The 57671-nt window shown below is 52.6% G+C and carries 52 protein-coding genes and 1 tRNA gene (1 of these 53 running past the window's edge); 19 read left to right on the top strand and 34 right to left on the bottom strand.

Annotated features, from left to right (window positions below; translation table 11 throughout):
• The 13 genes from lpxA to rpsB all read right to left on the bottom strand — a co-directional run.
• On the bottom strand, nt 1–134 hold the 5' end (the start) of the coding sequence (lpxA, locus tag IFO68_RS20170; RefSeq protein ID WP_192017582.1) for an acyl-ACP--UDP-N-acetylglucosamine O-acyltransferase. It extends 655 nt beyond the left edge of the window; only the first 134 of its 789 coding nucleotides appear in the window; it begins with the start codon at nt 132–134; its stop codon lies beyond the left edge, outside the window.
• Complete coding sequence (gene fabZ / locus IFO68_RS20165) at nt 131–586, bottom strand: 3-hydroxyacyl-ACP dehydratase FabZ (protein ID WP_027251674.1); 456 nt, start codon at nt 584–586, stop codon at nt 131–133. The genes lpxA and fabZ overlap by 4 nt, the downstream gene beginning before the upstream one ends.
• Nucleotides 587–689: 103 nt before the next feature.
• Entirely contained in the window at nt 690–1718 is a 1029-nt protein-coding gene (lpxD, locus tag IFO68_RS20160; RefSeq protein WP_192017581.1) for a UDP-3-O-(3-hydroxymyristoyl)glucosamine N-acyltransferase, read from the bottom strand.
• 207 nt (nt 1719–1925) lie between these two features.
• Nucleotides 1926–2435, bottom strand: coding sequence for an OmpH family outer membrane protein (locus IFO68_RS20155; RefSeq protein WP_192017580.1), 510 nt, complete (start codon nt 2433–2435; stop codon nt 1926–1928).
• 19 nt (nt 2436–2454) lie between these two features.
• Nucleotides 2455–4872 (bottom strand): outer membrane protein assembly factor BamA, encoded by a 2418-nt coding sequence (gene bamA / locus IFO68_RS20150; RefSeq protein ID WP_192017579.1) that lies wholly within the window; start codon nt 4870–4872, stop codon nt 2455–2457.
• A gap of 36 nt (nt 4873–4908) precedes the next feature.
• Nucleotides 4909–6264, bottom strand: coding sequence for a sigma E protease regulator RseP (rseP, locus tag IFO68_RS20145; protein WP_192017578.1), 1356 nt, complete (start codon nt 6262–6264; stop codon nt 4909–4911).
• Entirely contained in the window at nt 6261–7457 is a 1197-nt protein-coding gene (ispC, locus tag IFO68_RS20140) for a 1-deoxy-D-xylulose-5-phosphate reductoisomerase (RefSeq protein ID WP_192017577.1), read from the bottom strand. Before ispC ends, rseP begins: the two co-directional genes overlap by 4 nt.
• A 149-nt stretch (nt 7458–7606) precedes the next feature.
• Nucleotides 7607–8455, bottom strand: a complete 849-nt coding sequence (locus IFO68_RS20135) for a phosphatidate cytidylyltransferase (RefSeq protein WP_192017576.1) — start codon at nt 8453–8455, stop codon at nt 7607–7609.
• 130 nt (nt 8456–8585) lie between these two features.
• Nucleotides 8586–9353: an isoprenyl transferase gene (locus IFO68_RS20130; protein ID WP_192017575.1), complete on the bottom strand. Its 768-nt coding sequence runs from the start codon at nt 9351–9353 to the stop codon at nt 8586–8588.
• Between the two features lie 87 nt (nt 9354–9440).
• Complete coding sequence (gene frr, locus IFO68_RS20125) at nt 9441–9998, bottom strand: ribosome recycling factor (protein ID WP_192017574.1); 558 nt, start codon at nt 9996–9998, stop codon at nt 9441–9443.
• Nucleotides 9999–10065: 67 nt separating this feature from the next.
• Nucleotides 10066–10797 (bottom strand): UMP kinase, encoded by a 732-nt coding sequence (gene pyrH, locus IFO68_RS20120; protein WP_027251665.1) that lies wholly within the window; start codon nt 10795–10797, stop codon nt 10066–10068.
• Nucleotides 10798–10888: 91 nt separating this feature from the next.
• Complete coding sequence (gene tsf / locus IFO68_RS20115; RefSeq protein ID WP_192017573.1) at nt 10889–11734, bottom strand: translation elongation factor Ts; 846 nt, start codon at nt 11732–11734, stop codon at nt 10889–10891.
• Between the two features lie 114 nt (nt 11735–11848).
• The gene (gene rpsB, locus IFO68_RS20110; RefSeq protein ID WP_192017572.1) at nt 11849–12577 is read right to left on the bottom strand and encodes a 30S ribosomal protein S2; all 729 of its coding nucleotides are present in this window, start codon (nt 12575–12577) and stop codon (nt 11849–11851) included.
• Between the two features lie 326 nt (nt 12578–12903).
• Here rpsB and map point away from each other — a divergent pair, with 326 nt between their 5' ends.
• The 3 genes from map to IFO68_RS20095 all read left to right on the top strand — a co-directional run bounded on the left by map (nt 12904) and on the right by IFO68_RS20095 (nt 17096).
• On the top strand, nt 12904–13701 hold the full coding sequence (gene map, locus IFO68_RS20105; protein ID WP_192017571.1) for a type I methionyl aminopeptidase: 798 nt from the start codon (nt 12904–12906) through the stop codon (nt 13699–13701).
• Nucleotides 13702–13881: 180 nt separating this feature from the next.
• Nucleotides 13882–16512, top strand: coding sequence for a bifunctional uridylyltransferase/uridylyl-removing protein GlnD (glnD, locus tag IFO68_RS20100; protein ID WP_192017570.1), 2631 nt, complete (start codon nt 13882–13884; stop codon nt 16510–16512).
• Nucleotides 16513–16715: 203 nt separating this feature from the next.
• Nucleotides 16716–17096: a DUF3461 family protein gene (locus IFO68_RS20095; protein ID WP_192017569.1), complete on the top strand. Its 381-nt coding sequence runs from the start codon at nt 16716–16718 to the stop codon at nt 17094–17096.
• A gap of 80 nt (nt 17097–17176) precedes the next feature.
• On the opposite strand, the gene IFO68_RS20090 is transcribed toward IFO68_RS20095, so the two are convergent.
• The 3 genes from IFO68_RS20090 to IFO68_RS20080 all read right to left on the bottom strand — a co-directional run bounded on the left by IFO68_RS20090 (nt 17177) and on the right by IFO68_RS20080 (nt 18828).
• Nucleotides 17177–17632, bottom strand: a complete 456-nt coding sequence (locus IFO68_RS20090; RefSeq protein ID WP_192017609.1) for a flavodoxin — start codon at nt 17630–17632, stop codon at nt 17177–17179.
• Between the two features lie 120 nt (nt 17633–17752).
• Nucleotides 17753–18505: a tRNA pseudouridine(65) synthase TruC gene (truC, locus tag IFO68_RS20085; RefSeq protein WP_192017568.1), complete on the bottom strand. Its 753-nt coding sequence runs from the start codon at nt 18503–18505 to the stop codon at nt 17753–17755.
• Nucleotides 18502–18828: a YqcC family protein gene (locus IFO68_RS20080; protein WP_161444723.1), complete on the bottom strand. Its 327-nt coding sequence runs from the start codon at nt 18826–18828 to the stop codon at nt 18502–18504. The genes truC and IFO68_RS20080 overlap by 4 nt, the downstream gene beginning before the upstream one ends.
• Before the next feature lie 142 nt (nt 18829–18970).
• Between IFO68_RS20080 and IFO68_RS20075 the strand changes: the two genes are divergently transcribed.
• From IFO68_RS20075 to IFO68_RS20060, 4 genes are all read left to right on the top strand, one after another.
• On the top strand, nt 18971–20017 hold the full coding sequence (locus tag IFO68_RS20075) for a DUF3549 family protein (RefSeq protein WP_225445361.1): 1047 nt from the start codon (nt 18971–18973) through the stop codon (nt 20015–20017).
• Between the two features lie 34 nt (nt 20018–20051).
• Entirely contained in the window at nt 20052–20354 is a 303-nt protein-coding gene (locus tag IFO68_RS20070) for a DUF3301 domain-containing protein (protein ID WP_192017567.1), read from the top strand.
• A gap of 1392 nt (nt 20355–21746) precedes the next feature.
• Nucleotides 21747–21977, top strand: a complete 231-nt coding sequence (locus tag IFO68_RS20065) for a DUF2789 domain-containing protein (protein ID WP_027251653.1) — start codon at nt 21747–21749, stop codon at nt 21975–21977.
• A gap of 31 nt (nt 21978–22008) precedes the next feature.
• Nucleotides 22009–22296 (top strand): hypothetical protein, encoded by a 288-nt coding sequence (locus IFO68_RS20060; RefSeq protein WP_192017566.1) that lies wholly within the window; start codon nt 22009–22011, stop codon nt 22294–22296.
• Nucleotides 22297–22387: 91 nt separating this feature from the next.
• Here the strand turns inward: IFO68_RS20060 and IFO68_RS20055 are convergent, their stop codons facing one another.
• Both IFO68_RS20055 and syd read right to left on the bottom strand, forming a co-directional pair.
• Nucleotides 22388–23158: a Zn-ribbon-containing protein gene (locus tag IFO68_RS20055; protein ID WP_192017565.1), complete on the bottom strand. Its 771-nt coding sequence runs from the start codon at nt 23156–23158 to the stop codon at nt 22388–22390.
• A 3-nt stretch (nt 23159–23161) separates the two neighbouring features.
• Nucleotides 23162–23716, bottom strand: a complete 555-nt coding sequence (syd, locus tag IFO68_RS20050; protein ID WP_192017564.1) for a SecY-interacting protein — start codon at nt 23714–23716, stop codon at nt 23162–23164.
• Between the two features lie 67 nt (nt 23717–23783).
• Here syd and queF point away from each other — a divergent pair, with 67 nt between their 5' ends.
• The 5 genes from queF to xni all read left to right on the top strand — a co-directional run bounded on the left by queF (nt 23784) and on the right by xni (nt 31191).
• Nucleotides 23784–24629 carry an NADPH-dependent 7-cyano-7-deazaguanine reductase QueF gene (gene queF / locus IFO68_RS20045; RefSeq protein WP_192017563.1) on the top strand — a complete coding sequence of 282 codons (846 nt, stop codon included), beginning with the start codon at nt 23784–23786 and terminating at the stop codon, nt 24627–24629.
• 107 nt (nt 24630–24736) lie between these two features.
• Nucleotides 24737–27001 (top strand): tetratricopeptide repeat protein, encoded by a 2265-nt coding sequence (locus IFO68_RS20040; protein ID WP_192017562.1) that lies wholly within the window; start codon nt 24737–24739, stop codon nt 26999–27001.
• Nucleotides 27002–27229: 228 nt separating this feature from the next.
• The gene (locus IFO68_RS20035) at nt 27230–28756 is read left to right on the top strand and encodes a GGDEF domain-containing protein (protein WP_336510290.1); all 1527 of its coding nucleotides are present in this window, start codon (nt 27230–27232) and stop codon (nt 28754–28756) included.
• 228 nt (nt 28757–28984) lie between these two features.
• Nucleotides 28985–30358: a nucleotide 5'-monophosphate nucleosidase PpnN gene (gene ppnN / locus IFO68_RS20030; RefSeq protein ID WP_192017560.1), complete on the top strand. Its 1374-nt coding sequence runs from the start codon at nt 28985–28987 to the stop codon at nt 30356–30358.
• Nucleotides 30359–30417: 59 nt separating this feature from the next.
• Nucleotides 30418–31191 (top strand): flap endonuclease Xni, encoded by a 774-nt coding sequence (gene xni / locus IFO68_RS20025; protein WP_192017559.1) that lies wholly within the window; start codon nt 30418–30420, stop codon nt 31189–31191.
• Nucleotides 31192–31216: 25 nt separating this feature from the next.
• Here the strand turns inward: xni and rlmM are convergent, their stop codons facing one another.
• The 4 genes from rlmM to IFO68_RS20005 form a co-directional block, all read right to left on the bottom strand.
• Nucleotides 31217–32299: a 23S rRNA (cytidine(2498)-2'-O)-methyltransferase RlmM gene (gene rlmM / locus IFO68_RS20020; protein ID WP_192017558.1), complete on the bottom strand. Its 1083-nt coding sequence runs from the start codon at nt 32297–32299 to the stop codon at nt 31217–31219.
• 9 nt (nt 32300–32308) lie between these two features.
• Nucleotides 32309–32683, bottom strand: coding sequence for a DUF423 domain-containing protein (locus IFO68_RS20015; RefSeq protein ID WP_192017557.1), 375 nt, complete (start codon nt 32681–32683; stop codon nt 32309–32311).
• A gap of 39 nt (nt 32684–32722) precedes the next feature.
• Nucleotides 32723–33388 carry an alpha/beta family hydrolase gene (locus IFO68_RS20010; protein WP_375713908.1) on the bottom strand — a complete coding sequence of 222 codons (666 nt, stop codon included), beginning with the start codon at nt 33386–33388 and terminating at the stop codon, nt 32723–32725.
• A 119-nt stretch (nt 33389–33507) separates the two neighbouring features.
• Entirely contained in the window at nt 33508–34446 is a 939-nt protein-coding gene (locus tag IFO68_RS20005) for a transcriptional regulator GcvA (RefSeq protein ID WP_192017556.1), read from the bottom strand.
• A gap of 382 nt (nt 34447–34828) precedes the next feature.
• Here IFO68_RS20005 and csdA point away from each other — a divergent pair, with 382 nt between their 5' ends.
• Entirely contained in the window at nt 34829–36043 is a 1215-nt protein-coding gene (csdA, locus tag IFO68_RS20000; RefSeq protein WP_192017555.1) for a cysteine desulfurase CsdA, read from the top strand.
• Between the two features lie 15 nt (nt 36044–36058).
• Nucleotides 36059–36496: a cysteine desulfurase sulfur acceptor subunit CsdE gene (csdE, locus tag IFO68_RS19995; protein ID WP_192017554.1), complete on the top strand. Its 438-nt coding sequence runs from the start codon at nt 36059–36061 to the stop codon at nt 36494–36496.
• A 25-nt stretch (nt 36497–36521) separates the two neighbouring features.
• Here the strand turns inward: csdE and tcdA are convergent, their stop codons facing one another.
• Together tcdA and mltA are read right to left on the bottom strand one after the other, a co-directional pair.
• The gene (gene tcdA, locus IFO68_RS19990; RefSeq protein WP_192017553.1) at nt 36522–37328 is read right to left on the bottom strand and encodes a tRNA cyclic N6-threonylcarbamoyladenosine(37) synthase TcdA; all 807 of its coding nucleotides are present in this window, start codon (nt 37326–37328) and stop codon (nt 36522–36524) included.
• A 54-nt stretch (nt 37329–37382) separates the two neighbouring features.
• Entirely contained in the window at nt 37383–38579 is a 1197-nt protein-coding gene (mltA, locus tag IFO68_RS19985; RefSeq protein ID WP_192017606.1) for a murein transglycosylase A, read from the bottom strand.
• A gap of 335 nt (nt 38580–38914) precedes the next feature.
• Here mltA and IFO68_RS19980 point away from each other — a divergent pair, with 335 nt between their 5' ends.
• A complete protein-coding gene (locus tag IFO68_RS19980) occupies nt 38915–39142 on the top strand; it encodes a hypothetical protein (protein ID WP_192017552.1) in 228 nt (75 codons plus the stop codon).
• A gap of 21 nt (nt 39143–39163) precedes the next feature.
• Here IFO68_RS19980 and IFO68_RS19975 read toward each other — a convergent pair whose 3' ends face one another.
• Complete coding sequence (locus IFO68_RS19975) at nt 39164–39547, bottom strand: DUF2850 domain-containing protein (RefSeq protein ID WP_192017551.1); 384 nt, start codon at nt 39545–39547, stop codon at nt 39164–39166.
• 217 nt (nt 39548–39764) lie between these two features.
• Between IFO68_RS19975 and argA the strand changes: the two genes are divergently transcribed.
• Nucleotides 39765–41090 carry an amino-acid N-acetyltransferase gene (gene argA, locus IFO68_RS19970; RefSeq protein ID WP_192017550.1) on the top strand — a complete coding sequence of 442 codons (1326 nt, stop codon included), beginning with the start codon at nt 39765–39767 and terminating at the stop codon, nt 41088–41090.
• Between the two features lie 39 nt (nt 41091–41129).
• Here the strand turns inward: argA and recD are convergent, their stop codons facing one another.
• The 4 genes from recD to IFO68_RS19950 all read right to left on the bottom strand — a co-directional run bounded on the left by recD (nt 41130) and on the right by IFO68_RS19950 (nt 51783).
• Nucleotides 41130–43262: an exodeoxyribonuclease V subunit alpha gene (recD, locus tag IFO68_RS19965; RefSeq protein WP_192017549.1), complete on the bottom strand. Its 2133-nt coding sequence runs from the start codon at nt 43260–43262 to the stop codon at nt 41130–41132.
• Nucleotides 43262–46906 carry an exodeoxyribonuclease V subunit beta gene (gene recB / locus IFO68_RS19960; protein WP_192017605.1) on the bottom strand — a complete coding sequence of 1215 codons (3645 nt, stop codon included), beginning with the start codon at nt 46904–46906 and terminating at the stop codon, nt 43262–43264. The genes recD and recB overlap by 1 nt, the downstream gene beginning before the upstream one ends.
• A gap of 357 nt (nt 46907–47263) precedes the next feature.
• Nucleotides 47264–50707 carry an exodeoxyribonuclease V subunit gamma gene (gene recC / locus IFO68_RS19955; RefSeq protein ID WP_192017548.1) on the bottom strand — a complete coding sequence of 1148 codons (3444 nt, stop codon included), beginning with the start codon at nt 50705–50707 and terminating at the stop codon, nt 47264–47266.
• 104 nt (nt 50708–50811) lie between these two features.
• Nucleotides 50812–51783, bottom strand: a complete 972-nt coding sequence (locus IFO68_RS19950) for a TDT family transporter (protein WP_192017547.1) — start codon at nt 51781–51783, stop codon at nt 50812–50814.
• A 145-nt stretch (nt 51784–51928) separates the two neighbouring features.
• On the opposite strand from IFO68_RS19950, the gene IFO68_RS19945 reads away from it, so the two are divergent.
• The gene (locus tag IFO68_RS19945; RefSeq protein WP_192017546.1) at nt 51929–52867 is read left to right on the top strand and encodes a LysR substrate-binding domain-containing protein; all 939 of its coding nucleotides are present in this window, start codon (nt 51929–51931) and stop codon (nt 52865–52867) included.
• Here the strand turns inward: IFO68_RS19945 and IFO68_RS19940 are convergent.
• Nucleotides 52814–53497, bottom strand: a complete 684-nt coding sequence (locus IFO68_RS19940; protein ID WP_192017545.1) for a DNA-3-methyladenine glycosylase I — start codon at nt 53495–53497, stop codon at nt 52814–52816. The two genes, IFO68_RS19945 and IFO68_RS19940, sit on opposite strands and share 54 nt — an antisense overlap.
• Before the next feature lie 96 nt (nt 53498–53593).
• On the opposite strand from IFO68_RS19940, the gene IFO68_RS19935 reads away from it, so the two are divergent.
• Together IFO68_RS19935 and dapD are read left to right on the top strand one after the other, a co-directional pair.
• On the top strand, nt 53594–53896 hold the full coding sequence (locus tag IFO68_RS19935; protein ID WP_192017544.1) for a YebG family protein: 303 nt from the start codon (nt 53594–53596) through the stop codon (nt 53894–53896).
• Between the two features lie 256 nt (nt 53897–54152).
• Nucleotides 54153–55184, top strand: coding sequence for a 2,3,4,5-tetrahydropyridine-2,6-dicarboxylate N-succinyltransferase (dapD, locus tag IFO68_RS19930; RefSeq protein ID WP_192017543.1), 1032 nt, complete (start codon nt 54153–54155; stop codon nt 55182–55184).
• A gap of 60 nt (nt 55185–55244) precedes the next feature.
• On the opposite strand, the gene IFO68_RS19925 is transcribed toward dapD, so the two are convergent.
• The 4 genes from IFO68_RS19925 to IFO68_RS19910 form a co-directional block, all read right to left on the bottom strand.
• Nucleotides 55245–55571, bottom strand: coding sequence for a DUF2799 domain-containing protein (locus IFO68_RS19925; RefSeq protein WP_192017542.1), 327 nt, complete (start codon nt 55569–55571; stop codon nt 55245–55247).
• Nucleotides 55572–55657: 86 nt separating this feature from the next.
• Nucleotides 55658–56860: a multidrug effflux MFS transporter gene (locus tag IFO68_RS19920; RefSeq protein WP_192017541.1), complete on the bottom strand. Its 1203-nt coding sequence runs from the start codon at nt 56858–56860 to the stop codon at nt 55658–55660.
• A gap of 139 nt (nt 56861–56999) precedes the next feature.
• A complete protein-coding gene (locus IFO68_RS19915) occupies nt 57000–57317 on the bottom strand; it encodes a hypothetical protein (protein WP_192017540.1) in 318 nt (105 codons plus the stop codon).
• 231 nt (nt 57318–57548) lie between these two features.
• Nucleotides 57549–57625: transfer RNA gene (locus tag IFO68_RS19910), tRNA-Asp, on the bottom strand.
• Nucleotides 57626–57671: the final 46 nt, after the last annotated feature.

The following is a 57671-nucleotide window of genomic DNA, read 5'->3' as shown; positions in this document are numbered from 1 at the left end:
ATGATCTCGTTACCGTCGCCAATTTCGACATCTTTGCCAATGTAGGTAAAAGGGCCAACGGTAACATTGGCTCCGATTATCACACCGTCTTCAATCACCGCTGATGGGTGAATTTGTGCTGTTTCGTGAATCATGAAAACTCTCGTCTCGCGCATTTCAACTCAGCAGAACACACAACATCGCCGTCCACTTTCGCAATGCCATTAAACATGGCAATACCGCGGCGCTCTTTCAGGAATTCCACTTCAATTACCAGCTGGTCACCAGGGCCAACGGGTTTACGGAATTTCGCATTATCAATGCTGGCAAAGTAATACAGTTCATTTTCTGCCGGCGCACCAAAGGTTTTAAACGCCAGCAAGCCAGTGGCCTGTGCCATGGCTTCAAGAATCAGTACACCAGGAAAAACAGGCATTTTCGGGAAGTGGCCGGTAAATTGCGGCTCATTGACGGAAACGTTTTTAATCGCTGTCAGTGTTTTGCCTTCTTCGTAGTTAACAACACGATCAACCATCAGAAAAGGATAACGGTGCGGAAGAAGAGCTTGGATCTCGGTGATATTCAGCGTTTTGTTTTCGCTAGTCAAAACTGCATTCCTGTCTAAAAAGTTAATAAAGCGCCGGACAAAAACGTAAGCGGCCTACGCGGTAAGTGACGCAGGCCCGAAACGGCAAAATGAGAACGAAAAACTACTGACTATCTTTTTCGAGTTTTTTCTCTACAGATTTCAATCGCTTATTCATTTCTTCAATTTTCAGAACACGTGCCGCCGTTTTACGCCATTCCCGGTTAGTTTGTAGTGGGATACCGGATGAATACACGCCAGGCTCAGTAATAGGTCTCATGACCATTGCCATACCTGTCACAGTCACGCCATCGGTAATTTCCATATGGCCATTGAACACACTGGCTCCGCCAATAAAACAATGTTTACCGACTTTCAGGCTGCCTGCCATAACCGTAGCACCTGCAATCGCAGTATTTTCACCAATGGAAACGTTATGGGCAATCTGACACTGGTTATCAATGATAACACCATCAGCGATCAGGGTATCCTCAAGCGCACCACGATCAATAGTGGTACAAGCTCCGATCTCTACTCTGTTACCAATACGCACCGTGCCCAGCTGAGGAATTTTTTGCCACTGGCCTTTATCGTTCGCATAACCAAAGCCATCAGAGCCAATCACTGTCCCCGACTGAACCAGGCAATCGTCACCCAGCACAACATTGTGATAAATACTGACATTGGCCCATAGCTTAGTGCGACTGCCAAGGCGCGCACCTTTACCGACAAAGCAGCCGGGACCAACCTGAACATGATCACCCAGCACCACACCGGATTCGATCACGGCATTATGGCCAACGGCAACGCCCTCACCCAGAACGGCGTCAGGGGCAATATACGCTGATGGCGCAATATCTACCGCGCTGGCTGGTGTGGAATCGAGCCACTGAGCCACTTTGGCGTAGGCCAGATAAGGGTCTTTAACGATCAGTGCATTTCCGTCGAAATATTCAGCATCAGCCGGTGTCAACATCACCGCTGTCGCCTTGCACGCTTGCAGGTGCTGACGGTATTTACTGCTGGAAAGGAAAGTGATCTGGCCGGAGCCTGCCTGGCCCAACCCTGCAATTGCTGTGACTTCGGCCGCTGCGTCACCACGCAGCTCCGCACCTAATTTTTCTGCTAATGCAGCAAGCGTCAATGCAGCCATTATTTACCTTAATATTTCGTTTTGTACGTACTGCGCCTTATTATCTGCGGAGTAAGAGACAATGCAAAGGGATAACGCAGAAACGCCCACAATTTGAACAATGTTCACATAATAATGTCATTTTGGATACTAAGAGGAATACACCAGACGGACCTTGATTCCCTCCCGGTGTACTCTCTCGCTAGCACTCAGTGAAACAAGCGCAGCTTATTTCACCGCTGACATCACTTTCGCAGACAGATCATCTTTAGGGTTAGCAAACAGGATTGCCTGACCATCAACAACCATATCGTAGCCTTCGCGCTTAGCCACATCCTGAATCGCTGTACGCAGTTTCATGGCCAGCTTTTGCTGCTCTTCCGACGCACGACGCGCCTGATCTTCCTGCAGAGCACGCGCTTTTTGCTTGAACTGGCCATCCAGCGTCTGCAACTCGTTTTGCAGTTTAGACTTGTCGCTGGCACTCATCAGCTGACCATCACGCTTGAGCTTTTCCAGCTTAGATTTGATATTGGTTTCCAGCGAGCGCAATTCTGTTACCCGTCCCTGGAACTCGTTACGCAGCTTATCCTGCAAGTTGTAACGCTGTGCCAGTTGCGCCATGGCTTGAGCCGTGGCAACGTAGCCTACCTTCTCAGCCGCTGCCGCTGCCTGGGTATACATAGATGATGAAAGAACGACCAGGCTAAGACCGGCTGCTTTAATCCACTGTTTCAAAGGCTCTCTCCTTAAAGGGTTAGAATGTGCGTCCGATGGTAAATGTGAAGAATTCTTCGTCATCGCCATCGTATTTCTTAAGTGGCCTCGCTACCGAAAAGACCAGAGGTCCCATTGGTGACATCCACTGCAGAGCCGCACCATATGAAGCACGGATCAGGAAAGGATCTGAATAGTCATACAGAAAATCACCGTCCTGTCCGCTCAAATCGTATTCTGTGTCCCACACGTTACCGGCATCAATAAACAGGCTGGTACGGATCTGATTCCTCGCCTCTTCAGAAGCAAACGGAGTCGGGACGATCAGCTCAACACTGGCCAGTGCGACAGCATTACCGCCCGCAGCATCGTCAGAACCTGTCGCACAGCTGTTATTGCCACCTATGCTACCACCGCTATCACAGCCGCCAACATAGACAGCTTTCGGACCCACAGTATTGGAACGGAACCCACGCAGGGTAGAGAAGCCACCCGCATAGAAGTTTTCATAAAACGGCAATAGCTGATCACTGCCATTATCCGTTGTGCCGTAACCATTACCATAGCCCAGCCGTCCGCGAAGCAACAGGGTAAAGTCCTGTTCCTGAGTTAACGGGAAGTACTGACGGACATCATACTGCGCTTTAAAATACTGGGCATCTGAACCCGGTACTGTCATGCGGAAGGTAGCACGCTGATGGTTACCTGCTGTCGGGAAGAAGCCACGGTTCAGGTTATTGCGGGTCCAGGAAACCGACCAGTCAAAGTCATCCAGCTCAATGGAAGTATTCGCTTGATCAAAATCATGAATTTGTTTGAATTTTTCGATCTGATAATACTCTTCCGTATTCGAGATCTTGTTGTGGTCATAGCCCAGACCAAATTCAAAGAAATTCAGTTCATCATACGGAAAACCCCAGGTCAGACTGGTACCGTAGCTCTGGTTGGTATAGTCAGAAATGTTAGCGTCAGAGGCTTCAAACTCGTTGTAGTACACTTTGCCGCCCAGGCTGATACCATCCAGCGTGAAATACGGGTCGCGGTACTCAACGCTCACGTTTTTCTGGTAGTCATTCATCATGGCACTGATGCCGAAACGGTTACCGGTTCCCAGGAAGTTGTCCTGCTGGATACCAGCCTGGAAAGAAACTCCGGATTCAGTACCATAACCGACACCAAAGTTGATGTTACCAGCGTTGGCTTCTTTCACCTTGTACTGAACATCGACCTGATCTTCGGTGCCCGGAACACGCACTGTCTGTACATCAACCGATTCAAAGAAACCGGTACGGTTCAGACGTTCTTTACCGCGTTCAATTGACTTAGAGTTGAGCCAGCTGCCTTCCATCTGGCGCATTTCGCGGCGCAACACTTCGTCCTGAGTTGATGTATTGCCAGAGAAAGCAATATTACGCACGTAAATACGCTTGCCTGGCTCAACGTTCACCAGCAGGGACACCTGCTGATTGGTATCATCAAACTCTGGAATGGTATTCACCTGCGGGTAGGCATAACCCAACTCGCCAAGCCGGCGTTTGATCGACTCTTCCAACCCTGTGACTTTCGCACCGTTGTAAATATCACCCTCTTTAAAGGTGACCAGCCCGGCCAGTTCGCCCTGCGCGCCAACCAGGTTTCCGCGGAATTTGACGCCCTTGACAGTATACTGCTGGCCTTCATTGATATTCAGAGTGATGTATACCCCTTTCTTATCAGGGGAGATAGACACATGGGTCGATTCAAGCTTGTATTTCAGATAACCGTTGTTGAGGTACTGAGAACGCAGGGTTTCCAGATCACCAGCCAGCACCTGTTTCTGATACTTTTCATCGGCCAGGAAGTTCCACCAGGGTACATCGGCCTGCAGATTGAATTTGTCGCGCAGATCTTCATCGGTAAACACGTTATTACCAATGAAATTAATTTGCTGAATTTTCGCCGATACCCCTTCGGTAAAGACAAATTTCAGGTCAGCACGATTTCGTGGCAATGGGGTCACAACGGCCTTAACACTGGCATTGTACTTGCCCACACTGTAGTAGAAATCTTCCAGGCCCTTTTCAATCTTACTCAGAGTAGTGCGATCCAGTGCTTCACCCACGCTGATTTTAGACGCGTTGAGGTTTTCCTGGAGCTGCTCGTCTTTGATTGCCTTGTTGCCAGAAAACGTAATGCTGGCAATGGTCGGACGCTCAATGACTTTCACCACCAGAGCATTGCCGTCACGAAAAACCTGAATATCTTCAAAATTGCCTGAAGCAAACAAGGCCTGGATCATATCCGCGACGTCACGTTCATCGACCGAATCACCAATTCTGACAGGCGTTTTCAGCAATGCAGCACCCAAGGCTACACGCTGTAATCCCTCAAAGCGGATATCATCCACCACAAATTGTTCCGCATGTACCACACTGCTGCCAAGCAAGAGGGATGCGACTAACAGTTTCTTCATCGCCATTACTGTTCTGATTATTCCTTGCTAAAAACGCACTTATTAAAGGCGGGTAAAATCATTTATGAGCGCTACAGCCATCAAAACGACTAAAATCACAGATCCAAGACGGTAGCCAAGATCCTGTATACGCTCTGAAACAGGACGTCGTGTCACAGCTTCAATTGCAAAAAAGAGTAAATGCCCACCATCCAGCACAGGCAGCGGCAACAGGTTCACTATACCCAGGTTAACGCTAATTAAAGCCAGGAAACCCAAAAAGTACACTATGCCATAATCAGCCGTTGTTCCCGCACCTTTGGCGATAGAAATCGGGCCGCTTAAATTCTTCAGTGCCACATCCCCGGTCACCAGTTTGGTTACCATATCAAAGGTCAGTGTCACCAGTTGCCAGGTTTTCCCGGTCGCTTCACCAATGGCCTCAATCGGTCCATACTGGCGAACAAAGCGCTGATCTGCTGGCCACTCTGACATCACAGGTGCGAAGCCAGCATATCCAACCCACTCACCGCTCGGCAACTCTTTGCTAATGGGCGTCAAGGAGGCTTCTACCAGCTCGTCGCCACGGCGCAGCTGAACTGTCAGCGCTTGATCCGGGCTGGAACGAACCGCATCAACCACCTGCAGCCATTGAGTAATCGGCTGCTTGTCGATAGCGACAATCGTATCCCCTATTTCGAAGCCAGCTTTTTTGGCCGCTCCGTTATCCACCAACTGACCAATTTCCAGCGTGATCGGCGGTGAAAACGGGGTGAGACCCAGAGTCGTCAGTATACGCTCACTTTCCGGGTCAAAAGACCAGTTGCGCAAATCCAGATTGAATGTCTTTTCATAAGACTCTTCCGACGGCACGGCTGTCAGCGTCATCTCATCATCACCAATATGGCTTATCATGGCCATATTGACGGACTCCCAATCCGGAGTTTGGATACCGGAAACTGACTTAAGTTCCATGCCGCTTTCAATACCGGCCTGGGCAGCTATTGACTGCGGCGCAACCTCTCCGATCACCGGCTTAACCGCAGGGACACCAATCAGGTACACAACCCAATAGGCAAAGATAGCAAAAACAAAGTTAGCAAGAGGGCCAGCCGCCACAATGGCGCTTCTTTGCCACAATGACTTGTTATTGAAAGCCTGATGGCGACGTTCAGCCGGTACAGTGTCAACCCGCTCATCCAGCATTTTGACATAGCCGCCGAGTGGGATCATTGCCAGTATGTATTCGGTGCCTTGCTTATCAACCCGGCGCCATAGGGGTTTGCCAAAACCAATGGAAAAACGCTCGACATACACGCCGCAACGGCGTGCAACCCAGAAGTGTCCGAATTCATGCACCGCAATTAAAATGCCCAGCGCAACGAGAAAGGCGCCCAAATTCCACAAAATTCCCATCATTTAGCTACCTTCTGAATCACTTGCTGCGCAAGCTGTCGTGCATCAGCATCCAACGCCATCACACACTCCAGACTCCGCGGCTCTGTCAGGTTAATCCGCTCCAGCACTTGCTGGTTCACTCGCGCGATATCGGTAAAACGTATTCCACCGGCCAGAAACTCTGCCACCGCCACCTCATTGGCAGCATTGAGCGACGTTGTTGCTGCCTGTCCACTGTAGCACGCATCTATCGCAAGCTGCAGACACGGATAACGCGACATATCCGGCGCCATAAATGTCAGTTCTCCCGCCTGGGTAAAATCAAGCGGCTTAACGCCGGCATCCACCCTTTCAGGATAGGCCATGGCAAAAGCGATTGGCGTCTGCATATCCGGCAAACCCATCTGCGCAATCACTGAACCATCTTTGTACTGTACCATAGAGTGAATCACCGACTGGGGATGAATCAGCACCTCCAGTTGCTCCCTGGACGCATTAAACAACCAGCGGGCTTCTATGTACTCCAGCCCTTTATTCATCATAGTGGCCGAGTCAACGGAAATCTTCGGTCCCATCGACCAGTTTGGATGCGCAATGGCCATTTCCGGTGTCACAGTCTCCAGATCCCGTGGATCGGTATAGCGAAACGGACCACCAGAGCCGGTCAGCAAAATCTTACTGATCCCAGCTGCAGACAGATCACAGCGCCCGGTCTGCTTTTGAACACCTAAGGGTAGACACTGATAAATAGCATTATGTTCACTGTCCACCGGTAATAATTCTGCGTCATACTTCGCAACGGCATCAATAAACATCTGGCCAGACATCACCAGGGCTTCTTTATTAGCCAGCAGCACTCGCTTCCCGGCTTTAACCGCAGACATAGTCGGCATCAACCCTGCTGCCCCCACTATGGCGGCCATTACGGTATCCACTTCATCCAGCGCGGCAATTTCGCACATGCCAGCAACACCGGTCAGCACCTGAGTGGCAACACCGTGAGCTTTCAACTGCTCAGACAGTTCACGTGCGGCCTGCTCGCAGGCCATAGCTGCAAACTTGGGCTTCCACTGACAGCACAGTTCAAACATTTTACGGCTGTCTGTCCCAGCCGCCAGCGCGACCACCTCAAAGTGGTCAGGATTGTTTGCCGCTACGGCCAGTGTACTGGTGCCTACCGACCCCGTTGCTCCAAGAATGGTTAACTTACGCATACCTTCACTACTTTATGAATTCTGGCTGTTCACAGCCATAATCCTACCGTTCATTTCCAGTCAGTGTGTAAACAGGGGGTCAACACACTATCAAGGGTATCAAAATCAAAATGGGGGAAGTGGTTACCCGCTTCCCCCCGAATCAGGTCTCAGATAAGCCAGAGATAGAGCAATGCAAAAACGGGCAGTGCCGCCGTCAGGCTGTCTATCCGGTCCAGAATACCACCGTGACCAGGTAAGATCTGTCCACTGTCTTTAATTCCGGAAACACGCTTGAGCATACTCTCTGCCAGATCACCAAATACAGAGGCAATCACAGTCAGCACCACTGTCACTAACAGTGCACCGCTGTTATTAAAGGTTATGCCAAACAGTTCTGCGGTTGCCCACGCGACGACCACTGCCAGCACCACACCACCGGCAAGCCCTTCAAGGGTTTTATTCGGGCTGACTCTGGGGGCCATTTTATGGCGGCCAAAACGTTTACCCGCGAAATAAGCACCGCTGTCTGCCGCCCAGACCAGTAAACACACCAACATAACCAGTTTGGCACCCAGATAGGGGGCTTCGGCATAGTTAACAGCACGTAACATGACGACGCCCCAGAAAAAGGGAATCAAAGTCAGTAAGCCAAAAAGGTAGCGAAGCGTGGTTGAACCAACCCAGAAGCCAGATTGGTTCGGATAAGTCACGACCAGCAAGCAGGCAAACAACCACCAGGCGCCACCTGCAGCTAACATGATGTGATGAGGAAATTGTAAATTACCCAATTCGATGGCATCTGCAGGGAGAGCCAGAAATGACGCCAGTAAGACTAAAACAGGGGGTACCATCGCCAGCAGGCGTGAACGGGTATTTACAAACTGGGTCCATTCCCAGAAGCCAACCAGGGTGATACCTGCGATAGCCAACATAAAACCCGAAAAAGGTAGCAGGAAGATGCCGGCTACCACCAATGGTGCCAGAACCAATGCAGTCAAAATTCGTTGCTTAAGCAAGCTTGTTCCTCTCGTTATTATTTATCGTTGTCGCTTCTCAGCAATATCTTGCTTGGCAGCAATCCAACAAGCCACGAGCTTGTTTTCAGAATGGCAGCGGGGTTCCATTTTCCGCGCTACCATCTTGGTGTTACTGAGCTTTCAGTAACTTTTTTATTTGTTCACCCGTACAACCAAAACGACGCTCCCGATCCATAAACCAGGCAATGGCATCGGCTAAGGTATTTTCATCAAAATCAGGCCAGAGTTGCGGTGTGAAATACAACTCGGCATAGGCGGTCTGCCACAGCATAAAGTTGCTGATCCGGCATTCGCCACTGGTACGAATAAGAAGATCGACATCAGGCAAGCCACTGGTGGATAAGCGAGCAGCCAGCATGTCTTCAGTGATATCATCCGGGGTCAGCCCCTGCTCGGCCACTTCCCGGGCGAGAGCCTGAGTAGCCTGAAGAATATCCCATTGTCCGCCATAATTCGCCGCCACGTTGAGAACCATGCCGGTGTTGCCAGCGGTTAAAGTTTCGGCTGCCGTGATTTTGTCCTGAAGACGCTGACTGAAGCGGCTGGTGTCGCCAATAATTTTAAGACGGATGTTATTTTTATGCAGACGCTTCACTTCCCGGCCAAGAACGGTCAGAAAGAGTTCCATCAATAAAGACACTTCATCTTCCGGACGGCGCCAGTTTTCACTGCTGAATGCAAACAGAGTCACTACCTGGATACCAATACGGCTCGCAGCAGAGACAGTTTTACGTACGGCTTCTACACCGGCTTTATGGCCAAACACCCGCGCTTTACCCTTCGCCTTCGCCCAGCGTCCGTTACCATCCATAATGATAGCCACGTGCTTGGGCAGGTTCTGGGTGTACCATTCAGTGCTGCTTGTATGCTCTGTCATACTTTTCCCTCAACAAAAAAGCGCCGTGCTGCACGCACAGCGCTTTAGAGCTTATCAAGCCAGAGTCAATAATAAGTAAGGAGAACCTTATACTTCCATCAACTCTTTTTCTTTCGCTTCCAAAATGGTATCAATTTTCTTCACGGCAGCATCAGTCAGCTTCTGAATGTCATCCTGAGCACGACGATCATCGTCTTCTGAAATTTCTTTATCTTTCAGCAGTGCCTTCACTTCTGCGTTGGCATCACGACGGATATTACGAATGGCAACACGGCCTTGTTCTGCTTCAGCGCGAACAACCTTCACCAGGTCTTTACGACGCTCTTCCGTCAATGCTGGCAGTGGAACCCGGATAACCGTACCTGCAGAGGATGGGTTAAGGCCCAGATCCGACATCATGATCGCCTTTTCAATTTTAGGCGTCAGTTCCTTGTCGAATACCGTAATGGCCAGGGTACGGGCATCTTCAGCGATGACGTTAGCTACTTGACGCAGCGGTGTGTTGGATCCGTAATAGTCAACCTGAATACCATCTAGCAAACTTGGATGTGCACGACCAGTACGCACTTTTGCCAGCTGAGATTTCAGTGCTTCAACACTTTTTTCCATGCGCGTTTGCGCATCAGTTTTAATATCGTTAATCACGTTTGTACCCTTGAATAGTCGGTCTTAGCAGGAAGCTGTTTTCCTACCCTATCAATATGTTACGCCCTTACTCGCTGTGAGCGATCAAGGTACCTTCCGGCTCACCCATCACCACTTTGCGCAGTGCGCCAGGTTTATTCATGTTGAACACACGAATCGGCATACCGTGGTCACGAGCCAATGTGAAGGCGGCGAGATCCATGACTTTCAGCTCTTGTTCCAGAACATCCTGATAACCTAGCTTATCATAAAGAACAGCTTCTGGGTTTTTAACTGGATCGTCACTGTAAACACCGTCCACTTTTGTGGCTTTCAGCACAACATCAGCTTCAATTTCAATACCACGCAGACATGCCGCTGAATCTGTCGTAAAGAAAGGATTACCTGTACCGGCAGAGAAAATAACAACCCGGCCCTGGCGAAGCTGGCTGATAGCTTCTGCCCAGTTATAGCTGTCACAGACACCATTCAGCGGAATAGCTGACATTACTTTCGCGTTCACATAGGCACGGTGCAGCGCGTCACGCATGGCAAGGCCATTCATCACTGTCGCCAGCATACCCATGTGATCGCCCACAACTCGGTTCATACCCGCAGCAGCCAGACCTGCACCACGGAACAGATTACCACCACCGATAACCAGACCCACCTGTACGCCCAGTTCTACCAGTTCTTTAATTTCCTGAGCCATGCGGTCAAGCACATGTGCATCAATACCAAAACCTTCGTCGCCCTGCAGCGCTTCGCCACTCAGTTTCAGCAGGATCCGTTGATAAGTCGGTTTAGGATTCGTGGTCATTTATTGTACCTTCCAGGCTTACTATAGAGATATGGAGTTGTAAAAAGACCGCAGCCTTGGCCACGGTCTTCTATAAGCAATTTGCGAAAGATTAACCTTTCTGCGCCAGAGCAACTTCTTCAGCGAAGCTCAGGCCTTCTGCTTTCTCAATACCTTCACCTACTTCCAGGCGAATAAAGGTAGAAACAGAAGCGCCGTTTTCTTTCAGTACGTCACCGACAGATTTCTTAGGCTCCATGATGAAAGGCTGACCAGTCAGAGAGACTTCGCCAGTGAACTTCTTCATGCGGCCTTCAACCATCTTCTCAGCGATTTCCTGAGGCTTGCCTTCGTTCATGGCGATTTCAACCTGAACTTCACGCTCTTTAGCAACAACGTCAGCTGGTACGTCTTCTGGGTTCACGTACTCTGGGCGTGAAGCTGCAACGTGCATTGCAATGTGCTTCAGGGTTTCGTCTTCGCCGTTACCAGCAACAACAACACCGATACGGTCGCCGTGACGGTAAGAAGCCACTTTCTCACCTTCGATGTAAGCAACACGACGGATAGAGATGTTCTCACCAATTTTAGCAACCAGAGCAATACGCTTCTCTTCGAACTGAGCTTGCAGTTCAGCGATGTCAGTTTTGCCAGCCAATGCAGCATCAGCGACTTCGTTGGCGAAAGCCAGGAAGTTGCCGTCTTTAGCAACGAAGTCAGTCTGGCAGTTCACTTCTACCAGAGCAGCCAGGCTGTCGTTGTTCTTGATGATGATAGAACCTTCAGCAGCGATGTTACCTGCTTTCTTAGCCGCTTTTGCAGCGCCGCTCTTACGCATGTTCTCGATGGCCAGCTCGATATCAGCATTTGCTTCAACCAGTGCTTTTTTACATTCCATCATACCTGCGCCAGTACGCTCACGCAGTTCTTTAACCAGGGCAGCTGTAACTGTTGCCATTGTTATATCCTCAGTTTTCAAATCTTGGTGTAAAAATCAGGGGCCTGTAAACGGCCCCTGTTAACCATACTTAGTTTACACAAGGTAACTTAAGATGCTCAAAGGAGCGACTGATTACTCAGCTTCTACGAAACCGTCTTGCTCAGCCTGAACAACGATGTCCTGGTTACGAGCTTCAGTAACAGTAGTTGCAACAGCACCTGTGTACAGCTGGATAGCACGGATTGCGTCATCGTTACCTGGGATAACGTAATCTACGCCGTCTGGGTTAGAGTTAGTATCTACGATAGAGAATACTGGGATACCCAGGTTGTTCGCTTCTTTGATAGCAATGTGCTCGTGATCAGCATCGATAACGAACATAGCGTCTGGCAGACCGCCCATGTTCTTGATACCGCCCAGAGATTTCTCCAGTTTTTCCATTTCACGAGTACGCATCAGCGCTTCTTTCTTAGTCAGCTTGTCGAAAGTACCATCGGTAGACTGAGTCTCCAGATCTTTCAGACGTTTGATTGACTGACGAACAGTTTTCCAGTTAGTCAGCATACCGCCCAACCAACGGTTGTTCACGTAGTACTGATCACAGCTGTTGGCCGCGTCTTTGATAGATTCGCTTGCAGCACGCTTAGTACCAACGAACAGGATTTTACCTTTGCGAGCAGCGATCTTGTTGATTTCTGCCAGCGCTTCGTTGAACATTGGTACAGTTTTTTCAAGGTTGATGATGTGTACACGGTTACGAGCACCGAAGATGAATGGCTTCATCTTAGGGTTCCAGTAACGGGTTTGGTGACCAAAGTGTACACCAGCCTTCAGCATGTCGCGCATTGATACAGTTGCCATTGAATATTCCTCAATTGGGGTTAGGCGTCCACATATCCCATGCTACCGACCCTTGACCTTTTAAGGTCGACTTACTCATAAGCCTTGGGCACCCCGGAGCACGTGTCGATATGTGTGAGTGATTAAATAAAATAATGTTTTCGCAATCTGACCTGCCGCACTGACTTTCGTCAACGCACAATATGCCAAATTACGGCGCGCTTTATACCATATTTAGACCGCAAAAATCCAGTCAAAATCTTCTGTGCAGGCCAAAGTCAGTTTTCATCCTCCGCTCTCGCTGATACCATATAAAGTATAGAGACTGACAGAGCAGAGAAGTTTGCATGAGCATTAAGATCAAGACGGCTGAAGAAATTGAAAAGATGCGCGTTGCCGGCCAGTTGGCTGCCGACGTACTGGAAATGATTGAGCCGTATGTAAAACCTGGCGTATCCACTGAAGAACTGAACCGGATCTGTCATGAGTACATCACCGAAACCCAGGGTGCGATCCCGGCTCCGCTGAACTATCACGGTTTCCCTAAATCCATCTGTACCTCAATCAACCATGTGGTATGCCACGGCATTCCCAGCGAACAAGATGTATTGCAAGATGGCGATATCATCAACATTGATATCACGGTAATCAAAGATGGCTACCACGGCGATACCTCTAAAATGTTTGAAGTAGGCGAGGTCTCACTGGAAGACAAACGCCTGTGCCGTGTCGCGCAGGAAAGCCTTTACCAGGCCATTAAAAAAGTGAAGCCGGGCACCAAGCTGGGCGAGATTGGCACCACAATCCAGAAGTTTGTGAAAAACGGTAACAGCCGCTTCACCATTGTCAGAGACTACTGTGGCCACGGCATCGGTGATGAATTCCATGAAGAGCCGCAAGTGGTCCATTACAAAAACGCCGACCGCACTGTACTGAAAGCGGGTATGTGTTTCACCATCGAGCCAATGATCAATGCCGGTAAGTTCGGCTGCCTTCTCGATGATGAAGACGGCTGGACGGTTTACACTGTCGACGGCAAGAAATCGGCGCAATGGGAACACACGCTGCTGGTCACTGATAGCGGCTGTGAAATCCTGACCCTGCGTAAAGAAGAAAGCCTGCCACGGGTGATGAAAAACGCCTGACCCGCAGGTCAGTTCGACGATTACTGACCATTGACTCAAAGCCAGCACATTGCTGGCTTTTTTGTTGCTGTAATTCAGGCTAGAGTAAAGAGACGGCAGTTTTCCTCCCAGCCACCAGCAAAGGCTTGGAAACAAGGCTTTATTGCCCGTCACTGATACCTCAACATGGCATGGACAGCAATGACACAGATTCAATCCGAACCCCACACCCCAACCAGCTGCGAAGACACTGCTCAGCTGCTTATCATGCTCAAAGAAGAGTTGGAGCAATTCAACGATCAGCAGCAGTTACTCTTCTCCCAGCATGTTCCTGTGACTGAGCTGGTCGAAGCCAGAGCGGGCTGTATAGACCGGCTGCTTCGCCATCTCTGGCCCCTGTTCGGACTCGATAAGCGCGACGATCTCTCGCTGGTTGCGGTCGGCGGATACGGTCGCGGCGAGCTGCATCCCTTGTCTGACGTCGACATCCTGCTGCTCAGTACCATCCCGCTTGATAATCATACAGGAAAACAAATCAGTGAGTTTCTGACCTTACTGTGGGATCTCAAGCTGGAAGTGGGCCACAGCGTCCGTACCGTTGAAGAGTGTATCAATATCGGGCTGGAAGATTTAACCGTGGCCACCAATCTTCAGGAAGCCCGCCTGCTGTGCGGCAGTGAAGACAGCTTTCTGCAATTGCAGGATCAGGTCAATTCCGGCAAATTCTGGCCCAGCGAAGCCTTCTACCGTGCCAAAGTCGAAGAGCAGCGCATCCGCCATGCCCGCTATCACGACACCACCTATAACCTGGAACCGGATATCAAATCCAGCCCTGGCGGGCTGCGTGACATTCACACCTTAAGCTGGGTCGCCCGCCGGCATTTCGGCGCGACCAATCTGCTGGAGATGAGCCGCTTTGGTTTTCTGACAGATGCCGAGTACCGTGAACTGTATGAGTGCCAGGCCTCGTTGTGGCGTATCCGTTTTGCCCTGCATTGTGAGCTCAAACGCTACGACAACCGGCTGACCTTCGAGCATCAGGCTTCCGTCGCGCAAAAACTGGGCTATCAAGGGGAAGGCAACAAACCGGTCGAAATGATGATGAAAGAGTTCTACCGCACGCTCAGGCGTGTGGCCGAACTCAATAAAATGCTGCTGCAGCTGTTTGATCAGGCGATACTGAAAAACGGTGACGAGTTAGCCATCGTCGATCTGGACGACGATTTCCGCCTGGTCGGCAACCTCATCGAAGCCAGAAAGCCAGCCTTATTTCAGGCACGTCCGGAGACCATTCTCGACATGTTCCTGCATATCGCAGGTAATTCAGAGATAGAAGGCATTTCAGCCCCCACGCTGCGCCAGTTACGTACTGCCCGCCGCCGTCTGAACCGCTTTTTAGTGGATATTCCTGAAGCACGCGAGAAATTCATGGAGCTGGTACGCCAGCCAAACGCCCTGAACAAAGCTTTTCGCCTGATGCACCGCCACGGTGTGCTTGCCGCCTATCTCCCGCAATGGAGCCAGATAGTGGGGCAAATGCAGTTTGACCTGTTCCATGTTTACACCGTGGATGAGCACAGTGTCCGCCTGCTCAAACACATGAACAAATTCAGCGATCCGGCCAACCGGGAGCTTCACCCTATCTGCTGCGAAGTGTATCCGCGGATTCAGAAAAAAGAATTGCTGATACTGGCGGCAATTTTCCACGACATCGCCAAAGGCCGAGGCGGCGACCATTCCGAGCTGGGGGCAGACGACGCCTACCGGTTCTGCCTTGAACATGGCCTGTCGCGACCGGAAGCCAATCTGGTCACCTGGCTGGTCAAGAATCACCTGCTGATGTCAGTCACCGCCCAGCGCAGAGACATTTATGACCCGGATGTGATCACTGAGTTTGCCAAGACAGTGCGCGATGAAGAGCGGTTGGATTATCTGATTTGCCTGACAGTGGCAGATATCTGCGCCACCAATCAGGAGCTGTGGAACAGCTGGAAGCGCACCCTGCTGGCCGAACTGTATTACTCCAGCCAGAAAGCGCTACGTCGCGGCCTGGAAAACCCGCCTGATGTCCGCGAACGTATTCGCCACAACCAGCAAATGGCCTCTGCCCTGCTGCGCAGCCAAGGCTTCAGCCAGCGTGAAGTCGACGTGCTCTGGCAACGTTTTAAAGCCGACTATTTTCTGCGTCACACCCACCAGCAGATAGCCTGGCATGCCGAGGCGCTGCTGAAACATGAGAATCCGGATGTGCCGCTGATACTGATCAGCAAAAAGCCGACCCGTGGCGGGACCGAAGTGTTCGTTTACAGCCGCGACAAAGCCAAACTGTTTGCCATTGTTGTGGCCGAACTGGATAAGAAAAACCTCAGCGTTCATGATGCACAAATCATGACCAGTAAAGATGGCTACACCTTAGATACCTTCATGGTGCTGGATCCAAACGGTGATCCCCTGACGGACAACCGCCGCGCCACGGTCCGGGACGATCTTATCCATGCCCTGGACACCATGGTTTCGGTGCGGCGCAATAAGCGTCCGCCACGCAAGCTGCGCCATTTCAACGTCAAAACCCAGGTCGATTTTCTGCCCACCAAAACAGGCAAAAAGACCATGATGGAGCTGGTGGCACTGGACATGCCAGGGCTGCTGGCCCGGATAGGTTCAGTGTTTGCCGATCAGAATGTCAGTCTGCAGGCCGCCAAGATCACCACCATAGGGGAGAGAGCAGAAGACTTTTTCATTCTGGTCAATGAAGAGGGTCAGCAACTGAGCGCCGAGCAGGAATCGGCGCTCAAAACCGCACTGATTGAACGTATTGACGACGCGGCATAGTCAAACCCGTCAGCCCGTCAGCCAAACATGACGGGCTGTTGCGAATCCTTGACGCAGATTCTGCGCCGCGTGCAAGATTTACCCAGCATAAATTGCTAGAGTAGCAACAAACTGCCTCTATCAACGCCAGGTAATGCCACTTAGGTTCGCATTTGTTGTACTGAGCGCAGACGGTTTATTGACTGAAACAACACGAGGCCGCCATGTACCCCAACCTTACCAGCCTGGGCATCGAACACCCTGAGCGCATTGAAAGTTATAGTCTGCGCCAGGAAGCTGCGAATGACATTCTGAAAATCTACTTCGCCAAAGGAAAAGGAGAGATTTTTGCCAAAAGCATGAAGTTCAAATTCCAACGCCAGTCCAAGTCTGTCATCGTGAACAGCGGCAACCGTGAAGCCAAGGAAGTCTCGGAGATTAACCGCAAGCTGACTTTTGTCACCGACGAGTTAGACAAGATCACGAAAAAGCGTCACACCGATGTCGATATCAAGAAAAAAATTCTGGACGATTTACGCCATCTGGAACAGGTGGTCAGCCATAAAATTGCCGAGATCGAATCCGATCTGGCAAAACTGAAGTAACTAGTGGTAAATAATAAGTCAGAAATCGGGCACCTGCTGAGGTGCCCTTTTTACATCTCGCTACCTGTGAGACACCGGCATTACTGCACTTTTTTCATAAAGTCCTGCAGCCAGGGCAGCGCCGCTTCCGCCGGATCAAAATTGACGCAGGCATCAATATCCAGACGCGCAGTCACAGGCTTGGCCTGCAGCTCCTGAAGTAAGGCGTCAAACTGCCGTCCGCCGCCACAGTATCTGTCCTCACCGTAACTGGAATCGCCCATCGCTATCACACCATAGTTGAGCGCCGGCATCAGTGGAAACTGATCATTCAGCGCCATATACAGCGGCAACAGATTTTCAGGGATCTCCCCCTGCCCTGTGGTGGAAGTAATCACCAACGCGACCTGATCCCGGTAAGCAAGAAAATCGTCCAGACTGGGATCTGTGAACAGTTCCGCATCGTGGCCATTGGTTTTCAGCTCGCTGACGACTTCTTCTGCGACTTCCTCTGCCCCGCCAAACACAGAGCCCACAAATACACCAATAGTTGCCATCACAGTCACACCTCACTCCCTGTTTAAATTTCAATGACCTGAGATTACTCTGACCCTTGTACCGGCCAGATGCAAATTCCGAAACACAAATGCGCGATCCTGCAATCAAAAACGGTGATTTTATCCGTCCAGATAAGACAGCGGCCACTGGAAGGCCAGCATCACACCCTGCCAGCTCTGATCCACGGTTGCACGGATCGTTATCGGCAGACCGGTAACCGGATGGAAAAATTCCAGCGCAGAGGCATGCAGCATCAGCCGGTGACAGTCATAGTGCTCCCTGAACATGCGGTTATGCCGGCCATCGCCATGGTTCACATCACCAATAATATGATGACTCAGATGATGCATGTGCCGGCGCAGCTGATGCTTGCGGCCGGTTTCCGGTTTCATTTCAACCAGGGTATAGCGGCTGGTTGCATAACGGCCGACAGGGATTGGGGTTTCCACTCTGGCGAGCGGACGATACGCTGTGACGGCCTCCTGCGGTGCTTTGTCCTGCAAGGTCCGCTTATCGCTCATCTTATCCAGCTCTTCTTTCAGCGGATAATCCAATACTGCGGCTTCTTTCACCCAGCCGCGTACCACAGCATGATAGGTTTTCTTCACCTCCCGGCCCGCAAATTTTGGCATCATTTCAGCGGCCATCTCGCTTGAGAGTGCAAATAACAGTACGCCTGAGGTCGGTTTATCGAGTCGGTGTAAGGGAAACACATGCTGCCCACCGAGCTGATCCCGCAGGGTCTGCATCACAAACCGGGTTTCGTGGCGATCAAGCCAGGAGCGGTGCACCAGCATACCGGCCGGTTTGTTAACGGCAACCAGATAGTCATCCTGATACAGGATCTCAAGTTCAGTATTTGGCGCTGTCATTGATTCGCCCCGCCCAGCCAGTGATCCAGTTCAGCAATCAGCGGCAACACACCGGCCAGTTCAGGTTCCAGTTTGGCTGACTCTTCAGCATAGGGATAAATATTGAACTGAGTCGGCAACATCAGCCTTTCCTCGACCAGATGATACATACGGGGCAGAAAAATCCATTGCAGCCATTCTGCACATGTCAGCGTATCAATGGCGAATGGCTCAGTACTGGCCAGCGCTTCCTCACTGGGTGGGCTGTGCTGCCACAGTCCTTGCGCGCGTAACTGCTGTTCTAACCGTACCAGCAAACGGGTGGTTTTTTCGTAACAATCCAATGCTGTACTCCTGGATCAACATAACTAGCCTGATGGCTGAGGGTGAGCTCAGCCGGACAACTGGCGCGCAAGGATACCATCTTCACGCTCAACTCCCTATAATGCGCCAGCATAAGCCGTCAAACTCTAGGAGCCCTGTAGCATGCCCATGGATAAATTTCACACCCTGACCCAACTGTTGGACAATGCCGGATGCCAGTATAAGATTTTCGATCTGGGCCGCCGGGTCTGTGAAATCGAGCGAGCAACTTTCAAAGCGGTTGAAGATAACCGCCAACCTTATCCATGGCCGTTACAGCAGCATGCTCACCTGTCGATTTCCTTCTGGCAGCAGGGTAATCCGCCCTGGATCTGGTTTCTCAAGCTGCCGCTGGATGAGCGGGGCTTACTCAAACAGGCCGCAGTCGGCGATTTCATTAAGTATGTCATCGAAGCCATGGGCGCCACACTCAATGCAGTGCCAACAGACGAAGAGCAGGAGAAGCTGGCGGCCAACCCGTATACCTTCAAACCGAAAGACGACAAAATGGCGATCTTCCACGCCCATCTGCGTCAGCAACTGGCGTTGCCAGCCAGCCAGTATTACGAACATGCCCAGGTGTATCTCAGCGGTAAACTGGATTGGGCGCAATGGCAGGGCGTCGGCTTACAGGGGCTGGCCGATATCTGCGCCCGCATGAAGCAGGAAAATAACGCGACCTGCCTGCGCAAGGCGCTGCAGAATCTCCCCATGACGCCGCTGTACGCGCTGCTGGGTTGTCTGGAACACTGTGAGCTGCCAGCGGCGCTGTCTGAGCGTCTGGCGGAACGCATTCAAGGTGAGCTGACGGCACAGCAAACCGACATCTTCCTGTTGTCTGCCTTACTGCGTGCCATGTCAGGTGCCGAGACGGCTATGCTGAACCGGGCGCTTCAGGCCATACTGGCAAAACCTGAACTCTGCCACCCTGAAATGCTGGTCGCCATAGCCGGCCGGTGCTGGAAAGGCCTAGCTGACACTGACTCAGCCAGTCAGTTTTTACTGCGCCTGGCCCAGACTCAGGATCAGAATTTATTCAACCAGCTGTTTGCCGATCTGGTGATGCTGCCAGCACTGCGCGGCACTATGCTGCAGGTGCTGCACAGTTCAGCCAATGCCGAGCTGACCGAGACCATTACCCGGTTGCAACAAGCCACTCGCGGCCAATAACAAATGAAACGGAACTGAGAAGGAAATCCCACGGATGGATAATTTACTTGGCATACTGGCGATGGCCATACTGGGCTATCTGTTCTGGCAGCAAAGGCGCCAGAGCGAGCTGGCCCAGCAATTTATCACTCAACGCTGCCAGCAGTTAGGCTTGCAGTTGCTGAGTGTCGCCAGAGGCTCGCACCGCCTGAAAGATGATGCCGGCAACTGGAGCTGGCAAACCCTGTACTTGTTTGAGTTTTCAGCTGACGGTGCTGATGCCTATCAGGGATGCGCCACCTTCAAGGGGCTGCGTCCGGTACAGTTTTATGTGCCGCCGCACCATATGCCGGGCTGAACCGTTCCCGCGCCAATTTTTCTTTTTCCCGACACACAAAATAAAACGGGCGCAACTTACGTTGCGCCCTTAGGTCTTACTTGCAGCAATCCGGCTACACATAGGCTCCCTGCCTCATTCCTTTGATGCGCCGGAATCCGTCGGCGATTTTCCTTTAAACGCTCATCCTGAACGTGTCCGTTGATCTCCTGATCCGTTACTTCATCCTGAAATAACTCTCTTCGACCTTCCTGGCGGTGTCCCTGCTTTCGTTCTGAAAGTATCCCTGTCTCTTCCTGAGCAGTGTCATCCTGAACACTGCAGCCGGCATCCCGCCATGTCCTGAACCGTCCTTAGCGTGAAAGCTGTCCTCGCCTTCACTATCATCCTTAACCGACCCTGCTCCCTGGCCGTTATCCTGTTCCGTGTGTCAATTCCTTCGACACTTCTAAGACTACGATAATTACGCGCCGGACACAGCACAGTCGTTGGTTTGCTCTTTCCCCTGCGCTCAGGCCACAAGGCGATAAAAACATAAGACAATGAATTGGTTGATATATTTTTAGATTTGTGCGCTGAAAGAGATCATAGAAAACGCATATTTCTCACGCTTTTGTGAGAGATCGCTTACAAGATAGCAGGCAAAATATGAAGCAGGATGACGCGTAATCAGCCGTCGCAACTCAGTACAGCCAATACAGGGTATGAGACAAGGGAACAAAAATGAGCTGACGGTCGGAATGCCTGCTGTGGTACGCCCTGTTACCACATTCCAGACATAAAAGAATGGGCGCAACTTGCGTTGCGCCCTTAGGTCTTACCTGTAGCTTCCTACTACTATGGTGCTCCCTGCATCATTCCTTTGTATGCTGTATCCTTCAGCGCTTCCCTTGTTGAACTTCATCCTGAAGTGTCCTGGTCTCCTGACCCGTTACCCATCCCGGGTGAACTCTCAACAGCCATCCTGGCGGTGTCCCTGGCTTCTTCCTGAAGCATCATCCTTGTGTCATCCTGACGGCAAACATCCTGCTTGCACTGACTACATCCTGCAGTCTCCGAACTGTCCATGTCAGCCCTCATCCTGAAGACCGTGTCTCATCCTGAGACCGCCAACTCCGTGGCTCATGTTCCTGTTCCGTGTCAGCTCCTTCCGACAGAGTTAAGATTACGCGATATCCCGATTCGAACAAGCGCACATTGAACGTCAGTTATCACGCCACATTTAGCCTGGCACGAAAAAACAAACATAACCACATGATAATAAACAATTATCTATACCCACTTAGGCTAACTGCCATAGCAAGACTTCAGTATGTCTTACATGCTTGTAAGCGATCTCTCACAAACCACAGAGACGAATTGACGACTATTCCCCACTATACTTATGACAAACACCAGTAGGGGAATAGCAAGATGGAAACATTCAGCCACGACTTACACAGTTTATTCAATCAGTTAGGAATGAATTCGTCCAAGGAATCGATAGAAGGCTTCATTCGCGACCATAATCTCAAACAAGACGAAACCCTCGCTCAGGCTGATTTCTGGCAACCCGCCCAGCGCCGTTTTCTCAAAGAATCGATTGCTGAAGATGCCGATTGGTGCGAAGTGATTGATCAATTAGACGCTTTGCTACGAAAATAAGTGAACCCGAGCCACTCTTTCAGGAAGAAATATGTCATCTGCCATTACCGATGCGCTGGAGCGCGCCATATCCACACTCATCGCGGAAGGTAAAGAGCCCAGTGTCGCACTGGTGAAAGCCCGCCTGCGTGAGCCTTTACCTATGCCTGTGATCATTCAGGCGCTTAAAAGCTGGAAACAGCATGCCAAAGTACCAGACATAAAAGCCAGCCAGGCAGCACCGGCCAGCGACAGCGAACGACTGGCTGCCCTGGAGCAACAAGTCGCCAGCCTGACAGCACGCCTTGCCGCCCTGGAGCAGGCCCAGCAAGATAAATAACCTGCCTTGTTAAGTGCAGTCACCGCCCGTTGCTTTGTGGTAACGGGCGGTGACTGCGTCGAACGGCGCATGCCGACCAACGGGGGTTGAGCTACTGATAATCCCAGGACAGGTTGGACACCAGCCGGCACGGATCGCATTTGAAATGGAAAATACCGTGGATCGGCTCATCCACCCGCCAGGCTTGTCCGCATTTAGGGCAAGGACGATCAGCCTCATCGACCAGACTGACCCCACCCACCCGGTACTGATAATAATAGGTGGGCACTTTGGTCAGAAATTCAATTCTGCCGCGTAAATCCCAGCCACGGCGGAACAAATCACTGTCGGCATCGCGGATTTCATGCAGGGCCGCATGTTCAGCTTTACAGCCTCCGGCCATCTGAATTTCATCACAGGCTTGCCATTCGGTCTGCCATTTGACCAAGGCTTTATGATCACCGTTAAAGGTTGCCGGTATCCGGTACAAAGGGATAGGCAATAAGCTGTCGCCGCTGCGCAGCGGGGAGCAGGTGTGCACATAAGTGGTATACAGCACCTGCCAGCCCGGTGCTTCTTCGGCCGTCGCTTCCGAATTGATATCACGCCCCAAGACTTTAATTTTCGGGGCCAGCAAACTGGCTTGTGTCAGTCGGTTGATACCCGCTTTGACCTGCGGACTGTGAAACTGGCTGTGCAGGCTGGTTTTCTCCGGACAGACAGCCCGCACTTTAAACACGGCTTCATCCATCACGACAGGGAACTCCCGCCCCAGCACCTGGCCGTTATAGCGCAGCGCATCCATCAGGCCATTGATCGCCTGCTCCACCGCAGCGACAGTGGTGTTGTCAAAGCATTCAAACTGTAGCTCAACGACATACATGGCTTAACTCACCTTCACAACGGGCTCAAGCTGGCGGATAAAAGTCTCGACATCGTACGCCAGCACCTCCCGGTCGGATTTGCCCAGCGTCTCGAGAATAACGTTACCGGTCAGATTACAGATAGCAATTACCTGATCTTCTGCATCCATCACCCCGATAAAGACAGTCGGCTTGAGCTTCAGCCGGCGCTGAGTCACCAGGTGACCCAGGATGTTTTCCTGCAGCCGTTGATGATCCGACTCACTAAACACCTGCAGCAAGTCAAATTCCAGCGCCTTGAAACGGGCCGCCATATCGCCACTGAAAAAGCTGCCGTAAAACGCCGTAATATCCGGATGCAGACGAAGTTCAATGCCTGTCTCAACCGCATCAAAACGGCCAGCAGGCTCACGCGCGACCGGCTGCCAGCTCACGGTATCGCCATTATCCGTTTCAATACAAGGAGATGTGAGGCCAATCAGATCGCTGCTGCAGGGCAGACAGGCGCGCTCATCGTGCCACACTTTAATAAAACGGGAAGAAAATTCAGCCAATGCGGCCGTTACAGGATGATTCATTCGCAACCTCAAGCAAGATTCAGTAAACTTTGCCTATTCTAATCCAAGTGTGTGTGTCCAGGACAATATGAGCAAATACAAAGACGCGAAAGAACTAGCCGGTTTAACTCTTGGCCAAAAAAGCGAATACAAAGATCAGTACGATCCCACTCTGCTGCAGGCCGTGCCGCGTAAGCTAAATCGTGATGATCTGTCGCTGAGCGACGACCTGCCATTCACCGGGTATGACATCTGGACCCTGTACGAGTTGTCCTGGCTCAACAGCAAAGGACTGCCTCAGGTGGCTATCGGTGAAGTGCGTCTGCCCGCCAGCAGCCCTAATCTGATTGAATCCAAGTCTTTCAAACTCTTCCTGAACAGCCTGAACAATACCCGTTTCGGCAGCTGGCAGGAAGTGGCAGATATTCTGCAGAAAGATTTATCCGCCTGCGCCGGGATGGATGTGGACGTGACTATCCAGCCGCTGAGTGACTTTACCGATCAGCCTATCGTGGATTTTGCCGGTGAATGCATTGATGAGCAGGATATTGAGATTACCAGTTTCGACTTTGAACCTGAGCTGCTGAACAATGCCGCCAGTGGTGAGGAAGTAGAGGAAGTGCTGCACAGCCATCTGCTGAAATCTAATTGCCTGATCACCAGCCAGCCAGACTGGGGCAGCGTGCGAATTGCCTATAAAGGCAAGCGGATAGATCGTGAAAAACTGCTGCGCTACCTGGTGTCTTTCCGCAATCACAATGAGTTCCACGAACAATGTGTTGAGCGGATCTTCATGGATCTGATGCGTTTTTGCCAGCCGGAGCGACTGACTGTTTACGCCCGCTACACCCGCCGTGGCGGTCTGGATATTAACCCTTACCGCACCAATCAGGGCAAGACGCCAAGCAACAACGATCGCATGGCACGCCAGTAAAGGCTCGCCCGCTTAACAGTCAAGTCCGGCAAATCGCTTTACTTTGCTGGACTTGACGTCCTGAGCCAGTAATATGAGGGCCGTGTTTCCTGATGGATAAGTGCGCTATGAACTGTCGTTACTGGCTCTTCAGCATCCTGCTTTTGTTTCTCACCGCCCTGCCGGCTCAGGCGAAGATTTATGCCACCCCTATTCTGGCCGATGCCGATCTCCTGTTGGAAACCAGCCCGGAAAAAGCACTGGAGATCACCGAACGCTACCTGAACCAACGTCGCCTCAGTGTGCCTGTCGACAGCTCTCGCGTCCATGTTAATGAAGAAACTGACCATTCTATCCGCACCCCGCTGAGCACCATCAATGCGCTGCAAATAAAAGCCAGAGCGCAGTCTTTGTTAAATGCGCAAAGCGACGCCATTCACACCATCAACGAAGCCGAAGCACTGGCGATTGAAAACGCGTTCAGCTATACGCTGCTCGAAACCCAGCTCATTCATGCCAATATTCTATGGCACGGGATGGGCGAGGCCTCCTCAGCGGCGGCTCGACTGGATAAAATCGATCAGGTCATCGCCGGTGATGAGAAACTGCAACGCAGCGAACAAATCAAGATTCTGCAGTATCAGTTGCTGATGCTCCGTGCCGATATGGAATCCACCCTTGGCGATGAAAGACAGGCAGAGAAAATGTATATCCGTGCCAAGCGTGACCTGTCTGAGCTTGATGATAGTAAAGAAGAAATCAACTTCCTGCTTAATCACGGGATGCATTATTTACGGCACCAGCACTATGATCTGGCGCTGGATCGTTTGCTGAGCGGCTACTGGCTGGCGCAGGAAAAAGACGATCACGGCAAAATGGCGATCGCCAACCTGGAACTGGCCACGCTTTACGAAGAGCGCAAAGTCTTTGACAAGGCACTGGAACACGCGACGCAGGCAGGAGAGTTTTTCGAGCACTTCAATCGCACCATCCCCTTGGCCCGCACTCTGGCCCTGATAGCCAATATTTACGAACAGCAGGGCCGGTATAACCTTGCGCTGGTGCATTACTTCAATGCTTTAGATCAGGAAAACCAGTTGCGCTTACCTACCCGCTCCTCCAAGCTGCGCCTGAGTATTGCCCGCGTTTATCTCAAACTCTATAACTACCCGAAAACTGAACAATACCTGCACCATGCCCGTCAGCTGGCGCAGGAGAGCGATGATGAAATCACTCTGATCAAGTCACAGCTGCTCCAGGGACAGCTTGAGCTGGCAGAAGATAAAACCGCGCAGGCAATCTCGACCATCCAGGCGGCACTGCTGGCGGCGAGCCGTTTGCCCAAAGCACAGCCGGCTCTGCAAATGCAGGGAGAAATCAGCCTGTCGGCCGCATTTGAGAAGCAGAAAGACTATTACAACGCCCTGCTGAGCCAACGCCGCTATGAGCAGTTGTATGCCTCTTTGCAGGAAAATCAGGTGAAAAGTAATGCCGAAGTGTTCCGCCAGCAACAGCGTATGATGGCGCGGGCGCTGCAGTTAGAAGAACTTGAACGACAGCAATTCACCCAGGAAAAAGCCCTTTATCAGCAAAAGAACATCACCACAGTACTGTTGATCGGCCTGTTGCTGGCCCTGCTGGTGCTCTGGTATCGTCACCGCTCCGCATGCCGCTGGCGGGAGCGCCTGGCGCTGCTGCGGGATGAATTCTACACCCACCCCCGCAGTGGCCTGCGCAACCTGAGAATGCTCAATGCCAGACTCTCCAGCTCGCTGCAGCAGAGCAGTGCGCATTTCGAGCAGTGGCACCTGGGGGAGATCATTAACGAACCCCTGAGCGACCGGTTACGCTTTGCCCTGTTTGAAGTCCCGCTACTCAAACATGTCTATCTTGAACATGGCTACCAGCAGGGACTGGAGCTGGAGCGCCAGTTTGGTGATTACCTCAAAGCCCAGATTTGCGAACCGGCCCGCCTGTACCATTTTTCCGATGCCATGTTCCTGTACATAGAGCCAAACTCACGCCTTGAAAGTGCGCCTCAGCAGCTGGCAGATTCCATCAAACAACTGGTGGACACTTTCATGAACGACAGGCAGCTCGACAGCCGGGTACGCATAGGAATGGCCGAGTACCCTTTTCTGCCACGGGCCTGTACCGCCATCAATGATCAGGAACTGATCGACATTCTGCTGATGGCCACCCATGCCGCCCGCCAGATAAGCAAAACCGAAACCGGCAGCCAATGGGTGCACCTGAGTGCCATCGAAGCAGCCCCGGCCGCCAGTTTCGCCGGCGAGAATATCCGCCGCGCTTGCATACTGGCGATGGACAAAGGTTTGGTCAGGGTGCAGACCTCTTCCCATCAGGAATATGACTGGCGCCGGCACCTCTGAGGAAAAAACGCTCAGTATTTCCGCTGTTTAGAGCTACAAAGATCACGAAATAGCATAAAAAGCACGCGAGCGTTTGTGTCTGGGAAAACAAGCCGTTAATAATGTTCAACTCATCAGAACATTTTTGCTAACATCGAGCTTGCACAGCGCCTGCCGCTGGGTGTAATGGATGTTTAGATAAGGTAATTATTAGTCGACGTGACTGCGAAATATAATGCAGCTTCTGATGTGAGTGAATTGAAGCTGCGTTTGGATCAGGCTCAATTGTCATACCGCGATGTGTCATTAAAATCGCGTCGTGAAATCGTTATTCTAAAACGCCTGATTGCCCGTATGTCTGTTGCCTGTAAAGGTTTGGATAGCGAGCTGGACAAACGGCTTGATACCCTGCGTACCGATCTGGAACAAAACAAAGATATCAGTAAGATTGTGCCGCATCTGGCCCAGGTTGAACGGTTATTGCTCCGGCAAACCTCAACCCATTCAACCATGGAACGCCTGTCTGATCTGATCCGGCAAAGCTCTGAAAGCCTGAAACGCATCCCTGCCCTGCCGGTTCAGCTAAAACGCGACATCCATGATCTTCTGTCCCAGGCACCTGACTCACTGCACCACAGCCACCAGCAAATCACCCAATTGTTCGGTCTGTATGATCGCGCCCTGAAACTCCTGACTGTGCCTGTCAGCATCGAACGTGAATCACGCTCAAAAGACAACGATTTACAGCATAAGCTGTGCAATGAGCTGCAACAGATCATCACAGAGCTGGATGCCGAGGGTGAATCCGGCGACCAGTTGCTGGCCATACGGCACCAATTGCTCGCCGGTGTCGAGCCCATTTCACTGGTCGAGCTATGCCTGGATGTGTTGCGGTTGGCGCTGGACAGCTTTATTCACGAACGTCGCCATTCGCAAAAATTTCTTGATGTCATCAGCGGCGATCTGGCAGCACTGGAACAAACGACGCGCCAGACCGCCGATCAGGGGCAAGCGCTGTACAAGCACCGTTCTGAACTGACTGCCGAGCTTGGGCAACTGTCTGACCGCTTCCACCACGCGCTGCAGCAGTACACCAACCTGGAAAGCTGGCGCGGTGCCGCACATTCGCTCGATACCTCACTCAGACAACTGGTCGAGCGCCAGCGCTCGCTTGAAAACCGTGAACAGGCGTTGCTGGAGCAACTGCATTATCACAAGAATCGTGCCGAGCACCTCTATCAGCAAACGCAGAACCAGCATCGCCAGATTGAAGATCTGCAACGCCGGATATTCCTTGACCCGCTGACCCGTGTTTACAACCGGGCGGCTTTTCATGACCGGCTGGAGCACGAATACCGCCGCTGGATTCGCTATCAGCACCCGCTGTGCCTGGCCATTGTCAATATCGATCATTTCGGGGATCTCAATGACAACTATGGTTTCCAGGCTGGCGACAAAGTGCTGAAGATTATCGCCCGTACTGTGCACCAGCATCTCAGAGATACCGACTTTATCGCCCGGGTCGGCAATGACGAGTTCATGCTTATCCTGCCTGATATCGCCGAAGATGAACGTCATCGACGGCTGTCCGGTATTCGTGAAGCCATCTTGCAGCTCCCCTTCCGGTTCAGGGAAAAGAACGTCACCATTTCGGCCTCAATAGGCGCGACGCTCTTTGATGACACAGATACCCCGGGCAAGGTGATCGAGCGGGGACAAAAGGCTCTGAGCAGCGCGAAACATGCTGGCCGCAACCATCTGATTTGGATCGCTTAATCACTGATTACTCACTCAGCTGCTGGCAAATCCAGGCTCTAACCCACTGCTACACAAACTCTTTTTTTTTCTTTCTGCCCTAGTCAAACCCTGTAACCCTGTGTATGTTCAATAGTACGGGTCAGGAAAATGCCCGCTATTTCCATCCGCGGTCGATCCTTTATCCGCCAGGAAAATCGCTTACATACAGAAGCATCAGCCTCTGTATTCGTCTCCAGGGAGGTAAGCATGATTACACACATCAGTCCGGTTGGTGCGATGACACTGCTGTCGCAGCTCGAAGTTGACAGTCTGAAGGCCACAGCGGCCAGCGACCTGTATCGCCTGTACCGCAACTGTTCACTGGCTGTACTTAATTCAGGCAGTAACAGTGACGATTCCAACGCACTGCTGGAACTCAATAAGTCATTTGATATCAATGTACTGAGAAGAGAACGCGGGATAAAACTCGAACTCAAAGACCCACCCGAGCACGCCTTTGTCGACGGTAAAATTATTCGCGGTATTCAGGAGCACCTGTTTGCCGTGCTGAGGGACATTATTTACGTCAACGTACACGTTAACCAGCGCAACGATTTAAACCTGACCAGTGCACCACACATCACCAATTTCATCTTCAGTATTCTGCGTAACGCCCAGACAGTCCGCTCAAGGGAAGATCCCAATATCGTGGTCTGCTGGGGGGGGCACTCCATTAACCCGGAAGAATATCAATACACCCGGGATGTCGGCCACCAGTTAGGATTACGTGAGATGAATATCTGCACCGGCTGCGGGCCCGGTGCCATGGAAGGGCCAATGAAAGGGGCCGCCATCGGCCATGCCCAGCAAAGATACGGTAAAAGCCGTTTTATCGGCCTGACCGAACCGTCCATCATTGCTGCCGAGCCACCTAACCCTATCGTCAATGAACTGGTGATCATGCCAGATATTGAAAAACGGCTGGAAGCCTTTGTCCGTGTGGGTCACGGCATCATTATCTTCCCCGGAGGAGCCGGTACCGCCGAAGAGCTGCTGTACATCATAGGTATTCTGATGCACCCGGAAAATCAGGATCAACCTTTGCCTGTGGTGCTCACCGGTCCGAAAAGCAGTGAGCCGTATTTCCGCACCCTGGACAGCTTTGTGCGCGATACCTTAGGTGCAGAAGCAACCAAACATTATCAGATAGTCATTGATGACCCGGCGAAAGTGGCCCGCATCATGAAAGCGGCCATGCCGCAAACCAAAGAATACCGTCAGGAAACCGGGGACGCGTATTGTTACAACTGGTCGTTGAAAATCCCACCGGAATTTCAACTGCCCTTTGAACCCAACCACGATGCCATGGGCAGTCTGGATTTGCACTTCAACCAGCGGCCGGAACAGCTTGCCGCGAATCTACGCCGTGCTTTTTCCGGTATTGTCGCCGGCAACGTCAAAGAAGAAGGGATCAAGGAAATTGAACGCAATGGCCCCTTTCTGATCAACGGCGATCCATCCCTGATGAAGCGCATGGATAAGCTGCTCAAAAATTTCGTCGCTCAGCGACGTATGAAACTGCCGGGCAGCGAATATATTCCCTGCTACCGGATCCTCACTCACCCCGACATGGTGAAATAATTTGCCATGCAACGTAGAATACAGGGCCAGCAGGCCCTGTTTTACTATTGTTGATATATATGTCCATACACTTAGTCGTCATTGATGCCCTCAACCTGATCCGCCGTGTGCATGCCGCCCAGCCGGGCGAGCCCGATATCGCCAGCACCAGTAAGGTGTGCTGCCAGGCGCTGAGTAAAATCATTGCTATCAGCCAGCCAACCCATATCGTGGCGGTGTTTGACCATCATGGCGATGACAGAGGCTGGCGGGCGGAGTTGCTGCCCAATTACAAAGAAGGGCGCAAACCTATGCCGCCGGAACTGCAGACAGGGATGGATCAGATACAGGATGACTTCATGGCGCTGGGCGTCGACTCACTGCTGTCTGACGGCGATGAAGCCGATGATCTGATTGCCACCCTGGCGCTCAAAGTGGCAGACCATGGCGGCAAGGTCACTATAGTGTCAACCGACAAAGGCTACTGCCAGCTGCTGCGACCGACTGTAATGATCCGTGATTACTTCCAGCAGCGGTGGCTTGACAGCCCGTTCATTGCAAAAGAATTCGGGGTCCGTCCTGAGCAGTTGCCCGATTACTGGGGACTGGCGGGGATCAGCTCAAGCAAAATTCCAGGCGTACCGGGAATCGGCCCTAAAGCAGCGTGTGAATTGTTACAACTTTATCCGGATCTCGACAGCATTTTGTCCGCGGACAATCTCCCGGAGAAATGGCGCAAGAAAATCACACCCAATAAAGACAGCGCAAGAGCCAGTAAAGCGGTCGCCAGGCTGAAAACCGATTTAGAGCTTGGCTTTAATTTGCAGGATATCCGATTTCAGCTGGCGGGCTGAGCAGCCCGCCAGCTACCGGATCAAATTAGTGAGGATGACGGTTGTCCAGACTCTGGATATGTACCGTGATTTCTTCACGGTCATGGTACAGATGTTTGGCCTGCAGGCGGAATTTCATGCCATTCTGAATCAGAAAGACTTTCAGATTTTCAATATCCTGCAGTACTTCCTCATAACGGCCTTTCATGGGCAGTTTCAGGTTGAAGATGGTTTCTTTTGCCCAGCCTTTAATCAGCCACTGCCCCACCAAATGCGCGACCCGGGCAGGCTTTTCAACCATGTCACACACCAGCCAGGTGACATTCTTACGTGGCGGCTCAAACTTAAAGCCATCCACCATGTGATGCTTCACCTGTCCCGTATCCATCAGACTCTGGGCCATTTGCCCGTTATCAATAGCATGCACAAACATGGAACGCTTCACCAGCTGATAGGTCCAGCCCCCAGGGCAAGCCCCGAGATCCACGCCCCACATGCCAGAGGCCAGTCGTTCGTCCCACTCTTCGCGCGGAATAAAGACATGAAATGCCTCTTCCAGCTTGAGCGTAGAACGGCTTGGGGCATCCGCCGGGAACTTCAGCCGCGGGATTCCCATGAAAAATGGCGAATTGTTATTGGTGTAGGAATAGCCGATAAAACAGCAGCCCGGTGCAGTAAAGCACAAGTGCAGCACCGGCTTCTTCGGGTTATCTTTCGCGTACAAAGCCCCCTGCTTACGAAATGCCTGGCGCAATGGCACAGTAAACTTGCGACAAAACTTCAACAGTTCTTTGGCTTCGTTGGTATCTGGGGTTTCAACCCGCAGATCGCCACAACGCGGCAATGCTTCCGCCTCAGCCAGAATAGGGCTGATACGATCATCGGTCGGTAAATCTTCCAGACGTGCTGTCACTACCAGCATCTGACGGGCAAAAATCAGTTCCGAAAACGGCTGTAGTTGCACGAACTTATCAGCATCCCCTGCCTGATAAAATTCAAACAGTACATAACCGGTATTTTTCTTCGCACGCGGAAAGCCAAACAATTCGAGTTTATTGGCTTTATCCTGCACCTCTCCGGCACATTCGTTTTCAAATCCCTGACGGCAGTACAACAGAACCTGATTCACCACGAGTCCTCACGCAGAACGCCAGGCCGCCACAGCAAGTGACAACCAGGCTAGAATAAAACACAGTCCCCCCAGTGGTGTTACGGGACCAAGCCACTTCATCCCCGTTAATGCCAGCAGATAAAGGCTGCCACTGAACAGACAGATCCCCACTGCAAATAACAGGGCCGCGTATGATAGCGCTTTTGCAGAAAAATTGCGTGCCCAAATGCCGCAGCCCAACAATGCCAGGCTGTGCCAGAGCTGATAATCCACGCCTGTCTTAAAAACATCCAGTAAATGCGGGCTAAGGTGCACTTTCAGTCCGTGGGCGGCAAAGGCCCCTAAACCTACCCCAATGGCACCGCTGATCGCGGCGAAAAGAATCATACTCCGGCTCTGCATTCACTCTGTCCTTCTGTGGTTTGTATTCATGGAATGATTTCAGTCTGATACGCACTGGCGAATAAACCGGGCTAACACATCGACAGCCTGCGCCAGGTTACCGGCTTCACTAAAGCCCGAGGCTTTGCGCGGCTTGAAACTGTGGTCTCCGTCCGGCAGAAAAGACAGCGTCACTGTGTCGGCATAGCTCCACCCTTCCACCTCACTGCGGATACCAAAGGTATCGCGCTCGCCCTGCAGAATCAGGGTCGGGACAGCGATTGTTTTCAGATGATCGCCGCGAAAATTCTCCGGTTTGCCCGGCGGATGAAACGGGAACCCCAGACAAGCGACGCCGCAGACCTTGTCCTGACAGTTATGGACATCCGGTGTCGATTCGGCAGCTTCCGTCACCATCAGGCTGGCCATGCGGCCGCCCATAGATTTGCCGCCGATCACCAGCGGCCCTTGCTGACTGAAATGTTCAATATGGCGCTGAAAATCCACCAGCAGCTTTGGCTGCCGGTCTGGAGGACGCTTTTTGCCGTCTTCCCGCCGTTTCACCATATAGGGAAAATCAAAACGCACCACGCGAATCCCTTCGGCAGCCAGCCCTTGGGCAACCGCCGTCATAAACGCGTGATCCATCCCGGCACCGGCGCCGTGGGCAAACAGAAAGGTGGCAGCGAACTGGCCGTTTTCTGGTGTTGTTATCAGATATTCCACTGATTTCCTCTCATATTCGATTGGCAGACTGAACCTGGGTTACTGGCCCACCCTGATTGTTAATCACTCATCGGCCGGTGCAGAACCAGCAACACAAAATCAGAGTAACGCTGGTGGGATCAAGCCATGACCTCGGCCTGATATTCAGGCTGAGGGAGCGGACCCTCTTCCTGTTCTTTACGGGCTTTCTCCAGCACCCAGTCACGGAAGATCTGAATCCGGCCGGTTTCGGCCTGCTTTTCCTGACACACCAGATAGAAGGCATTTTTACTCAGCAAAGCCTCATCAAACGGACAGACTAATCGGCCGGCTTCCAGCTCAGGTTGCGCCAATACATTGTTGGCCAGTGCAATTCCCTGACTGTGGATAGCGGCCTGCAACACCATGGTAGAGTGACTGAAAATCGGCCCCTGGTTGACATTGGCGCCCGGAATATCGAACTCACGCATGTAGTTTTTCCACTCCTTACGCGAGCCGTCATGTAACAGGGTGTGCTTTTGCAGATCAGCCAGGGTGTCGAGCGGCTTAGGGCCACTGAGCAGCATAGGGGAGCAAACGGGCAGCAGAAATTCCTGATACAGCCGGTCACAGCGCAGTCCAGGCCAGTTGCCACGACCATAATAAATCGCTACATCCACGTCATCTGTCAGAGAGCCTTCATCCAGATCAACCGCTTTGATTCTGACATCCACATCAGGATGCAGCTGATTAAAGTCACTCAGTCTGGGCACCAGCCACTGGATGGCAAAACTGGGAGATAAACTAATGGTCAGCGCCCCTTTTGAACCCCGTTCCAACACTTTGTCGGTGGCATCTGAGATGGCACTGAAGATATCTTTCAGATCGAGAAAATACCCTTGTCCCTCTTCGGTCAGCAACAAGGAACGGTTACGCCGGCGAAACAGTTTCAGGCCCAGAAATTCCTCCAACGCTTTAATCTGGTGGCTGACTGCGGCCTGAGTAACAAACAGCTCCTCTGCCGCTCGGGTAAAACTCAGGTGCCGGGCGGCAGCCTCAAATACTTTCAGCGAATTAAGTGGTGGGAGTCGTCTTGACATAATGTCCTGCCATACTGGTTGCATTAGTTTTTTTTATCCAGGTCATTATAAATTGTCGATTGTTCAAGTACCACATAAACCCTAAGATTGGCGCCGCAATCTCAAGGGTAAAACGCTGTAATTTTGCTTAATCGCAGAATTGTTTATCAGCTTTTGTTACCTCTTAGATTGCAATGTTGTGTTTGCATATTGCCCGGTCTCTTCTGGGCGGGTAGCCGGAGTGCTACCGATTTACTTCCTGTTTTTTGACCTGTCTGTCAAAACTTTTTTATGGCACTGCGCCCCAACGCGGTGCCATTTTTTTAGATAATCCCCCTGCACCCCTTGCCTCAGTGACGGATAATAAGGAAGATCGTCCCATACACCAGACAATGAGCCCAGTATGACCATCCCATTTGACATTCAGGCGATCCGTTCGCAGTTTCCGGCATTACATGATGCGCAGCACCCGATCACTTTCCTCGACAGTGCTGCGACCACGCAAAAGCCGCTGGCCATGATTCAGTCTCTTGACAGCTTTTACCGGCAACACAGTGCTAATGTGCACCGGGGAAGTCATCAGCTGACAGCGGGTCTGACGCAGCGTTTCGAACAAGCCAGAGAGACGGTGCGCCAGCTTATTCACGCCAGCAGCCCGAAAGAAATCATCTGGACCCGCGGGGCCACTGAGGCTCTCAACCTGATCGCACAATCCTGGGCGCGCAGCACCCTGCAGCCGGGAGACGAGATTCTGGTCAGCGAACTGGAGCACCACGCCAACATAGTGCCCTGGCAGATGGTTGCCGAACAGACAGGCGCAACTGTGGTGAAAATCCCGATGAAGCCCGACTGCACCCTGGATATGGATGCCTTTCATCAGCTGCTCGGTGCCAAAACCCGCATTGTCGCGGTTGCGCACATCACCAATGTCACCGGCACCCGGAATCCGATTGAAACCATGATCACCGCAGCGCACGCCCACGGCGCCATTGTCGTGATTGATGGTGCGCAGGGCATCGTGCATGAAACTGTTGATGTACAGGCGCTGAATGCCGATTTCTATGTTTTTTCAGGCCATAAGCTGTTCGGCCCTTCCGGCATTGGTGTGCTCTATGGCAAACAGGCGTTGCTTGAAGCCATGCCGCCCTGGCACGGCGGCGGCAAGATGGTCGAAAAAGTGTCCTTCGAAGGTACTCACTACACCGGACTACCGGGCAAGTTTGAAGCCGGTACACCAAACATTTCCAGCACAATCGCGCTGGCAGAGAGTATTCACTGGCTCAACAGCATTGATCGTCAGGGTGCCGAGTGCCATATTCACGCGCTCCGCCAAAAAGCACTGGATGGAATCCAGGACATCGACGGCTTGCGGATTGTCGGCCTGCAAGCTGACGCCAGCCTGTTTTCGTTTGTGGTTGACGGCATTCACCATCAGGATATCGCGACCCTGCTCGATGAACAGGGCGTGACACTGCGTGCCGGCAATCACTGCGCCCACCCAATGCTGGATGCACTCGGACTGACTGGCACCCTGCGGGTTTCTCTGGCCCTCTATAATACTGAAGAAGATATTGAGCGTTTTGTGGCTGCGCTGCACAAAGCCTGTGATTTGTTGTAACCAAAGAGAGAGAGCATGACCTCAGTTCCATTCCCTTCGCACCCGTTTGGCACCACGATTTCTGCTGAAGATATTCTGGAGAAAATGGCTCAGACCAAAGGCTGGGAAGACAAATACCGCCATGTGATTCAGTTTGGCAAGCAATTGCCCGCCCTGCCGGAGACGCTGAAAAACGAGGAAGTGAAAATCAGTGGTTGTGAAAGCCAGGTGTGGCTGGTTCAGCGCTGTGACAACGGTCATTACCATTTCGCCGCCGATTCCGACGCCAGAATTGTCAAAGGGCTGATTTGCCTGGTGCTGGCCGCCTACGAGGGGAAAACTGCGGAGCAGATTCTGGTGTTTGACATCGACGGGTATTTCGAACAGCTGGGATTACTGGCACACCTGAGCCCATCGCGCAGTAACGGGCTGAAAGCTATTGTCGACGCCATTATCACTAATGTGAGCCGCTAAAACACGGCTCACGCAGCAGTGGCTGTTAACGGTGTTTTTCAATCAGTTTTTGCAAAATGCGGGATACTGCCACAAAACCGAAGGTCGCGGTGACCATAGTTGCCGCGCCAAACCCGGTTGCACAATCCATACGTTTCGGGCCTTCCGCCGTCGCTTTGGCCTCACAGACACTGCCGTCAGCCTGAGGGTACTTGAGCTGCTCGGTTGAGAACACACAGTCAATACCAAATTTGCGCGCCGGATTTTTGCTGAAGTTGTAAAAGCGGCGCAGCATATTGCGGATTTTCGCCGCCAGCGGATCCTGAATGGTTTTGGCCAGATCAGCGATCTGAATCTGGGTCGGATCAATCTGGCCGCCCGCACCACCTGTGGTGATCACCTTGATTTTATTTCGCTTGCAGAACGCCAGCAACGCCGCTTTAGGCTTCACACTGTCAATCGCATCCAGCACATAATCAAACTGACTACCTATGTACTCGGGGATGTTTTCCGGGGAAATAAAATCGTCAATCAGGTTCACTTTACAGTCCGGATTGATTAACGCGATCCGCTCTGCCATCACCTCAATTTTACTGCGGCCTACCGTCCCCGACATGGCATGGATCTGACGGTTGATATTAGTCACACAGACATCATCCATGTCGATCAGCGTTAGCTGACCGATACCGGATCGGGCCAGGGCTTCGGCAGCCCAGGAACCGACACCGCCGATACCAATCACACAGACATGAGCAGCCCTCAGGATCTCAACCTCCTGATGACCATACAAACGGCGGGTGCCGCCAAAACGCTGGTTATAATTGTCTGATGCTGGAGTGTCGGGATGCTGCATAACGGCCTGTCAGAGTGTGTTGAGAATGAGCGCGTTTTTATACGCGCTCTGCTGTCAGTTGTCCAGTCCCTGCGCCTGTTGAGCCGGCTGGGCCACAACAGCTTCCTCATGGAAGGTCAGCGTGGTATCCACCGGTGATATCACGGCTTCCTGACTGGCTTCGATTCTCTGTTCCGTCAGCTCAGCGTCGGTATCTGGTGTCAGTCCCAGTTTCCATACCCGGCCAAAATGCTTGTAATGACCGGCATCGATGCCGGCCTGAGCGCCCATACCATGGTAAAGATCCAAATGGTTACGCTTGACTGCGCCGCCGGTATCCAGCGCCATCAGCAAGGTTAATACATGCTTGCCATTCCAGTTGCCGTCCGCATCCAGCTGGGGCACTTCAGCCAGCAGCACACTGCCCATAGGTAAGAATTCCCGGTCAGCCGCTACCGAAGCCATAGGTAACAGCGGAATACCCGCAGTGCCTAACACATCCAGCTCGTCGCGCGGACTAAAGAAGACATAAGACGGATTCTGCTCCAGCAACTCACGTACTGTGGCATCATCATGCTCACTGACCCACTCAGCGATCGCTTTCAGAGACATTTTCTCTCTTGGCACCTCACCGCGCTCAATCAGCACTTTACCGATACTGACATAAGGATGGCCGTTCTTACCGCCATAAGCAAAATACTGCAGCTCGTCATTGTCCTCGAAGTGAACAAAACCGCTGCCCTGCACTTCCATCATGAAAACATCCAGCTTGGAGGCGGAATACCCCAGCTCCAGCCCCTGACCAGCCAGTGCACCATTGTAAATCTCGGCACGGGTCGGGCACTGGCCGTTACATTCTGGCAGCGCGTAAACCGGGTATTTGAACCTGTCGTCCTGCTCGTGACGCAATTCGATCACCGGCGAAAAGTAACCGGTGAACATCACATTACCGTAACCGTCACCGCCGCCCATCTGCTCAGTCGTCAAACCGTACTGAGAGAAAGATGTCGGATCGCCGCTGTTCGCCGCCCAGTCGTTAATCTGCTGATACAAATTCTGATAACGCAGCATCATAGAAGGAGAACGGGTGAGCACTTGTTCCGCTTGCGCTTCGAAGCGGCTGTAATCGCGAGGTTTATCCGATACCACATTGGTGACCGGGTTCAGCAGATCATCAAACTCGCCATCAAGGTATTGCTGGCCGCGGTCAACCGGTCGGGCACACGCCGCCAGGCCGAACACACAGGAAACGAAGGTCAGTTTTCTTAGCAGGGAAAGTTGTTGGAACACAGAAATGCCTTAGTAATATCGACAGGTTAACGCATGGCAGGTCATCTCAAACATACCATGTACATATAAAGCCACAATGTTAGGCTGTTTTATCATAACCAATGTCAAAGTCTTGTTTTGATTGTCACGAAAGATTAATAATACGCATTGGATGTCATATAAGTGTCACAATATAACGGTTTAATAAAAACGTCATACAAACGACATCATTGCCCAGCCGACAGACAATGTCAGCATGGCAACAAAACGACAAACAGCAATGCGAGCACCTTTACGGGTCTTAAGCCCCAGAGCATGACATTTCAGGAAGGACTGGCATGAACAATCAGTTTAAAATTGGCAAAGAAACCTTACTTGATCCAAACGCTATTGAATATCAGTGGATTCGCAATCTGGCCAGTGACGGTAATTCTCCGCAACAAATCAACACTGTGATCCAGCGTTGCCTTGGCGGCACAGCCCAGACTGCGGATACACTGCGCAAGGTAGCCTTGAATAAACTTCCGGTCCACCAGCTTTTTTCCCGCCTCAAGGAAGAAGAATAAAGCGGGTGACCCGCTGGGGATTTACGAGCCCTGTTTGGTTTCTTGCCGTGCGAACGAAGACACATAATGCGCAGGCTGCTGGCGGATGAACTGACCTTCTTCAAAGGTATAACGGTAAGTATCCTCTCCCATGCGGTAACGTAACTGGCTACCGTCCCATTCATAGGTGGTACTGACCAGACGGCCTGACACATAGACACCATTAGCTCTGAGTTCGAACTGGTCCGCGGCGTAGGGCGCCACGTCCTGCTCTATCCAGGTGCCGTAAATAGTTGGCTCTGGCGTAGGGGAAAACCAGTCTCCTTTGGCTGCCCCCACCGCAATAAAGCCACTTAATGCAAGGCCACTCACCAAGATAAACAGTACTGTGGCTGCCTGCCACCGGGTGTAATTATTGAATGCCATTAACATTGCCAGTCATCCGCACGTTCTACAACTATACGCTTATCTGGCGTCGCTTCGGCGCATCGAATAAGTGCGTAATGTCAGAATGGGATCTCGACTCAATATTTTCCTTCCGGCGCCGCGCCTCCTGAGTGATTTTCATGCTTGCTGCGCAGAGGATAAACAGGCAACATGCAGGCATGCTTGATCCCTATTAATTATTGTAACGGAAGACAGAGTGAAGCTCAGAAGCACTGCGCTGGTGAAAGGCTTTCGCCAATCAGCGCCTTATGTAAATGCCCACCGCGGCAAGACGCTGGTGATTATGCTGGGCGGTGAAGCCATCGCCGATAACAACTTTCGCAATATCGTTAACGATGTTGCTCTGCTGAACTGCCTCGGGCTGCGCATCGTGCTGGTTTATGGCGCTCGTCCGCAGATCTCTCACCTGCTCGATATGCACGGGTACAGCACCCCGTACCATAAAAGCGTCCGGATCACCGATGAACGTTCGCTGGAAATTGCCAAGCAGGCCGCGGGTCAGCTCCATTTAGATATCACAGCCCGCTTCTCTATGGGTCTGAACAATACCCCTATGGCGGGCTCGCAGATCAATGTAGTCAGCGGCAACTTCGTCATCGCCCAGCCTTTGGGCATTGATGACGGTATCGATTATTGCCACAGCGGCCGCATCCGCCGCATCGATGTCGACGGCATTAAACGCCAGTTGGATCAGAACAGTATTGTACTGCTGGGCCCGATTGCCAGCTCGGTCACCGGAGAGTGTTTCAATCTGACTTCGGAAGAAGTGGCAACTCAGGTGGCAATCCGGCTCGAAGCCGACAAACTGATTGGCTTTTGCTCTCACCAGGGCGTGAGGGATGAAAATGATCAAATCGTTTCTGAAATGCTTCCCGCTGAAGCCGAAGCCACACTGCAGCGACTGACAGAACAAAACAAAGCCGATTCAGGCACCGCGCGTTTCTTGCGTGGCGCGATGACCGCTTGCCGGGCCGGTGTGCCGCGCAGCCACCTGATCAGCTATAAAGAGGATGGCGCACTGATCCAGGAGCTCTTCTCTTTTGACGGGATAGGTACGCAAATCGTCATGGCCAGTGCTGAAAAAGTCCGGGGCGCGAACATAGATGATATCGGCGGTATTCTGGCACTGATCCGCCCGCTGGAGCAGGATGGCATTCTGGTTCGTCGCTCCCGCGAACAGCTGGAGCAGGAAATCAAACAATTTACGGTGATCGAACGGGACGGCCTGATCATCGGCTGTGCGGCCCTGTATTCCTTTATGGAAGAGCAGATGGGCGAGATGGCCTGTGTGGCCGTTCACCCTGACTATCGCGACGGTGACCGCGGCTCTCTGCTGCTCAACCGCATTCGCCACCAGGCACGCACTCAGGGGCTGAAACAACTCTTTGTGCTGACCACCCGCAGTCTGCACTGGTTCAGGGAACACGGTTTTGTCGAAATCGATGTCTCTGATTTGCCTATGGCAAAACAGGCACTCTATAACCTGCAACGCCGCTCAAAAATCCTGACGCTGGCACTGTGAGCCGCTACCGCCAGTCAAAGACTGGCGGATAAGCAGCCCTCAGCTTAAGTTGGCTTCCAAGCCACTGGCCCGCTCAATACAACGCTGGATACTGCGCTGCAACACCTCTGGCTGAGCATACAGGTACAGTCTTTCCCTGGCCCGGGTAACGCCGGTATACACCAACTCCCGTGTCAGGATCGGGCTGAAATCCGGCGGCAGTATCATCAGGGTATCGGCAAATTCCGAGCCTTGCGATTTATGGATTGTCATCGCATATACCAGTTCGTGATCCGGCAGACGACTGGGCAGAAAACTGCGAATACTGCCGTCCGGCATATCGAAATACACCCTGAGTGCCAGACGGCCTTTACTGTCAGTCCGCCCCTCAGGGTCTGGCATCGCAATACCAATATCCCCGTTATACAAGCCCAGACCATGATCATTGCGGGTGATCATAACCGGCCGCCCGACATACCAGGTTTCCTCGCCGGGGGCGATCAGCCCCTCTTTGGCCAGTTGCCGCTCAATGCGTGTATTGAGACCCTTCACGCCAAAATCCCCTTCCCTGACCGCACACAGCAGCCTGACGCTGGCAAACGCCTGCAGTACCTCACCGGGCTCTTTACCCTCAGTAATTGCCTCAAGATAGCGACGATAAAAAACAGACATCTGTTTGATCAGACGCTGGTAATGCTCGGTACTGAGCGGGTACTGATGAATATCGGTAAAATTCTGTTGCCACACAGTCGCAAGCCTGTCGGGCAGGCCGCTGTTGATGGCTTTCGCCAGTTGCCCTATGCCTGACAATGCATGAAAACGGTAGCTTTTTTGCAGGACACACAAACAATCAGCGACCGGACTCTGCCCGCCTGACGGCCCGGCCGGCAACACAAAGCCCGTCATCTCACTCAGTTGTCTGGCTTGTCCGGCACTGTAGCCCTGACCGGAAAATGCGCAGATATCCCCCAACACAGCGCCCGCCTCCACCGAAGCCAACTGGTCTTTGTCGCCCAGCAGAATCAGCTTGCAGTGAGCAGGCAGTGCTTCCAGCAGGCGGGCCATCATAGGCAAATCGACCATAGAGGCTTCATCCACCACCAGCACATCGGCATGCAGCGGATTCGCAGCGTGATGCCGGAAAGAGGCCCGGCCCGGAATGGCGCCGAGCAAACGGTGCAAGGTACTGGCCTGGGTCGGAATGGCCGACTGAATCGCCGGTGGCACAGGCAAAGACTGAACCGCCTTGCCGATCGATTCGGTCAGGCGTGCGGCCGCCTTTCCGGTCGGCGCCACCAGCACAATATGGGGCACTTTGGCTGAATCAAGCGTTTCTGTATCGGGTTGCGCCTGCATCACTAGCGCGGCCAGCAATTTGGCGACTGTGGTGGTTTTCCCTGTTCCCGGCCCGCCGGAGATCACAGCAAACTGACGACTTAGGGCGGTGGCGGCCGCCACTTTCTGCCAGTTCAGGCAAGCGTCATCCGGGATCAGCCGATCAAGCGCTACCAAATCGGAAAAGCGCTGCGCCTGACACAGCACACTGTCTATCTCAGCCCAATTCAGAGTTTCCGCTGCCACCACATCCAGCTTATCGCACACCATCATCCGGCGCTGCTCCGCGCTGTCATTGCCGTTACGTCGTAAATCAGCCAGAGCGTCATAAACATAGCGATAATTGCGTGAAAACAAGGTGTCCAGCATGCCGGCCTGGCGGGCTCCCCGGACATTCCCCTGCCCGGAAGAGACCAGCAGCCGCTGCGCGACAGTCTGTTCATATTGCCAGTAACGATGCAGATACAATCGGTTGTCGATCAGCACCAAAGGCGTGGGCTGAGAACCATCGGACACGGCAGCGGACTGGCTCAGTACAGCTGGCCAGCTGGCTGGTAAACGCCAGGCGGCCGGCAATGCCGCCAGCAGCGATTCAGCCATCTCTCTTGGCAGCCCCAAAGGCGGGCTGGTCGCAGTCGCCAGCGGCAGGCAAACATGGCCGCGCCCCAGCTCCTGACTGAGCCAGGCCGCAGCCAGGGCCAGCACCTGTTGCAACGCTTCATCATCCTGTCCGTTAACCGACTGACAGATAAACTTGGCAAACTGGCTATCCAGCGGCCGCAGCGCGCCCTGACGGGTCAATCGCTCAAGCTGGCCGATAACAGCAATATCATAGGTAGTGTGGCTTAACAGACTCATCAGGCTGGCTCTCCCTGGCTAATCTGACCATCGATCAGCTGTTCAAGTTCGCTCAGCAGCGCATGGCTTGGCCGGGCATGAAAAATACCACTGTTGTCTTCTGCCCGTACGCCACGCAAAAACAGGTAATACACGCCGCCAAAATGCTGCTCATAATCGTAATCGGCTTTTCGGCTTTTCAGAAAGCGGTGCAGCGCCAGCGCATAGAGCTGATATTGCAGATCGTAGCGGTGCTCGCTCATCGCCGTATTCAATGCCTCACCACGGTACGCCTCATGGGTGTCTCCCAGCCAGTTCGATTTCCAGTCCAGCACGTAATATTTCCCCTGATACTCAAACACCAGATCGATAAACCCTTTCAGCATCCCGCTGACCGTAGAGAACCCCAGCTCCCCTGCTTTTGCCGACAAAGCATCATGCCGGGCCAGCGTTTTGTTCAGCAAGGCCGATGACAGCAGGTGAATCGGCAGCATGAATTCCATCTCGACCAGACGTTGCTGGGGCTGAAGGGCGCCAAGACGCAAATCCTGACCATCCAGGGCACAGTTCAGTACCTGGTTCAGCATTTGCTGCAGTACCGGCAGCCACTCGGGGTCGTAATTTTCCTGTCGCAGTAAATCACTGATGACCTGGGTGGTGGCAGCACTGTCGACCGCATCGGTGAATTCAATAGTCTCGAACAGGCTGTGCAGAAAGGTTCCCGGCCTGGCGCCTTTCGGGAAGGTAAACACAGAGCGCTCAGGCGCGGCAACGGCCATTTCACTGTCCGGGTCATCCAGCAGGTTGTCTTGCGATGAATCGGTATCAAAACCGGGTAATTCGCTGGTGGCGTCCAGCGCCGAGTGGCCCTGCTTCACCAAAGCGGAATAACTGGTGATCCACCAGTTGTGCTCGATGGGATGTGAAAAGCGGGCCGCTTGCGGCACAGGCTGCTCGCTCAACGCCGGTTGCCAGAGCGACTCAGGCAGCGCGGGCGGGAGCTCCACACGGATATCCTCACTTTGCGCCAGCGTATTGAGTGCCTCAGACAGCTCGGCCAACCCGCCTTCTTTGCCGTTCTGAATCAGATAACCCATTGCAGACAGGTGCAGCCCGGTGGGTTCTTTGGTACTGCGTCCATTGCGCAGCGGCGCCATGCCGACATAACAGCCATAAACAGCCCGGGTCAGCGCCACATAAATCAGACGCAGATCCTCGGCCAGTCGCTCTTGCTCGGCCAGAGCCAGGCTGCGCTCTTGGCCACTGATATCCAGCACCGCCTGCTGAGACAGCGGATCATGGAACAGCGCTGTTTCGGTGCTGCGGTAACTGCAGACAAACGGCAGAAAGACCAGCTCGTATTCCAGCCCTTTGGATTTGTGGATGGTGACGATTTGCACCAGATTACTGTCGGATTCCAGCCGCAATTGCTGTTCATCACTGTTACCGTTCGGCGATGCCATGTGTTCAGCCAGCCAGCGGATCAAGGCCTGATCACTGTCCAGGGTCTGACTGGCCTGCTGGAGCAGCTCGCCCAAATGCAGTAAATCCGTCAATCTGCGCTCACCGCCGTTTTCACCCAGCAGACGTTCGGCGATCTGGCGGCGTGTTAAAGCATGACGAATCATAGGGAGTACACCGCGGCGCAGCCACAGGCTGCGATAGTCACGAAACTCCGCAATCCAGCGCTCCCACTCGTCTTCTTCGTTATTCAGCCTGTCGAGCTGAAAGGCACTGAGCGCAAACAGACGGGTGGCCAGGGCGGCCCGCAAGGTCGTTTCCTGCTCCGGGTGCAGTACGGCCACCAGCAAGCGAAGCAAATCTGCCGCTTCCTGGCTGGCAAACACACTGTCGCGGTTAGACAGGTACACACTGGGTATCCCCTGAGCAGCCAGTACCTGGCGTACCAGCGCCGCTTCTGAACCGGTACGCACCAGCACAGCAATATCACCGGCCGACACCGGCCGCTGCTCGCTGCCCTTAACCAATAACGCCTGGTTATCCTGAGCCTGAGTCAGAATGGCCTGAATCTGCGCTGCCGTCGCATCCGCCATCGCCTGCTGATATTCACCTTTGCTGACCGGGGCGTCGGCGTCCATCTGCCACAAACACAGTGCCGGCTGACGCTCACCGTTGAGCTGCCAGTGCTTGCTCTGCGCATTCGGGCTGGGCTGAACGGGCAGAAACTGGATATCGCTGTCATAAATAAACGGGCTGTCCGGCAGTGCAAACACCCGGTTAGCTGCTGCCACCATGCCGGCGGTCGAACGCCAGTTAATGCCCAGCGTATAGTGCGCGCTGACCTGGCGCCTTGCCCGGATGTAGGTAAAGATATCTGCACCGCGAAATGCATAGATCGCCTGTTTGGGATCGCCGATCATGAACAATCCCGAGTCCCTAGCTGTATGAACCGGTCCGGCCTGATCATCAGGCAGATACACAGTGCTGAAGATCTGATACTGAAGCGGATCGGTGTCCTGAAACTCATCAATCATGGCAACGGGATACAAATGGCGGATCCTGGCTGCCAATGCGCCTTCGCCGCTATCTTTGTCCGTCAGTAAAGCCGCCGCCAGCTGAGTCAGCAGATCATCAAACGACAGCCAGCCTTTGCGCTGCTTGGCCTCTGCCAGCAGCTCCCGGCAGGCCTGAATCGCATGGGCCAGAATCGGCTCCCTGACACTGGGCTTGGCAGCCAGCAAGTCATGAATGGCGGCAAACACCGGATGCTGCGGCACGGTGCCCTTGGCGGTTTTCTCTTCCAGCACCGCCTGATCAAATTTTTCCAGCGCCTTGGGCAAGCTGTAATCCAGCGTTGGCTGGCTTGACCACAGTCCCACTTCTTCAAGCGCTTTAGGCAGGCTGGTTTTGGTATAGCTGCGTTTATTCACGCCTGATTCACTGATCAGCGCCAGAAAATCTGCCGCGTGCTCGCGCCAGCCCTGCTTTACCGCCTCAATCCGCTGCAGATTCTGCTGATGCAGCTGCGTCAGATCGCCCGACAGCGGCGGGGCCATCAGTGTGACCGGGGCGCCGGACAAAAACGCATTGATATCTTTGAGCAGCTCTGCCGGTGCTGGCCAGCAACGACGGATTTCGTTCGCCAGTTCGCGGGGCAGAGGGTAAAAATAGCGCCGCCAGTAATCCGCCGCCACCTGCGCCCGCAGCTGGCTTTCTTCGGTAATGAATTCATTGGAAAACAGGCTGCCTGATTCGAAGGCATTTTGCGTCAGCATACGCTGGCAGAAACCATGGATGGTGAAGATCGCCGCTTCATCGATCTGCCTTTCCGCCTGCAGCAGCAAGGCCGCCGATCGGGCATGATCCGGCAGATCACGCAGCAGAGCCGCCAGCACAGGATCATCACTTATGCCGCGGCTGAAGGCGATCCTGGCATCATGAATACGGCGACGGATCCGGTCACGCAGCTCAGCCGTTGCCGCTTCGGTAAAAGTCACCACCAGTATCTTGTCCACCGTCAGAGGCTGCGGGTACGCGGTATTGGCATCACCGTGTCCCAGCAGCAAACGCAGGTACAAGGTCGCTATAGTAAAGGTTTTCCCTGTCCCTGCCGATGCTTCTATCAGTCGCGTACCGTGCAGCGGAAACACCATAGGTTCCAGTGTTTGCGGCATGATGGCGGAGACATCTGTTGATGGGGTCAAAGTCATGATCGTCAACCGGTTCCTGTTGTCAGGCTCGCTGCGGCTCATGCACTCACTCCATAAGCCGCAGCGACAATAATTTAGGTTTCAGGCAGCATAAATGATGGAAAGCTGCCGCTGGTTTCAAAGCACTGTGTGATCTCTGACTGATTAGCTCTCAGCCAGCGGATTCTATTCTGATTCATCTATCACTATGGGATACGTTTCACATTTTCAGTGCCGGGCTTTCGGTAGTATCGCTGCCAAGAAATTTGGTCTACCTCTGGACCTTGTGGCCGACCGGTGAACACCCTACACCTTATAACGATTTTGCCGGCGGCCACCTCGCACCTTTCTCCTTTCTCCTCGCACCTTCCACTAAGCTATCTCTTCAAGATGCATCAACACAGGCTGTAACACCCGCCGCGCCCAATCCATTGCCTCAATGGCAAGATCGTCCTGCCAGTTCGGCCAGACCCGAGCGATGTAAGCATTGCTGCCTTCACCGCTGAACAGATAACTGTCGTTAAACACCCCGGCCATTTTGGTGAATGCTTTTTCCTGACTGTCTTCATCTGTCAGCCAGTGCCCGCTTTTGTCGCGCAGCGCCTCCAGGCCGGCCTGCGCCGTTCGCGGAAAATAAGGCAAAGGGGATGACTGTCCGGCCAGATACCCTTCTGTCAGCATAGTCAGTTGCTCCCTGGCGTACGCTGCCTCAACGGGCCGCAGACGAACATGCTTGTCAATACCCAGTATATGGCTATCGGCGGTTATCCCCTGTACCGACATCGCCAGATGCTCCAGCCAGGCATGAACAAGATCCTGGGTCCGCACTTTGCCGGGCCTGAAGTGAATCACTCCAGACGCAGTATAATGGCAGATCCAGCCTTGTAACCGGCACTGCCCGGAAGAGATCGCCATCGGCAGGTCAATTTCCGGATCCTCGAGTGGTGAGGCAAGCAAACCGGCAATTCGCTCAGCCAGCGGGGCTATCTGCTGTTGTTCCTGCTCCAGAGTCAGCTCACCAAATGCCGCAATCGGCAAGGTGCCGGCCGCCTGCTGCATTGCCTGAAAACGGCTCATCGCTTCGGGGCGGGTTTGCGCTTCGAGCATAGTGGTCAGCAAATGTGCCCGCAGCTGATAACTCTGCAGGCCATCGAGCGCAAAGGGCTCTTCATCCACCATGGCCCCAGCAGCGGCGTCAAAATACACCTTGAGACGCCGGTTAAAAAAGTACTGCACCGGCAGGCGCCAGAAGCGCTGCAACTCTGCCATTTCAATCACAGGCAGTGAGGCGGATGACTCCGCCAGATCCGTCAGCGCAAACGGGGACAGCGATTGCGACAGAAAATCCACAGTGTCGACCGTGATGCGCCGTGCCGCGGGCAGCCATTCGGCGGCATAGCTGGGCAATGTTCCCAGAAACGCCTGCGGGCTGAACGGCGTCAGTGGATGGTGGTGAGTCAACCAGCGGATCAGACGCTCCGCGGAGTCTTCAGGAGGCAGCGCGCTGTCTCCCTGCAGACAAAAACCCTGCTGGCAATAATCCAGTAACTCACTGAGCAGGACGGAAGGCATTTTTTCGCTGTTATCCTGAATAGAGCGCCCGACATAACTGATGTACAGCTGCTGCTGGGCAGACAGGAGTGCTTCCAGAAACAGGTATCTGTCATCGTCGCGGCGAGAACGGTCACCGGCGCGCTGGCGCCCCACCATCAGATCAAAGCCTTCAGGGGCAATCGTTCTGGGATACACACCATCATTCATTCCCAGCAGACAGACCACTTTAAACGGGATCGAACGCATCGGCATCAGGGTACAGAAGTTTATCTGACCGGCCAGAAAGCGCTGACTGACACGCTCGCCGCTCAGCTTGTCATTGAGGTAATCGCGCATGATCGCTGGCGTCAGCGCTTGCTGATAACCGGCATCATCCAGCTGTTGCTCCAGTTGCTGCAGCTTTTCCCGGATCAGACGCAGCACCAGTTCGCCTTCAGTATCGACACTGAAAAAGTCATCCAGCAGCTGATTCAGCACACTGAACCACTCGACCGCCGAATGCGGCTGATTGAGTACCCGGCGGTAATGGATTAGCTGCTCAACAAAGACACTGAGCTGACCGGCCAGTTCGGCATCCATGCCCTGCACTTCATCATAGGCCAGTATCCCCTGATACAAACCCGCCTGCGCCGGCATCGCATAGCCAAGCAACATACGCTGCAGCCCGAACAGCCAGGTATTTTGCTGCTGCACCGGCAGTGAAAATTCGCTCGCCGTGTCGGCATCCAGTCCCCAGCGGATCCCGGCTTCCTCAATCCAGCCCTTTACCTGCATGAAACGATCGCTGTCGAGATTAAACCGCTTCATGATGGCCGGTACTTCCAGCAATTCCGTCAGCTCAGAGGCATGACAACGGCTATTGGGTAAATCCAGCAAGCGCAGACAGGCCAGCAGTACGGGGTTTTCCTGATCGGCACTGCGGTCAGAAATGGAAAATGGCAGGTAGCGCTCAGACGGCGCATTACCGAAAACGGCCTGAATATAAGGGCTGTAGGCATTGATATCGGCAACCATGACCACGATATCGCGTGGCGACAGGCCGGGATCGGCATCCAGCATCGCCAGCAAATTATCATAGAGAACTTCCACTTCCCGCATCGGTGAGTGGCAGACGTGCACCGACAAAGAGCGGTCTTGCGCCTCAACCGGCTGTTTGTGCCGGCTGTCGGCCAGCAGCTGGTCATTCACTCTGTCTTCCAGATTCAGGATGTCCGACTGAATGCTGTGCAGCAGGCTGTCAGACTGAATATCGACAAACGCATCAACTTCATAGGCCTGTAATTCCGACAGCAGATACAGATTGTCCCGTCCCAGCTTACCCAGTGAGGCTAACAATGTGTTGCCAACTGCGGCATCCTGATGCGTTTCGTCAATCAGGTTATCTTCCAGCGAGCCTTTGAGTATCCCCACGGCCCCGGCCTTCTCGCTGTGTTGATCCTGCCAAATCACCTGCTGACGCTGCTGCGCTGCCAGCCGGGCCAGATACTTGCGATCTCTGACATCCCCCCAGTAGTGGCGACAAGGATTGGTAAACATCAGGTGCACATCAATGTGCTGCCCCAACGCCGCCAGGGCATCCATATAGCGTGGCGGCAGCGCTGAGATACCGAAGACAAACAGACGCTGAGGTAATCCATCCGGTAGCTCTGTCCCGGACTGGGCGTAATGCGTCAGCGTTTCAATAAACTGCTGATACAAATTAGCGCGGTGGTATGGCGATTGCCCCTGCGCCAGAATGTGGTCATACAGCGCCTGCCATAACACCGGCTGCCAGGGGTGATCGCCCGCCAGTTCAGGATCAATGTGCCCCGCTTCCCACTCCTGTATCCACTCCGGCCGGTACACCAGATACTGATCAAAAATGTCGGCAATTTTTCCGGCCAGCTGAAAACGGCGCTGCTGATGGGCATCCTCTGCAAGGTAACGCGCCAGTGGCGCAAATTCCGGCTGCTCCAGCAATCCGGGCAGCACCTGCATCAGCGACCAGGTCATGGCGTCTTTATTGAAGGCACTGCGTGCCGGCACGTCCTGCAGCACTTTGGTGAACATGTCCCAGATGAAGGTCGCTGGCAGCGGAAAAGTAATATTGGCGGCCACGCCCAGCGACTGGGCCAGTTCGAGTTTGAGCCATTGTGACATGCCCGGACTCTGCACCAGAATCTGCTCAGGGATAAAAGGGTCTGAAAGCGGATCCCGGCGGATCAGCTCAACCAGCAAAGACTTCAGCAGATCCAGCTGGTTGGAATGGTAGACAGTAAACACGCATCAGGCTCGCTGGCAGAGAATAATGCCATGATTGTCTACCAAGGCACGCAGGGTGTAAACAGCAGTGCCTGTGATGACCGCCGACCTTTCGCTTCAATGCATTACATCGCTGCTCTGCGATAGCCTACCTCAGCGGTACAATAATGGGCCAGATAGCGCACTATGACATAACTGACCACCACAGTAGCGATTAACAGCTCGGCCAGAGCCAGCACCTGAACCTGATGCGCGTAGTCGGCCAGCAGGGGCTGAGTGCTCATCCAGTGAGCCGTTTTGTACAAGGCCGTCGCCCCGATCACCATAGGGAACGTAAACGCGGCATAAGCCGGACTGAAGGGTAATCGCAAGAGTCTGAAGAAGGCCAGATAAATCACCAGCGTCATCAGCAATCCGATACTCGCCAGCAGTGCTACCAGTAACACTGAAGGGTGCGCCGTCACTGTCAGATAACCCGCCAGTGACAAACTGGCCGGTGCCGCCAAAATCGCAATGGTCGGCTTGGCCGCATCCGGTACTTGATGACAGAAAATCAGCCGGTATAACATCACGGGCAGCATCAGGGCGTAAGCACTCAGGCCAAACACCATCAAGCCCTGCGCCAGGGGTGCCAGCGCCCCACCCGGAAAAGTGACATCGGCCACTATGATACCGACAGGCGGCACAAACCAGCTGGGCACCATATGGTGCAGCTCAAACCGGCTCAAGCGGTGGAAGACAAAGCAGGCTAAAAACGCCAGATGCAAGACCACAGCCGCCAGCCACAATACTAACCCGGCAAGCGGCAGATATGTCGCCAGCGCATGAGAAACCACCATGAGCGCCATCGAAAAAGTAGGCACGACACTGCCGACCACAGGGTGCTTCAAATCCTGCCACAGTAACTGAGGATGTAAAACAAACTTCAGCGTCAGCCCCAGCAGCATCACAGCGGCAATGACGGCACTGCCCGTTTGCGCCATACCGTGAAATGGCGCCGCATTCTCCCAGCACCAGCCCAGGCTGGCAATGGCCAGAGCCAGCCCGGCCATGGGTGTCGGCATCAGGGTAAACCGATTTTTCCAGGCTTGATTCATGATTTGCTCTCCATCACATCCGATTCGTTTTTTGTTCTTTTTGTTCTTTTTGTCGATAGAGGCAGTGTACTTCTCTCGCATGGTTTAGAATAATTGAATAAATTTAAACAATAGTTAAATTTAATTTAACTAATAAAGAGCGACTATGAACATTGCGCTAAAACAATTAAGAGTCTTCGTTGCCGTGGCACAGGAAAAAACCATTACTGCTGCCGCCGAGCGCCTGTTTCTGACCAAGCCGGCTGTCAGCATGGCGCTGGCCGAGCTGGAAAAACAGCTCAGCCAGCCACTGTTTGATCGCCATAACAACCGGCTGACCCTAAACAGCGAAGGCAAGCGCCTGTTACCTCTGGCCGATGAACTGCTCCAGCGTACCCAGAGTATTGAACAACTCTTCGCACAAACCGGCGCGTTGTCCGGCAGCTTGGCTGTAGGTTCCAGCGATACCGTAGGTAATCAGCTCACGCCTTTTCTGCTGCGGGATTTCAGGGCGCAGACAGCGCATACTGACCAGTCACTGCTGATCGGCAATACCGCGGCAATCGTGAAAAAGTTAGGTGATTTTGAACTGGATATCGGACTGGTTGAAGGCCGGGTCACGGAAAAACACTTGGTAAGCCAACCCTGGCTTAAGGATGAGATGGTAATTATCGGTCATCCCGAGCACCCACTGCTGACCAGAAACAAGCTGTCTCTGTCAGATCTTGAACACTCGGAATGGGTACTCAGGGAAGCCGGATCCGGCACCCGGGATTATTTCCTGCATCATCTCGCCCCGGGAATTGATAACTGGCAGCTGGCCTTTGAGCTCAACACCACAGAAGCCATTATCAACAGCGTCGCCGCCGGACTGGGCCTGACCTGTTTATCGCGGCGCGCGGTCCATCATGCAGTACAGGAAAAACGCGTGGCTGAACTGCCCATCACGCTGAGCAAGCAGAGACAATACTGGCTGCTGTATCACAAAGACAAATACAACAGCCCGCTGTTATCTGCATTTATTGCATTCTGCCAGCATTGGCAACCGGGCTCAGATCCGGTTATCGCCGCCACTGAAGGCAATGATCTGGCTGATCTGACATAAAGGCCGGCCGGATTCCTGCTGCCAGTCATTAAACGCCGCCTGTGCCGCCGACAGGGAGCGCTGGGTGTCCCGACCGCCATCAATAATTCCGGTACTGCGCAGGTAAGCTTCAACATCCTGGCTGAGAATAAAAGTATCTTTGCCCATCACCCGCAATGTATAGGGGCCGGTATTACCGCCCAAACGCTTACCTTTACTTTTCAGATAGTGCCATAAGCCGATAATGTCATCCGATGGCCATGCTGCGACCATAGCGGCAAACGAGCCGTGCTCTTTCGCGGCTCGGTGAATCATGTACGCATTTTCCGGAATCGTCATGACTTTGCCGAGATGACGGATAATGGCCGGATCTGTGGCTTTTCGCTCCCACATTTCGTTCGGCACCAGCAATAACTTTTCTATATCAAAGCCAAAGAATACCGACTCAAAACCGTCCCACTTTTGCCTGACCACTTTCCAGCTCATACCAGACTGGAACACTTTCTGCGTAAAGGCGGCCAGCCAGCGATCATCGGCAATGGCGGTCAACGCCTCTGCACTAAGCGGGGCCGACAACAAGCTTTCCAACGCCGCCTTGCCCCCTTTGCGATCAGCGGCACGGGTATAAATTTGTTCAAATTTTTCTCTCATGCTCACAAGAACACCTTCTGTCAGAACTCAGCACTGGACTATGCCTTTATCCTACTGTATAAAAAACCAGTTAATCAATATCTGGAGAGGGTGACCATGGCTGTTATCGTCAAATATGTAGTAGAGCGCAACGGAGAAGAGAAGATGACTTTTACCTCTAAATCTGAAGCTGATGCCTACGATAAAATGTTGGATATGGCTGACGAGCTGTTTGCTGTTCTGAGTGAAAGCAAACTGCTTGAAGACGAAGCCAAACAGGAAGAATTAGCACTATTCCTGGCACAAGAGCGTGAAAAAGTCCTTGTCGCTCTGGGGGCGAAAAAAGCCAAACCCGCCGCTAAAAAGAAAGCGGTAGAACCCGAAGCTGTGCAAGACGACGCTGACAGCGAAGCCGCCTGAGTCAGTCCCCTTGACGATGAATAATAAACCTCCGCCCGGAGGTTTATTTATTTCCGTGTTTATTCACAAAGACTGATTTTATATGTGGTTAAGTGCGGATTTTCGTCATTTCTCAGTCATTTTGCCATGAATGGCAGATTTCCCCTTCAATATCCCGCTCAGTCTCTTTATGATGGGAACATCTCACTTTTTCAATATCAGACAGACTGCCATACATTGCAGTCGTTATCCCTTTTGACATGGAGACCATTTCATCATGGCGACATTTTCTCTAGCCCTGGGTACCGCGACCAAAAACCGTGACGGTAAAATCATCGAAGCTTTCTTCCCGACCCCACTGCTGAATCCAGCTCAGGCTCTGGTTGATGACATCGCAAAAGTTGTTGATTACCAGGAAGGTAACCAAGCCATTGAGATTACCCCGGCTCAGGCGGCTGAACTAGCCGGTGCTTTCGCAGCGAATGGCGAGCAAGCCAGTGCTGGTTTTGCTGAAAAAGCAGCACAATCCAGACAGTCTCTCGTGGTAGTCATTCTGGCTGCTGATACGGCGCCGGCTTCTGTTGCTGAAGGCTTCCTGAAACTGCAATTGATCTCTCAGCGACTGGTTAAGCCTCATGGTCTGGTACTGGACGGTATCTTTGGTTTGCTGCACAACATTGCCTGGACCAATAAAGGCCCGATTGATCTGCCTGAACTGGCAGAGCGTCAGATTGAAGCTCGCCTGAGCGGCGAGGTGCTGAGCGTCGATTGTGTTGATAAATTCCCGAAAATGGTCGATTACATAGTCCCGGCCGGCGTGCGAATTGCCGATACCTCCCGTGTTCGCCTCGGCGCTCACGTCGGTGAAGGTACCACAGTGATGCACGAAGGCTTTATCAACTTCAATGCTGGTACAACAGGTGTGAGCATGGTTGAAGGCCGTATTTCTGCCGGTGTTGTGGTCGGCGATGGTTCCGATATCGGCGGCGGCGCTTCTATCATGGGTACCCTGAGTGGCGGCGGTAAAGTGGTCATTGCGATTGGTGAAAACAGCCTGCTGGGTGCCAATGCCGGTCTTGGCTTCCCGCTTGGCGATCGTTGTACCATTGAGTCTGGCTTGTATGTCACCGCAGGCACCAAAGTAACTATGCTGGATGCAGATGGCAATGTCGTTGAAACCGTCAAGGCACGCGATCTGGCGGGCAAATCCGATCTGCTGTTCCGTCGTAACTCAGTAAGTGGCGCGATCGAATGTCTGACCAATAAAACTGCGGTTGAGCTGAACAGCGAGTTGCACAGCAACAACTGATCCTCAGTCACTGAGTGAAAGATCGCAAAAGGCTGCCAATGGCAGCCTTTCTTATTTGTATCAGTAACCTCTTTCCGCCAGCCCGAACTGGCTGGCATCTTGCCGGCATTCATCTGGGTAACCTGGGTTAAGCGCTGTGGTCACTGTTTTCTTACCCGTGCAGTACTCATATCGCCCCTGCAGATAGCCCGCGCGGTATTTTTCATAATCAGATTCAGACATCACGCCAAGCCGGTCCAGGCGCTTTTTCTCCCACTCCTGATAACCATACTCTCCGTGATAAGCCCCCAGTTCCTGCCATTCACCATGCTGAGACAAGTTAGCCTCATACTGACTGACACAAGCCGATAGCAAAATAATCACCACCAAACAGATCAGCTGACGCATACGACCTCCTCAGCCAACTGCGATCCGGTGTCTTAAGTATGGAAGAATATCTCTGGCGTGAGAAAGTTTCTCATCTGAGCCTTTTATCAAGGCTGGCTCAGTTCCAGCGATGCCTGCCGCCCTGATTCACTTCTTACCCCCAGATTCACCAATACGATCCCAAGAAATGCGGCGCTCAGCAATACTGCCCCAAGATGCCAGGGCTGGCTGATCCCCATCTGTAACAGGCAATGGCTGATAACAGACGCCGCAACCATCTGGCAAGCCCCGGATAACGCAGACACAGTCCCTGCTTTTTCACCGTACGGAACCAAAAGCATCGACTGTGCACACGGAAAAGCAATGCCGTTTGTCATCGCCAGCAGAAAATGGGCCGCTGACATCCAGACCGGGTCTAACGGGGCCAACACATACACAGCGGCCGAGACCAATTGCATCAAAGGTGCCAGCTGCAACATTCTTGCTGTCCCCAACTTTGGCCGTAAGCGCTGACACAGCAAACCACCCAAAAGCAGTCCGCAAGCCGGCACCATAGCCCACATCGCATACTGGTCAGAGCTTATCCCTAACTGAACTTGCATAATGTAGGGCATCATGGAAATTGCCAGTACAACCATGGCAAAATTGATCCAGCCTATACCGGCAAATGTCAGGAAATGGCGGTCTTTAAACAAAGACAGGTAATTACCCGCAAGTTGCTTAACTGAAGGTGGCATGCCTGTTGTCTTTAAGGTTTCGCGAAAGCTAAATACAAGCAATAACCAAACCAGTGCGATGTAAGCAATAAGCAGCACAAAAACAGAAAGCCAGCCCAGATAATGATTAACCATACCGCCAATCACTGGGGCCATAATAGGAGTAAATGCGGCAACAATGGCTAACCAAGTCATGGCTTTCGCCAGATTTTGCTTTTGGTAGCTATCCCGGATTGTCGCCCTGGCCAGTACAGACACACTGCCGGCCCCACAGCCCTGAATAAAGCGTCCAAGCAATAATCCGGAAAACGATTCCGCTTTGAAAATCACCAGTGCAACACCGAACAAAGCTATCATTACCCCAGCAAGCAATACTGGCCGACGACCCAGCACGTCAGAAAGCGGACCGTAAACCAGCTGTGAGGGACCAAAACCTAAAAGATAAATGGCAACCAGAAGCTGTGTTTGATCTGAGGTCAATGTCAGATCCTGTCCAATCCAGGGTAACAATGGAAACACCAGGCCAAGACTGAGCTGACCAATACTGACAATCAAACAAGCAAATAACAGGGGTTTCCAATGGAATGCTGGCATACATTTCTCTATATCGATAACAACACAGATATTATGCCTGCATACTGGTCAGGAATAAGCCATCATTGGCAACAGGAGCTATGTCCTGACAGGAAAGAATAGCCGCACTGTTTTACGGCTATTTCATGAAGTGAAAGACTTAGGAGTCGGAGCTCTGTGCTTTTTGAATCACATAACGAAACGGATTAGTGAAAGAGAACTTGCTGCCCTGAGTGGTAACCCGCCCCTGTTTCATTGCAACCAGCACTTCGCGCTGTACTCTGACTAATGAAAAGAAACGTATCACCATAAACACAATAAATATCGGCATGATGATTTGCGCCATGGAGGCTGACTTTAACAAGAAATCATTCCCTAACCAGACCGCGAGCATCACCAGCATCAGGTACAAGGAATGCGGTTTCAGTGTAATAGTGACAGAATCAGCGGTTTCTTGCCGCTCGTAGAATAAACTCATGGCGAATTATCTTTAATCATCCCAGAAAAATTGCCCTAACCCTCTCACAGCCTCACACCTAAGGCAAGAGCTTAACCAACCAAATTGTAACCAGTTTCTACCTGCTAGAGCGGGCTCAGAACCAGACTGTTTCATAGCAGCCAGCAATTGGATATGAGCATAGTGCGCAGCACTTTTTGGGTCGCAGAAATGCAAAAAAGCCCCAGTCTGTCGACTGGGGCTTTCAATAATTGGCGGAGCGGACGGGACTCGAACCCGCGACCCCCGGCGTGACAGGCCGGTATTCTAACCAACTGAACTACCGCTCCGAAACTGGTTATTTTCAATGTGCTCGTCGTTATTCTGCATTCTTCA

Source organism: Photobacterium arenosum (genome assembly GCF_014841115.1).
GTDB classification, from domain to species: domain Bacteria; phylum Pseudomonadota; class Gammaproteobacteria; order Enterobacterales; family Vibrionaceae; genus Photobacterium; species Photobacterium arenosum.
This window is presented reverse-complemented; position numbering and strand designations above follow the sequence as displayed.

Bases quoted from the DNA above. Each gene is read 5' to 3' on its own strand.
- ispC (WP_192017577.1), bottom strand. From the start codon at position 7,457: ATGCGTAAGTTAACCATTCTTGGAGCAACGGGGTCGGTAGGCACCAGT.
- IFO68_RS19920 (WP_192017541.1), bottom strand. From the start codon at position 56,860: ATGCCAGCATTCCATTGGAAACCCCTGTTATTTGCTTGTTTGATTGTC.
- IFO68_RS20070 (WP_192017567.1), top strand. From the start codon at position 20,052: ATGGATAATTTACTTGGCATACTGGCGATGGCCATACTGGGCTATCTG.
- IFO68_RS20075 (WP_225445361.1), top strand. From the start codon at position 18,971: ATGCCCATGGATAAATTTCACACCCTGACCCAACTGTTGGACAATGCC.
- map (WP_192017571.1), top strand. From the start codon at position 12,904: ATGAGCATTAAGATCAAGACGGCTGAAGAAATTGAAAAGATGCGCGTT.
- rpsB (WP_192017572.1), bottom strand. From the start codon at position 12,577: ATGGCAACTGTATCAATGCGCGACATGCTGAAGGCTGGTGTACACTTT.
- IFO68_RS20090 (WP_192017609.1), bottom strand. From the start codon at position 17,632: ATGGCAACTATTGGTGTATTTGTGGGCTCTGTGTTTGGCGGGGCAGAG.
- IFO68_RS20005 (WP_192017556.1), bottom strand. From the start codon at position 34,446: ATGTCAAGACGACTCCCACCACTTAATTCGCTGAAAGTATTTGAGGCT.
- IFO68_RS19935 (WP_192017544.1), top strand. From the start codon at position 53,594: ATGGCTGTTATCGTCAAATATGTAGTAGAGCGCAACGGAGAAGAGAAG.
- IFO68_RS20015 (WP_192017557.1), bottom strand. From the start codon at position 32,683: ATGCAGAGCCGGAGTATGATTCTTTTCGCCGCGATCAGCGGTGCCATT.
- IFO68_RS20130 (WP_192017575.1), bottom strand. From the start codon at position 9,353: ATGACAGAGCATACAAGCAGCACTGAATGGTACACCCAGAACCTGCCC.
- csdE (WP_192017554.1), top strand. From the start codon at position 36,059: ATGACCTCAGTTCCATTCCCTTCGCACCCGTTTGGCACCACGATTTCT.
- recD (WP_192017549.1), bottom strand. From the start codon at position 43,262: ATGAGTCTGTTAAGCCACACTACCTATGATATTGCTGTTATCGGCCAG.
- IFO68_RS19950 (WP_192017547.1), bottom strand. From the start codon at position 51,783: ATGAATCAAGCCTGGAAAAATCGGTTTACCCTGATGCCGACACCCATG.
- IFO68_RS20095 (WP_192017569.1), top strand. From the start codon at position 16,716: ATGTACCCCAACCTTACCAGCCTGGGCATCGAACACCCTGAGCGCATT.
- ppnN (WP_192017560.1), top strand. From the start codon at position 28,985: ATGATTACACACATCAGTCCGGTTGGTGCGATGACACTGCTGTCGCAG.
- tsf (WP_192017573.1), bottom strand. From the start codon at position 11,734: ATGGCAACAGTTACAGCTGCCCTGGTTAAAGAACTGCGTGAGCGTACT.
- IFO68_RS19940 (WP_192017545.1), bottom strand. From the start codon at position 53,497: ATGAGAGAAAAATTTGAACAAATTTATACCCGTGCCGCTGATCGCAAA.
- IFO68_RS19915 (WP_192017540.1), bottom strand. From the start codon at position 57,317: ATGAGTTTATTCTACGAGCGGCAAGAAACCGCTGATTCTGTCACTATT.
- pyrH (WP_027251665.1), bottom strand. From the start codon at position 10,797: ATGACCACGAATCCTAAACCGACTTATCAACGGATCCTGCTGAAACTG.
- csdA (WP_192017555.1), top strand. From the start codon at position 34,829: ATGACCATCCCATTTGACATTCAGGCGATCCGTTCGCAGTTTCCGGCA.
- IFO68_RS19925 (WP_192017542.1), bottom strand. From the start codon at position 55,571: ATGCGTCAGCTGATCTGTTTGGTGGTGATTATTTTGCTATCGGCTTGT.
- lpxD (WP_192017581.1), bottom strand. From the start codon at position 1,718: ATGGCTGCATTGACGCTTGCTGCATTAGCAGAAAAATTAGGTGCGGAG.
- dapD (WP_192017543.1), top strand. From the start codon at position 54,153: ATGGCGACATTTTCTCTAGCCCTGGGTACCGCGACCAAAAACCGTGAC.
- IFO68_RS19975 (WP_192017551.1), bottom strand. From the start codon at position 39,547: ATGGCATTCAATAATTACACCCGGTGGCAGGCAGCCACAGTACTGTTT.
- rseP (WP_192017578.1), bottom strand. From the start codon at position 6,264: ATGATGGGAATTTTGTGGAATTTGGGCGCCTTTCTCGTTGCGCTGGGC.
- queF (WP_192017563.1), top strand. From the start codon at position 23,784: ATGAGCAAATACAAAGACGCGAAAGAACTAGCCGGTTTAACTCTTGGC.
- bamA (WP_192017579.1), bottom strand. From the start codon at position 4,872: ATGGCGATGAAGAAACTGTTAGTCGCATCCCTCTTGCTTGGCAGCAGT.
- IFO68_RS20065 (WP_027251653.1), top strand. From the start codon at position 21,747: ATGGAAACATTCAGCCACGACTTACACAGTTTATTCAATCAGTTAGGA.
- truC (WP_192017568.1), bottom strand. From the start codon at position 18,505: ATGACAGCGCCAAATACTGAACTTGAGATCCTGTATCAGGATGACTAT.
- syd (WP_192017564.1), bottom strand. From the start codon at position 23,716: ATGAATCATCCTGTAACGGCCGCATTGGCTGAATTTTCTTCCCGTTTT.
- IFO68_RS20040 (WP_192017562.1), top strand. From the start codon at position 24,737: ATGAACTGTCGTTACTGGCTCTTCAGCATCCTGCTTTTGTTTCTCACC.
- IFO68_RS20060 (WP_192017566.1), top strand. From the start codon at position 22,009: ATGTCATCTGCCATTACCGATGCGCTGGAGCGCGCCATATCCACACTC.
- xni (WP_192017559.1), top strand. From the start codon at position 30,418: ATGTCCATACACTTAGTCGTCATTGATGCCCTCAACCTGATCCGCCGT.
- IFO68_RS19980 (WP_192017552.1), top strand. From the start codon at position 38,915: ATGAACAATCAGTTTAAAATTGGCAAAGAAACCTTACTTGATCCAAAC.
- tcdA (WP_192017553.1), bottom strand. From the start codon at position 37,328: ATGCAGCATCCCGACACTCCAGCATCAGACAATTATAACCAGCGTTTT.
- IFO68_RS19945 (WP_192017546.1), top strand. From the start codon at position 51,929: ATGAACATTGCGCTAAAACAATTAAGAGTCTTCGTTGCCGTGGCACAG.
- IFO68_RS20055 (WP_192017565.1), bottom strand. From the start codon at position 23,158: ATGTATGTCGTTGAGCTACAGTTTGAATGCTTTGACAACACCACTGTC.
- glnD (WP_192017570.1), top strand. From the start codon at position 13,882: ATGACACAGATTCAATCCGAACCCCACACCCCAACCAGCTGCGAAGAC.